This is a genomic window from Pseudomonas sp. NY15372, from assembly GCF_048068215.1.
GTDB lineage: Bacteria > Pseudomonadota > Gammaproteobacteria > Pseudomonadales > Pseudomonadaceae > Aquipseudomonas > Aquipseudomonas guariconensis_A.
On record NZ_JBLUPY010000003.1, the window covers coordinates 115,343 to 170,710 of the forward strand.

The 55,368-nt window shown below is 62.2% G+C and carries 54 protein-coding genes, 2 tRNA genes and 2 pseudogenes (2 of these 58 only partly in view); 32 read left to right on the forward strand and 26 right to left on the reverse strand.

Annotated features, from left to right (window positions below; all coding sequences use genetic code 11):
- Positions 1–817, reverse strand: partial view of a sarcosine oxidase subunit beta family protein gene (locus ACNFG0_RS03730; RefSeq protein WP_070090735.1) — the 5' portion only. 434 nt of this gene lie to the left of the window's left edge; the window shows 817 of its 1,251 coding nt (coding positions 1–817); it begins with the start codon at positions 815–817; the stop codon falls past the left edge of the window.
- Between the two features lie 15 nt (positions 818–832).
- Entirely contained in the window at positions 833–2,086 is a 1,254-nt protein-coding gene (locus tag ACNFG0_RS03735; RefSeq protein ID WP_196143952.1) for a serine hydroxymethyltransferase, read from the reverse strand.
- A gap of 454 nt (positions 2,087–2,540) precedes the next feature.
- On the opposite strand from ACNFG0_RS03735, the gene ACNFG0_RS03740 reads away from it, so the two are divergent.
- Complete coding sequence (locus ACNFG0_RS03740; RefSeq protein ID WP_416764036.1) at positions 2,541–3,215, forward strand: hypothetical protein; 675 nt, start codon at positions 2,541–2,543, stop codon at positions 3,213–3,215.
- Between the two features lie 175 nt (positions 3,216–3,390).
- Complete coding sequence (locus tag ACNFG0_RS03745) at positions 3,391–4,431, forward strand: threonine aldolase family protein (protein WP_416764037.1); 1,041 nt, start codon at positions 3,391–3,393, stop codon at positions 4,429–4,431.
- A 107-nt stretch (positions 4,432–4,538) separates the two neighbouring features.
- Here ACNFG0_RS03745 and ACNFG0_RS03750 read toward each other — a convergent pair whose 3' ends face one another.
- The 5 genes and pseudogenes from ACNFG0_RS03750 to gbcB form a co-directional block, all read right to left on the reverse strand.
- A complete protein-coding gene (locus tag ACNFG0_RS03750) occupies positions 4,539–5,276 on the reverse strand; it encodes a methyl-accepting chemotaxis protein (protein ID WP_416764089.1) in 738 nt (245 codons plus the stop codon).
- A 126-nt stretch (positions 5,277–5,402) separates the two neighbouring features.
- Positions 5,403–6,476: pseudogene (locus tag ACNFG0_RS03755) on the reverse strand (cache domain-containing protein); the annotation flags it as partial.
- 120 nt (positions 6,477–6,596) lie between these two features.
- A complete protein-coding gene (locus tag ACNFG0_RS03760) occupies positions 6,597–6,899 on the reverse strand; it encodes a cell division protein ZapA (protein ID WP_196143949.1) in 303 nt (100 codons plus the stop codon).
- Positions 6,896–7,126 carry a hypothetical protein gene (locus tag ACNFG0_RS03765; protein WP_196143948.1) on the reverse strand — a complete coding sequence of 77 codons (231 nt, stop codon included), beginning with the start codon at positions 7,124–7,126 and terminating at the stop codon, positions 6,896–6,898. Before ACNFG0_RS03765 ends, ACNFG0_RS03760 begins: the two co-directional genes overlap by 4 nt.
- Positions 7,127–7,376: 250 nt before the next feature.
- The gene (gbcB, locus tag ACNFG0_RS03770; RefSeq protein ID WP_196144017.1) at positions 7,377–8,480 is read right to left on the reverse strand and encodes a glycine-betaine demethylase subunit GbcB; all 1,104 of its coding nucleotides are present in this window, start codon (positions 8,478–8,480) and stop codon (positions 7,377–7,379) included.
- A 293-nt stretch (positions 8,481–8,773) separates the two neighbouring features.
- Between gbcB and gbcA the strand changes: the two genes are divergently transcribed.
- On the forward strand, positions 8,774–10,066 hold the full coding sequence (gbcA, locus tag ACNFG0_RS03775; RefSeq protein ID WP_196143947.1) for a glycine-betaine demethylase subunit GbcA: 1,293 nt from the start codon (positions 8,774–8,776) through the stop codon (positions 10,064–10,066).
- Positions 10,067–10,738: 672 nt separating this feature from the next.
- Here the strand turns inward: gbcA and ACNFG0_RS03780 are convergent.
- The 6 genes from ACNFG0_RS03780 to ACNFG0_RS03805 all read right to left on the reverse strand — a co-directional run bounded on the left by ACNFG0_RS03780 (position 10,739) and on the right by ACNFG0_RS03805 (position 18,574).
- Complete coding sequence (locus ACNFG0_RS03780) at positions 10,739–11,509, reverse strand: electron transfer flavoprotein subunit beta (protein ID WP_196143946.1); 771 nt, start codon at positions 11,507–11,509, stop codon at positions 10,739–10,741.
- 10 nt (positions 11,510–11,519) lie between these two features.
- On the reverse strand, positions 11,520–12,752 hold the full coding sequence (locus ACNFG0_RS03785; RefSeq protein WP_196154473.1) for an electron transfer flavoprotein subunit alpha/FixB family protein: 1,233 nt from the start codon (positions 12,750–12,752) through the stop codon (positions 11,520–11,522).
- The gene (gene dgcB / locus ACNFG0_RS03790; RefSeq protein WP_196143944.1) at positions 12,752–14,704 is read right to left on the reverse strand and encodes a dimethylglycine demethylation protein DgcB; all 1,953 of its coding nucleotides are present in this window, start codon (positions 14,702–14,704) and stop codon (positions 12,752–12,754) included. Before dgcB ends, ACNFG0_RS03785 begins: the two co-directional genes overlap by 1 nt.
- Positions 14,705–14,912: 208 nt before the next feature.
- Positions 14,913–16,973, reverse strand: coding sequence for a dimethylglycine demethylation protein DgcA (gene dgcA, locus ACNFG0_RS03795; protein ID WP_196143943.1), 2,061 nt, complete (start codon positions 16,971–16,973; stop codon positions 14,913–14,915).
- Between the two features lie 15 nt (positions 16,974–16,988).
- Positions 16,989–17,519: a DUF5943 domain-containing protein gene (locus ACNFG0_RS03800; RefSeq protein ID WP_043211077.1), complete on the reverse strand. Its 531-nt coding sequence runs from the start codon at positions 17,517–17,519 to the stop codon at positions 16,989–16,991.
- Positions 17,520–17,596: 77 nt separating this feature from the next.
- A complete protein-coding gene (locus ACNFG0_RS03805; RefSeq protein ID WP_084856366.1) occupies positions 17,597–18,574 on the reverse strand; it encodes a dipeptidase in 978 nt (325 codons plus the stop codon).
- Positions 18,575–18,858: 284 nt separating this feature from the next.
- Between ACNFG0_RS03805 and ACNFG0_RS03810 the strand changes: the two genes are divergently transcribed.
- Positions 18,859–19,260, forward strand: a complete 402-nt coding sequence (locus ACNFG0_RS03810; protein WP_196143942.1) for a lysozyme inhibitor LprI family protein — start codon at positions 18,859–18,861, stop codon at positions 19,258–19,260.
- Between the two features lie 200 nt (positions 19,261–19,460).
- Here ACNFG0_RS03810 and ACNFG0_RS03815 read toward each other — a convergent pair whose 3' ends face one another.
- Entirely contained in the window at positions 19,461–20,405 is a 945-nt protein-coding gene (locus ACNFG0_RS03815) for a GlxA family transcriptional regulator (protein ID WP_196154475.1), read from the reverse strand.
- 146 nt (positions 20,406–20,551) lie between these two features.
- Between ACNFG0_RS03815 and ACNFG0_RS03820 the strand changes: the two genes are divergently transcribed.
- The 4 genes from ACNFG0_RS03820 (at position 20,552) to ACNFG0_RS03835 (ending at position 23,975) form a co-directional block, all read left to right on the forward strand.
- On the forward strand, positions 20,552–21,496 hold the full coding sequence (locus ACNFG0_RS03820; RefSeq protein ID WP_196143941.1) for a choline ABC transporter substrate-binding protein: 945 nt from the start codon (positions 20,552–20,554) through the stop codon (positions 21,494–21,496).
- A 122-nt stretch (positions 21,497–21,618) separates the two neighbouring features.
- On the forward strand, positions 21,619–22,503 hold the full coding sequence (locus ACNFG0_RS03825) for a 3-keto-5-aminohexanoate cleavage protein (RefSeq protein ID WP_196143940.1): 885 nt from the start codon (positions 21,619–21,621) through the stop codon (positions 22,501–22,503).
- Between the two features lie 19 nt (positions 22,504–22,522).
- Positions 22,523–23,488 carry an L-carnitine dehydrogenase gene (locus tag ACNFG0_RS03830; protein WP_416764038.1) on the forward strand — a complete coding sequence of 322 codons (966 nt, stop codon included), beginning with the start codon at positions 22,523–22,525 and terminating at the stop codon, positions 23,486–23,488.
- A 10-nt stretch (positions 23,489–23,498) separates the two neighbouring features.
- The gene (locus ACNFG0_RS03835) at positions 23,499–23,975 is read left to right on the forward strand and encodes a thioesterase family protein (protein ID WP_416764039.1); all 477 of its coding nucleotides are present in this window, start codon (positions 23,499–23,501) and stop codon (positions 23,973–23,975) included.
- Between the two features lie 13 nt (positions 23,976–23,988).
- Here ACNFG0_RS03835 and ACNFG0_RS03840 read toward each other — a convergent pair whose 3' ends face one another.
- Complete coding sequence (locus ACNFG0_RS03840) at positions 23,989–25,428, reverse strand: hypothetical protein (protein WP_416764040.1); 1,440 nt, start codon at positions 25,426–25,428, stop codon at positions 23,989–23,991.
- A 550-nt stretch (positions 25,429–25,978) separates the two neighbouring features.
- Between ACNFG0_RS03840 and ACNFG0_RS03845 the strand changes: the two genes are divergently transcribed.
- A complete protein-coding gene (locus ACNFG0_RS03845) occupies positions 25,979–26,236 on the forward strand; it encodes a hypothetical protein (RefSeq protein ID WP_196143937.1) in 258 nt (85 codons plus the stop codon).
- Positions 26,237–26,372: 136 nt separating this feature from the next.
- Here the strand turns inward: ACNFG0_RS03845 and ACNFG0_RS03850 are convergent, their stop codons facing one another.
- Both ACNFG0_RS03850 and ACNFG0_RS03855 read right to left on the reverse strand, forming a co-directional pair.
- On the reverse strand, positions 26,373–27,479 hold the full coding sequence (locus ACNFG0_RS03850; RefSeq protein WP_196154478.1) for a GlxA family transcriptional regulator: 1,107 nt from the start codon (positions 27,477–27,479) through the stop codon (positions 26,373–26,375).
- 393 nt (positions 27,480–27,872) lie between these two features.
- Positions 27,873–29,249, reverse strand: a complete 1,377-nt coding sequence (locus tag ACNFG0_RS03855) for an L-serine ammonia-lyase (RefSeq protein ID WP_196143935.1) — start codon at positions 29,247–29,249, stop codon at positions 27,873–27,875.
- Between the two features lie 443 nt (positions 29,250–29,692).
- Here ACNFG0_RS03855 and ACNFG0_RS03860 point away from each other — a divergent pair, with 443 nt between their 5' ends.
- The 3 genes from ACNFG0_RS03860 to choV all read left to right on the forward strand — a co-directional run bounded on the left by ACNFG0_RS03860 (position 29,693) and on the right by choV (position 32,751).
- Positions 29,693–30,640, forward strand: a complete 948-nt coding sequence (locus ACNFG0_RS03860) for a choline ABC transporter substrate-binding protein (protein WP_416764041.1) — start codon at positions 29,693–29,695, stop codon at positions 30,638–30,640.
- Positions 30,641–30,727: 87 nt separating this feature from the next.
- A complete protein-coding gene (choW, locus tag ACNFG0_RS03865) occupies positions 30,728–31,576 on the forward strand; it encodes a choline ABC transporter permease subunit (protein WP_196144015.1) in 849 nt (282 codons plus the stop codon).
- Positions 31,573–32,751 carry a choline ABC transporter ATP-binding protein gene (gene choV / locus ACNFG0_RS03870; RefSeq protein ID WP_196143933.1) on the forward strand — a complete coding sequence of 393 codons (1,179 nt, stop codon included), beginning with the start codon at positions 31,573–31,575 and terminating at the stop codon, positions 32,749–32,751. Before choW ends, choV begins: the two co-directional genes overlap by 4 nt.
- Before the next feature lie 138 nt (positions 32,752–32,889).
- On the opposite strand, the gene hisF is transcribed toward choV, so the two are convergent.
- The 5 genes from hisF to hisB are packed head-to-tail and all read right to left on the reverse strand — an operon-like array spanning position 32,890 to position 35,928.
- A complete protein-coding gene (gene hisF / locus ACNFG0_RS03875) occupies positions 32,890–33,660 on the reverse strand; it encodes an imidazole glycerol phosphate synthase subunit HisF (RefSeq protein ID WP_084856393.1) in 771 nt (256 codons plus the stop codon).
- Between the two features lie 10 nt (positions 33,661–33,670).
- Positions 33,671–34,408, reverse strand: a complete 738-nt coding sequence (gene hisA / locus ACNFG0_RS03880; RefSeq protein WP_084856396.1) for a 1-(5-phosphoribosyl)-5-[(5-phosphoribosylamino)methylideneamino]imidazole-4-carboxamide isomerase — start codon at positions 34,406–34,408, stop codon at positions 33,671–33,673.
- A gap of 27 nt (positions 34,409–34,435) precedes the next feature.
- Entirely contained in the window at positions 34,436–34,696 is a 261-nt protein-coding gene (locus ACNFG0_RS03885) for a DUF2164 domain-containing protein (protein WP_196143932.1), read from the reverse strand.
- Entirely contained in the window at positions 34,697–35,335 is a 639-nt protein-coding gene (gene hisH, locus ACNFG0_RS03890) for an imidazole glycerol phosphate synthase subunit HisH (protein ID WP_196154480.1), read from the reverse strand.
- Positions 35,335–35,928 (reverse strand): imidazoleglycerol-phosphate dehydratase HisB, encoded by a 594-nt coding sequence (gene hisB, locus ACNFG0_RS03895; RefSeq protein ID WP_084856616.1) that lies wholly within the window; start codon positions 35,926–35,928, stop codon positions 35,335–35,337. The genes hisH and hisB overlap by 1 nt, the downstream gene beginning before the upstream one ends.
- 704 nt (positions 35,929–36,632) lie before the next feature.
- Between hisB and ACNFG0_RS03900 the strand changes: the two genes are divergently transcribed.
- The 5 genes from ACNFG0_RS03900 to ACNFG0_RS03920 all read left to right on the forward strand — a co-directional run bounded on the left by ACNFG0_RS03900 (position 36,633) and on the right by ACNFG0_RS03920 (position 41,188).
- Positions 36,633–38,882 (forward strand): AsmA family protein, encoded by a 2,250-nt coding sequence (locus ACNFG0_RS03900; RefSeq protein WP_196165782.1) that lies wholly within the window; start codon positions 36,633–36,635, stop codon positions 38,880–38,882.
- Positions 38,879–39,946: an A/G-specific adenine glycosylase gene (gene mutY, locus ACNFG0_RS03905; protein WP_196143929.1), complete on the forward strand. Its 1,068-nt coding sequence runs from the start codon at positions 38,879–38,881 to the stop codon at positions 39,944–39,946. The genes ACNFG0_RS03900 and mutY overlap by 4 nt, the downstream gene beginning before the upstream one ends.
- On the forward strand, positions 39,943–40,215 hold the full coding sequence (locus ACNFG0_RS03910; RefSeq protein ID WP_196143928.1) for an oxidative damage protection protein: 273 nt from the start codon (positions 39,943–39,945) through the stop codon (positions 40,213–40,215). Before mutY ends, ACNFG0_RS03910 begins: the two co-directional genes overlap by 4 nt.
- 91 nt (positions 40,216–40,306) lie before the next feature.
- Positions 40,307–40,382 (forward strand) — tRNA-Phe (locus ACNFG0_RS03915).
- A 362-nt stretch (positions 40,383–40,744) separates the two neighbouring features.
- On the forward strand, positions 40,745–41,188 hold the full coding sequence (locus ACNFG0_RS03920; protein ID WP_196143927.1) for a hypothetical protein: 444 nt from the start codon (positions 40,745–40,747) through the stop codon (positions 41,186–41,188).
- A gap of 175 nt (positions 41,189–41,363) precedes the next feature.
- Here ACNFG0_RS03920 and gabP read toward each other — a convergent pair whose 3' ends face one another.
- Entirely contained in the window at positions 41,364–42,764 is a 1,401-nt protein-coding gene (gabP, locus tag ACNFG0_RS03925) for a GABA permease (RefSeq protein ID WP_196143926.1), read from the reverse strand.
- A 606-nt stretch (positions 42,765–43,370) separates the two neighbouring features.
- Here gabP and ACNFG0_RS03930 point away from each other — a divergent pair.
- From ACNFG0_RS03930 to ACNFG0_RS03995, 14 genes are all read left to right on the forward strand, one after another.
- Entirely contained in the window at positions 43,371–44,144 is a 774-nt protein-coding gene (locus tag ACNFG0_RS03930) for an ABC transporter ATP-binding protein (RefSeq protein WP_196143925.1), read from the forward strand.
- An 11-nt stretch (positions 44,145–44,155) separates the two neighbouring features.
- Positions 44,156–44,908: an ABC transporter substrate-binding protein gene (locus ACNFG0_RS03935; RefSeq protein WP_084856418.1), complete on the forward strand. Its 753-nt coding sequence runs from the start codon at positions 44,156–44,158 to the stop codon at positions 44,906–44,908.
- 55 nt (positions 44,909–44,963) lie between these two features.
- Entirely contained in the window at positions 44,964–45,656 is a 693-nt protein-coding gene (locus tag ACNFG0_RS03940; protein ID WP_196154482.1) for an ABC transporter permease, read from the forward strand.
- Positions 45,656–46,345: an ABC transporter permease gene (locus ACNFG0_RS03945; RefSeq protein ID WP_196143922.1), complete on the forward strand. Its 690-nt coding sequence runs from the start codon at positions 45,656–45,658 to the stop codon at positions 46,343–46,345. The genes ACNFG0_RS03940 and ACNFG0_RS03945 overlap by 1 nt, the downstream gene beginning before the upstream one ends.
- A 147-nt stretch (positions 46,346–46,492) precedes the next feature.
- Positions 46,493–47,728 carry a methyltransferase gene (locus tag ACNFG0_RS03950; protein WP_416764042.1) on the forward strand — a complete coding sequence of 412 codons (1,236 nt, stop codon included), beginning with the start codon at positions 46,493–46,495 and terminating at the stop codon, positions 47,726–47,728.
- Between the two features lie 379 nt (positions 47,729–48,107).
- On the forward strand, positions 48,108–48,689 hold the full coding sequence (locus tag ACNFG0_RS03955) for a hypothetical protein (protein WP_196143920.1): 582 nt from the start codon (positions 48,108–48,110) through the stop codon (positions 48,687–48,689).
- Positions 48,690–48,698: 9 nt separating this feature from the next.
- Entirely contained in the window at positions 48,699–48,905 is a 207-nt protein-coding gene (locus ACNFG0_RS03960) for a helix-turn-helix domain-containing protein (protein WP_043211003.1), read from the forward strand.
- An 18-nt stretch (positions 48,906–48,923) separates the two neighbouring features.
- Positions 48,924–49,304, forward strand: coding sequence for a hypothetical protein (locus ACNFG0_RS03965; RefSeq protein WP_196154483.1), 381 nt, complete (start codon positions 48,924–48,926; stop codon positions 49,302–49,304).
- 22 nt (positions 49,305–49,326) lie between these two features.
- The gene (locus ACNFG0_RS03970; RefSeq protein ID WP_416764043.1) at positions 49,327–49,581 is read left to right on the forward strand and encodes a hypothetical protein; all 255 of its coding nucleotides are present in this window, start codon (positions 49,327–49,329) and stop codon (positions 49,579–49,581) included.
- 87 nt (positions 49,582–49,668) lie between these two features.
- A tRNA-Thr gene (locus tag ACNFG0_RS03975) sits at positions 49,669–49,744 on the forward strand.
- 223 nt (positions 49,745–49,967) lie between these two features.
- Positions 49,968–50,204, forward strand: coding sequence for a colicin E3/pyocin S6 family cytotoxin (locus ACNFG0_RS03980; protein ID WP_416764044.1), 237 nt, complete (start codon positions 49,968–49,970; stop codon positions 50,202–50,204).
- A gap of 9 nt (positions 50,205–50,213) precedes the next feature.
- Entirely contained in the window at positions 50,214–50,525 is a 312-nt protein-coding gene (locus ACNFG0_RS03985; protein ID WP_416764045.1) for a hypothetical protein, read from the forward strand.
- 17 nt (positions 50,526–50,542) lie between these two features.
- Complete coding sequence (locus ACNFG0_RS03990) at positions 50,543–51,451, forward strand: ImmA/IrrE family metallo-endopeptidase (RefSeq protein WP_416764046.1); 909 nt, start codon at positions 50,543–50,545, stop codon at positions 51,449–51,451.
- Between the two features lie 730 nt (positions 51,452–52,181).
- Positions 52,182–52,619, forward strand: a complete 438-nt coding sequence (locus ACNFG0_RS03995; protein ID WP_416764047.1) for an acetyltransferase — start codon at positions 52,182–52,184, stop codon at positions 52,617–52,619.
- A 54-nt stretch (positions 52,620–52,673) separates the two neighbouring features.
- On the opposite strand, the pseudogene ACNFG0_RS04000 reads toward ACNFG0_RS03995, so the two are convergent.
- A pseudogene (locus tag ACNFG0_RS04000) lies at positions 52,674–52,838 on the reverse strand (transposase domain-containing protein); the annotation flags it as partial.
- 177 nt (positions 52,839–53,015) lie between these two features.
- Between ACNFG0_RS04000 and ACNFG0_RS04005 the strand changes: the two are divergent.
- Positions 53,016–54,158: an ankyrin repeat domain-containing protein gene (locus ACNFG0_RS04005; RefSeq protein WP_416764048.1), complete on the forward strand. Its 1,143-nt coding sequence runs from the start codon at positions 53,016–53,018 to the stop codon at positions 54,156–54,158.
- Between the two features lie 87 nt (positions 54,159–54,245).
- Here ACNFG0_RS04005 and ACNFG0_RS04010 read toward each other — a convergent pair whose 3' ends face one another.
- Positions 54,246–54,686, reverse strand: a complete 441-nt coding sequence (locus tag ACNFG0_RS04010) for a hypothetical protein (protein WP_416764049.1) — start codon at positions 54,684–54,686, stop codon at positions 54,246–54,248.
- A protein-coding gene (locus tag ACNFG0_RS04015) for an NAD synthetase (RefSeq protein ID WP_416764050.1) crosses the window boundary here: on the reverse strand, positions 54,683–55,368 show its 3' portion. It continues 220 nt past the right edge of the window; 686 of the gene's 906 nt are visible here — the last part of the coding sequence; its start codon lies beyond the right edge, outside the window — the gene reads right to left on this strand; its stop codon occupies positions 54,683–54,685. The genes ACNFG0_RS04010 and ACNFG0_RS04015 overlap by 4 nt, the downstream gene beginning before the upstream one ends.

Below are 55,368 nucleotides of genomic sequence, written 5' to 3' on the forward strand. Positions count from 1 at the left end.
TGTCGATGATCGGCTTGATCGGCTCCGATACCAGGGCCTGCAGCGGGTGCGATTCCAGCGGCAGGCGGAAGCCGGCCAGCTTGGCCATGTGGCCGGAGTTACCAGCGGTGACCACGCCGACGCGCTTGGCGCCGATGAAGCCCTTGTTGGTCTCCACGCCGATCACTGCGCCGTTTTCCTTACGGAAGCCGATCACTTCGGTCTGCTGGATCAGGTCCACGCCCAGGGCGTCGGCAGCACGGGCATAGCCCCAGGCCACGGCATCGTGACGGGCGACGCCGCCACGGCGCTGGACGGTCGCGCCGAGGATTGGGTAGCGGGTGTTCTTCGAGCAGTCCAGGTACGGGATCTCGGCAGCCACCTGCTCGGTGTTCAGCAGTTCGCCGTCCACGCCGTTGAGGCGGTTGGCGTTGACGCGGCGCTCGGAGTCACGGATGTCCTGCAGGGTGTGGCACAGGTTGTAGACGCCACGCTGGGAGAACATCACGTTGTAGTTGATGTCCTGGGACAGGCCTTCCCACAGCTTCATGGCGTGTTCGTACAGCTTGGCCGACTCGTCCCACAGGTAGTTGGAACGCACGATGGTGGTGTTACGGGCGGTGTTGCCGCCGCCCAGGTAACCCTTCTCGATCACCGCGACGTTGGTGATGCCGTGCTCCTTGGCCAGGTAGTAGGCCGTGGCCAGACCGTGGCCGCCACCGCCGACGATGACCACGTCGTACACCTTCTTCGGCGTCGGCGTGCGCCACATGCGCTGCCAGTTCTCGTGGTGGCTGAGGGAGTGTTTGAAAAGGCCGAAGCCTGAATAGCGTTGCATGGTTGGTTACTCCACTCAGCGGTAGACCGGGAAATCGGCGCACAGGGCGGCGACATTCTTGGCAACGTCGGCTTCGACGTCAGCGTCACCCAGGTTGTCCAGCACATCGCAGATCCAGCCGGCCAGGGCCACGCACTGGGCTTCCTTGAAGCCACGGGTGGTGACGGCCGGGGTGCCGATGCGCAGGCCGGAAGTGACGAACGGCGACTGCGGGTCGTTGGGCACGGCGTTCTTGTTGACGGTGATATGAGCGCGGCCCAGGGCAGCGTCGGCGTCCTTGCCGGTCAGGCCCTGACGAATCAGGCTGACCAGGAACAGGTGGTTGTCGGTACCGCCCGACACTACATCGTAGCCGCGATCGATGAACACCTTGGCCATGGCCTGGGCGTTGTCGATGACCTGCTTCTGGTAGGCCTTGAATTCAGGCTCCAGCGCTTCCTTGAAGCACACGGCCTTGGCGGCGATGACGTGCATCAGCGGGCCGCCCTGGGCACCCGGGAACACGGCAGCGTTGAGCTTCTTCTCGATCTCTTCGTTGGACTTGGCCAGGATCAGGCCACCACGCGGACCGCGCAGGGTCTTGTGGGTGGTGGTGGTGACCACGTCGGCGAACGGGATCGGGTTCGGGTACAGACCAGCGGCGACCAGGCCAGCGACGTGGGCCATGTCGACGAACAGCAGTGCGCCCACTTTATCGGCGATGGCGCGGAAGCGTGGGAAGTCCAGGGTCTTGGAGTAGGCCGAGAAGCCGGCGACGATCATCTTCGGCTTGTGCTCGACGGCCAGACGCTCGACTTCGTCGTAGTCGATCAGGCCGGTATTGGTGTCGATACCATATTGAACGGCGTTGTACAGCTTACCCGAGGACGACACCTTGGCGCCGTGGGTCAGGTGGCCGCCGTGGGCCAGGCTCATGCCCAGGATGGTGTCGCCAGCCTGCAGCAGAGCCAGGTAGACGGCGCTGTTGGCCGAGGAACCGGAGTGCGGCTGGACGTTGGCATAGTCGGCGCCGAACAGCTGCTTGGCGCGCTCGATGGCCAGGGCCTCGACTTTGTCGACGTGCTCGCAGCCACCGTAGTAGCGCTTGCCCGGGTAGCCTTCGGCGTACTTGTTGGTCAGGCCGCTGCCCTGGGCCTGCATGACGCGCTTGCTGGTGTAGTTCTCCGAGGCGATCAGCTCGATGTGATCTTCCTGGCGCTGTTCTTCGGCATTCATCGCCGCCAGCAGTGCGTCGTCGTAACCCTGGATCTGGTCTTGCTTGCTGAACATCGTTTGTCTCCTGGCAGCGGCCATTTCTTGTCTTCAGGCACGGTGGCCCTTTGTGGCGATGGTATGACCGGCACGGCCGACCCAGATGCCTGCGCACGCCTTGCAATGGCGCGTTTACGACATTCGTTTGTGGGTTGCGCACAATCCTTCGCCTGGAAGCCGGCAGCCTGCCAGCAGCGACATTCCTGACACGCTCATGCGGGCAGGAAAAGGTGAATGAGGGGGCATGAAGAAAAACTTCGGAACGGCAAAAAATCGAACTTTGCACTGTTATTTGTAAGAGTTGTTACCCCTCCTCCAGATAATCATCATTGTTTCGCCACAAACAAAGCCAGGTGTCATACGCCAAGTTTCACCGTACATGACCACACCGCATTGCGAATAATGCGATGCGAAACTTTGCGGCATTGAACACCGGCCAGATCACGCACACTTGAATCTATTGGAAACCATAATGAAAACATTTGAATCCATCACCCTGAATACTGGCGCGACCGATAAGAAGCGTATGAACAGCAACCCTACCGAAGTCATGCATGCCGGCACGGGTTGCCGTTATGCGGACCCGGAAACCGGCACCGCCCAAGTCATGGCCCGCTACATCGAACTGACCGCCCCAGGCCAAGCCACCGTCACCCTCGAAACCGAAGAGTACTACCACAGCGCCAACGTCAACCGGCAGCTCGCCTTCGACAATGCCGACTTCCTGGACCTGATCATCGACAATGACGTCATCAAGCACGTCCATGGCAAGACCGTCTTTGGCGACGGCACGCCGACCCAGCTGGACATGCAGGAGATTCCACCCCTGCAAGACGTATCCGGCGAAGAAAACGACCTCGTGCTGCAGGCACCCAAGGGCACCGTTTTCATCGATGCCGATGGCAAGAACGATCGCGTCCTGGACAGGACGATCTATCCACAGAGCACCACGCTGAAAATGGTCATTCGAACGGTCAACGGTAAAGTTTTCCATTCCATTGGCCTTTACCCTCGCATCATGGGTGCAGCTGTCGTCGGTGACTTCTTCAAGTACTCGGATACTCAAATGTGCCTGGTCTATGAAATAAGCATGAAAGTCGACGACTCTTTCCCTAACCCGGTACTTGTTGAAATCGCTCGCCCCTGACTCAGTGTCCGCTCGCAGCGTCATCGATGACTGAAACCCGATATCGAAAACCGTATCTGAAGGCGTAGCGCGACCGCGCCGTGGAGGCCAAAAACCTTCACGGCGCTTGCTTGTATAGGCAACCCCGGCATCATGGTTTAGAGTGCACTTCTGCGTCGTATAAAGGACAGGTGCCATGACCGATAACAGCCAACAATTCGCCAGCGACAACTATTCCGGCATCTGCCCCGAAGCCTGGGCTGCGATGGAAAAGGCCAACCAGGGCCATGAACGCGCCTACGGCGACGACCAATGGACCGAGCGCGCCGCCGAGTACTTCCGCGAGCTGTTCGAGACCGATTGCGAGGTGTTCTTCGCCTTCAACGGCACCGCCGCCAACTCCCTGGCCCTGGCTTCCCTGTGCCAGAGCTACCACAGCGTCATCTGTTCCGAGACCGCCCACGTCGAGACCGACGAATGTGGCGCGCCGGAGTTCTTCTCCAACGGCTCCAAATTGCTCACCGCACGAAGCGTGGACGGCAAGCTGACGCCCGAATCGATCCGCGAAGTGGCCCTCAAGCGCCAGGACATCCACTACCCCAAGCCGCGCGTGGTGACCATCACCCAGGCCACGGAAGTGGGCACGGTGTACAACCCCGACGAACTCAAGGCGATCAGCGCCACCTGCAAGGAACTGGGCCTGAACCTGCATATGGACGGTGCGCGTTTCTCCAATGCCTGCGCCTCCCTGGGCTGCACGCCGGCGGAACTGACCTGGAAGGCGGGCGTGGATGTATTGTGCTTCGGCGGGACCAAGAACGGCATGGCGGTGGGCGAGGCGATCCTGTTCTTCAACCGCGCCCTGGCCGATGACTTCGACTACCGCTGCAAGCAGGCGGGCCAGCTGGCGTCGAAGATGCGTTTCCTTTCCGCACCCTGGGTCGGGCTGCTCGAAGACGGCGCCTGGCTGCGCTACGGCCGCCACGCCAACCACTGCGCACAGCTGCTGGCCTCGTTGGTCAGTGATCTGCCGGGGGTGGAGTTGATGTTCCCGGTGCAGGCCAACGGGGTGTTCCTGCAGATGCCGGAAGCCGTGCTGGAAGCACTGCGGGCCAAGGGCTGGCGTTTCTATACCTTCATCGGTAGCGGCGGCGCACGGTTCATGTGCTCGTGGGATACCGAAGAAACCCGGGTACGTGAGCTGGCGGCGGACATACGCGCCATCGTCGGCGCCTGAACGACCGCATCGCGGGACAAGCCCCACAGATGCCGAGCAGGCCTCAAGATTGAGGTTTGCAAGATCCTGTGGGAGCGGGCTTGTCCCGCGATGAAGCCAGCGCCAATCTAAAGCTTGAACCCTCCCATCTGCCGCGCCAGGTCATCGGCCAACCCCCGCAAGGCCTGGCACTGTTCACGACAGGCCTGCACCTCGGCCGCCGTCTCCCTCGCCAGGTCGGAAATCCCCTGTACCGTCCGGTTGATCTCCTCGGTCACCGCCGACTGCTCCTCGGTCGCCGTCGCCACCTGGCTGTTCATGTCACTGATATGTTCCACCTGGTCGGTGATCGCCCCCAACGACGCGCCAGTGCGCTGGCTGGACTCCACACCACTGCCCGTCGCCTGCTGCCCGGCCTGCATCGACGCCACAGCACTGCCGGCTCCCTGCTTGAGGCGCTGGATCATCTGCTGCACCTCGTCGGTGGAGACCTGGGTACGCCGCGCCAGGGTACGCACCTCATCGGCGACCACGGCAAAACCACGCCCCATCTCACCGGCCCGGGCCGCCTCGATGGCCGCATTGAGCGCCAGCAGGTTGGTCTGTTCGGAGATACTGCGGATCACCGCCAATACCTCATCGATCGAGGCGACTTCCTCGGCCAGCTGACCCACCGCCTGGGCCGCTCGTCCGATCTCATCGGACATGCCCTCGATATTGTGGATGGAGCCTCGCACCACCTCGCGCGCCAGCAGCGCCTCGTCGCGGGCCGACTGCGATGCATGGGCGGCATTGCCAGCGTTGTGGGCGATATCCTGCACCGTCAGCCCCATTTCATGCACGGCGGTGGCGACCATCTCGGTCATCTCCTGCTGCCGGCCGGAGCGGTCGGCAGTGTTGTCCACCACCTGCGTCACCTGCTCCACCGAGCGATGCAGGCGTTCGGTGGTGCGCAGCACCTCGCCGATCAACGCACGCTGGCTGTCGAGGAACCGGTTGAAACCGCGGGCCAGATCACCGAGCTCGTCTTCGCGCGTGTCGTCGAGGCGGTGGCTCAAGTCGCCCGCCCCGCTTCCGATCTGCACCAATGCCGAAGTCACCTGACGGATCGGTCGCACCAGCCCCCGCGCCAGCAGCACCACCAGCAACAGTGAAACCAACGCCACCGCACCACCGATCAGGCTGGTCAGCCATACGGCCTCGTGCATCTGCGCGTAGATTTCTTCCTCCGGCACCTCGGCCACCAAGGTCCAGTTCAGGTCGCGCAGGGGCAGGCCCAGGGCCAGGTAATCCTCGCCGTCGCGGTTGAAGCGCACGCTGCGCAGCCCTTCTCCGCCGCCCAGCACAGCCTGGCTCGCCGCATCGCCGAACTGCTCGGCCAGTTGTCGCTTGCCGCTGAATTCATGCTGCGGATGAACCTGGATCAAGCCGTCGTTGCGCACCAGCAATACCCGACCATGTTCGCCGAAACTGAAGTTCTGGATACGCTCGGAGAGTTCGGTCATGCGCAGGCCCATGCCGGCGATGCCGACCAATTGGCCGTCCTTTTCCACGCGATAGTCGATGAACAATGCAAGCTCGCCGGTGGAGCCGTCGATGTCGATGTTGATCAGCCGTTCGGCGCCGCTGTCGATATAGCGGTAGAACCACTGGTCCTTGGGGTTATCGCGGCTGAGGGTCCGGTCCAGGCCTTTTTCGTTGTAGTAGTGGTTGGTCGCGGTGGCCGCGAACAATGCAGTGAACGCCTGGTTGCGCTGCCGGGCGGCTTCGAGGTACTCGAGGAAACGCGGCGCCTGGGCAGGGTCTTCGCCGGCTGCCAACCAGTCCCGCAGGAGCGTATTGCCGGCGATATCCGCCGCCGCCACCAGCGGTTGGCCGAGCATGCGCTCGATGTCATTGCGGATGGCCTCGATACTGGCCGGCAACGCAGTGTCGACCAGGTAGCGTTCGGTCAGGCGGTTGACCGCCGCGGTATAGACCGCGACCACCACGAGGATACTCGCCAGCAAGGCTGCCCCCATGCTCGCGATCAATTGCCATTGGATACTTCGCCGCCAGATACGCATGCCCTGCTCCCGGTTAATTATTGTTTTAGGGAGAGTGTATACACTTACGTATCCAGTTATTCCAGTGATCCAGGACAATGCTCCGCCCCTCTATGGGGGCGGGGCAGCGGCGACCGGGTTTTATTGTTCGGCGATGGTCCGCACGATGGCATCGACCGTAGCGTCGATTTGCGCCTGGGTGCGCTCGAGGGTCTGCTGGTGTTCGCGTTGCAGTTCGATCTGCTTGGAACACAGGTTCAGGGCTGCCAGCACCAGCAGCTTGTCACCGATCAGGGTCGGGTATTGACGCTTGGTTTCAGCCAGGGAGGCATTGAGCATCCGTACGGCCTGCGCCAGGGTCTCTTCCTGGCCTTGGGGCGCCTTGATCGAATAGTCGTTGCCGAGGATCGACACGACATTGATCGGCTGCGCTTGCAGTCTCATGCGTTGACGACACCGGCGCTCGCACGCTCTACCAGGGCCTGGATACGCGCGGCGGTGGCGCCGTGCTTCTCTTCCTGCTCCATCAGCGACAGCTGCAGGGTCTCATTCTCTTCCTTGGCCTGAGCCAGTTCCTGGCCGAGGGCGGCATTCTGCTCGGTGAGTTGAGCGTTCTTTTGCATCAGGTCGTTGACCAGTTGCTCGAGTTGATTCAGGGAAGCTTCCAACATGCGTCTATCTCGGGGTTGTTGCAAAGGGCGCACACGATAAAGAAAAGCGCGCGGCCTCGCCATTAAATATGGGAAAACAATGACTTGGCCTAGATTGACAGGGTTACCCGAGGGTTGTTCCGACCTGGGTCAACCGCTGGTCAGAAAGCGCCACCCCAAAAAGCGAAGGGGCAAACCTGCTCCCACACCGGCTGTGGAAGCGGGCTTGCCCCGCGATTGGGCTGCACAGCAGCCCCTGGAAATGCCCGAATCAGTAATCGATCCGCACATCCCCTTTCGGCACACTGCAGCACGACAGGATGTAGCCTTCGGCCTCGTCGTCCTCGGTGATGCCACCGTTATGGTCCATTTCCACTTCGCCACCGAGCTTGAGCACCTTGCAGGTACCGCAGATGCCCATACCGCACGCTTTCGGAATCATCAGGCCGACCTTGGCGGCAGCGGCGTGCACGGTCTCGCCTGGGGCGATGCGGATGCTCTTCTCGCTGCCGACGAACTCCACCAGGTTGAGGTCGGCGGCGTCCATTTCCTCGGCGGCCTCGGCAGCCTGCTCGGCATGCTCCACGGCATCGGCCTTGGCTTCCGGCGGGGTCGCGCCGAACGACTCCTCGTGGTAGTTGCGCATATCGAAGCCGACTGCCTCGAGCATGCGCTTGACTGCATTCATGTAAGGCGTAGGGCCGCAGCAGAAGACCACCCGCTCCATATAGTCAGGCGCGATCAGCTCCATCAGACGCTGGTTTAGATAACCGCGGTAGCCTGCCCAGGGCTCGCCCAGGCCATGCTTCTCGCAAATGATATGCAGGCTGAAATTGGGGATCCGCGAGGCCATCTGGTCCAGCTCGCGGTGGTAGATGATGTCCTTCGGCGAACGGGCGCTGTGCACGAAGACCATGTCGACGTTGCCGTTGGTGTCGTAGAACCAGCGGGCCATGGACATCACAGGGGTGATACCGACACCACCGGAGAGGTACAGCACTTTCGGCGCCGGGAAATCGATGGCGTTGAACAGGCCCACCGGACCATGCACGGCCAGCTCGAAGCCTTCGTGCATGTTGTCGTGCAGCCAGTTGGAGACCTGCCCGCCTGGCACGCGCTTGACGGTGATGGAGAAGCTGTAAGGCACCGATGGCGAGCTGGAGATGGTGTAGGAACGCATTACCTGCTTGCCGTCGATCTCGAGCTCCAGGGTGACGAACTGCCCAGGCTTGAAGAAGAACATGATCGGCTGGTCGGCCATGAAGCAGAAGGTGCGCACGTCCCAGGTCTCCTGGATGACCTTGACGCAGCGCACGATGTGGCGGCCATTGGCCCAGGTCTGGGTGGTGACCGGATTGAGGAAGGTATCGGACATGTTCATCTCCAGCGGCCGACTACCGGCCTTGATGGCTGCGATAATGCGCAAGCCGGCGACGAAGTACATTCCCATCAGCGACATCGGCGTGCTTATCGCGACCAGCCCCGCATTACAAGGGCTGGCGCGTCGGAATTCGAATCGGCCATGTCGCCCATGGATATGGTTCGTGACGCCTTCGAACGCACACTCCACCGCAAATGAACCCGCTGTTTTTTGTAAGCAGCCTTGCGGCAAACCACAACAACGATTAGCCACTTTCGCCGGCCGCATTCGGCCTTGAGGACCAAACGATGGACGTCACCGCAACCCTGAGCCTGGGCGATCCACTGGAAGCAGCACGCAAGGCAACCGCCGAGATGCTGCAGACCCGCGAGCGCACCTTCTCGCTGCCCCAGCCTTTCTACACCGACGAGCGTCTGTTCCAGATCGATATGCAGGAGATCTTCCAGAAAGAATGGTTGATCGCCGGCATGACCTGCGAGATCCCGACCAAGGGCAACTTCCTGACTCTGCAGATCGGCAAGAACCCGATCATCGTGATCCGCGGCGCCGAAGGCCAGGTTCATGCCTTCCACAACGTCTGCCGTCACCGCGGCTCGCGTCTGTGCACCAGCGAAAAGGGCAAGGTCGCCAAGCTGGTTTGCCCATACCACCAGTGGACCTACGAGATCGACGGCCGCCTGCTGTTCGCTGGCACCGAGATGGGCGACGACTTCGACATGAAGAAGTACGGCCTCAAGCCGGTCAACGTGAAGACCGCAGGTGGCTACATCTTCATCAGCCTGGCGGAGAACCCGCCTGCCATCGACGAGTTCCTGGCCACCCTGGACCACTACATGGAACCGTACGACATGGAAAACACCAAGGTGGCGGTGCAAACCACCTTGATGGAAAAGGCCAACTGGAAGCTGGTGCTGGAAAACAACCGTGAGTGCTACCACTGCAACGGTTCGCACCCTGAGCTGCTCAAGACCCTGCTGGAGTGGGACGACACCAACGACCCACGTGCCGACCAGGCGTTCAAGGACCATGTAGCCGCGTCCGCTGCTGCCTGGGAAGCAGAAGGTATTCCTTACCTGCACAAGAGCCACGGCCTGCGTAACCGTATCGTGCGTATGCCACTGCTCAAGGGCACCGTGTCCATGACCATGGACGGCAAGCAGGCGTGCAAGAAGCTGATGGGCCGCATCAAGAACCCGGACCTGGGCTCGATGCGCATCCTGCACCTGCCGCACGCCTGGAACCACTGCATGGGCGACCACATGATCGTCTTCACCGTATGGCCGATCAGCGCCCAAGAGTCGATGGTCACCACCAAGTGGCTGGTGCACAAGGATGCGGTCGAAGGCGTCGACTACGACCCTGAGAACATGCGCAAGGTCTGGGATGCCACCAACGACCAGGACCGTCGCCTGGCCGAAGAGAACCAGCGCGGCATCAACTCCACTGCCTACCAGCCTGGCCCGTACTCCAAGACCTACGAGTTCGGTGTGGTCAACTTCATCGACTGGTACAGCCAGCGCATGCTCGAGAACCTGGGCGCAGAGCCGGCACCGTACCTGAAGGAAGTCAAAGCGCAGTAAGGCTTTATTGACTGAAAAAGAGCAGCCCAGGGCGACCTAGGGCTGCTTTTTTTTTAGCCGTCAGCCTTGCGAAGTGTTTGTCGTGAAAGATTCGGCGCCTGTTCGATCGAGCGCCGCCCGCGCGATTGACGCATCACCTCCCCCTCAGACAGGGCACCTGCTACCCACTGGCATTTGCCGCCCTGGAGCGCGCTGATCATTTCTTGATCACCCCACCCTGACAGGGCTTGAGCCATAAGCCAACATTTTATCCACAACCTGGCACACACTATTTGTGGAAAGCCATCGGGCAGCTGGGCTCAACGGCCTGGTCATTATTTGATCAGGTCGCTGTATCCCTTTGATTTAGAGACCTGCAGCGATTACCGAACATCTTGTCCACAGGGCCGCCAACAGCAATTGTGGAAAACGTTCAGGAGGGTTCAGGGGATAAGTGAAACGTAGAGCCTGTTCAATTATTGATCAGAGCTCTGTAGACCAGGAATGACAGGGCCTACAGCGAACCGTGAACACTTTACCCACAGGGTGGCGAACAGATTCGGTGCGTAAAAGATTGGGGCCGCTGCGCGCCCCTTTCGCGGCACAAGGCCACTCCTACAGGGATCGCATAACCTCTGTAGGAGCGGCCTTGTGCCGCGAAAGGGCCGCAAAGCGGCCCCAACGTCGGAATGCCTAGCGCAGCACCCCTTCTTCGACCAACAGCTTCAGAATGGCCTCGGCGCCTTCCTGCGGCGAAACATCCTTGAGCACCTTGCCGCCTCCACCACTGGCCTTGGCCGTGGCAGCCTTCATACGGTCGGCACCGCTCTTGGCCTTGATCACCTTCAACCGCTTGGGCCGCGGACGAGCCGGTTGCAGCTCGGACTCGGCCAGCAGTTCATCCTCGACGATCGCCACGTTACGCGCCGCCAGCACACCCCGGCGTGCTGGACCGAACGCGCTCTGGCGCGGCTTGGGTGCAGCGTTATCCACAGTGGCCAGCAGCGGCAGGCGCACCTTCAACCGGCGACGCTGGCCCCGAGGCAATGCCTGCAGGACCTGAGCAGTGCCGTTGTCGATGGACTCGACCTCCGCCAACCCAACCACCAACGGCCAACCCAGGCGCTCGGCCAGCAGGAACGGTAGCATGCCCGAACCCTCGCCGGTTTCCGCCTGGCTGCCGGTCAGCACCAACTGTGCCCCGGCGTCGCGCAGGTAATCGCCCAGGACACCCAGGACATCGGCGCCGGCAGGCTGCTCCAGCACATCGATATGGTCCAGGCCCATGCCCAGGTAGGCCCGCAGGGCCTCTTCACGCGGGTCGCCCGCGTGCACGACCTGCAAGTTATCCCCAGCCAGCTGCAAACCCAGCTCCACGGCACGCGCATCCTGCTCGGCACGACGGGTACGGCCGGAGCTAGGGTGGGCGCCGATGGAGACCAGGCTGATGACTTTCGTACTCATGCTCGTGCCCTTATGCCGCGTCGCGCTGGCCGGCGCTGCGGTAGTTGTCCACAGCCTCGATCAACGCCTGGAGAATTGCCGAACTGTCGCCAATTACCGACAGGTCGGCCCGCTTGATCATGTCGCAGCCAGGGTCCATGTTCACCGCCACCACTTTGTCGCAGGCGCCAATGCCCTGCAGGTGCTGGATCGCCCCGGAGATCCCCACGGCCACGTAGACGCGCGCCGTGACCCAGGTACCGGTGGCACCGACCTGGCGGTTACGCGGCATGAAGCCATCGTCCACCGCCACCCGCGAGGCGCCTTCGGTGGCGCCGAGCGCTGCGGCTGCCTTGTGGAAAAGGTCCCAGTCCTTGACGCCGTTGCCGCCGGAGACGATGAACTCCGACTCGGCCATGGCGATGGCAGCCGGGTCCACGGCCACCGGGCCAAGGTCTTCGATGCGCGACAGGCTGCGCGCAACGTTTGTGGACAACTCCACCGGCAACGCTTCGTGGCGAGTTTCGCTGACCGGGTCCGAGCACTCGGCAGCGGCCAGGATCAGGCGTGGCAGGTCACGCTGCAGGTCCTGCTGGCCAGCACCGGCGCGGCCGATGCATTGGCCATCCTTGACCTGCCAGACGCGTGTCGCCGGGCGCTCGCCCAGCGCGGCGCCCAAACGGCGGCCCAGTTCGCCGCCACCGGTGCGGCTGTCGGGCAGCAGCCAGTGACGCGGCGCGAACTGGTTATCCACAGCCCGCAGGCCCTGCACCAGTTGCTCCGGTGCATAACCTTCGTATGCCTCGCCCTCGATCACCAACAGGCGATCGACACCAGCGGTGGCGAAGTTGCTTTCCTTGTGTTCGCCGAACACGATCGCCAGCACTGCCCCGTCTTTGCCCGCCAAGCTGTGGGCCAGGCCCAACAGGTCGCGGTCATGACTGCCGAGGCGGCCACCGACCATGTCCGGAACCACGGCGATGTAGAACGCCGGGTCCGCGACCTGGTGCAGCGGCAACTGCACTTCGGCCGCAGCGGTGCGCCGTGCGCCACCTGCAGTGCCCTGCTGGGCACCGCTACGGTCGATGCGCTTGAGGCCGTTGGGGCCGATGAAGCCCGCGGCGATCGCATGGGGGTTCTTGCGGATGATGCCGTTGGGGCCCATCCAGCTGGTCTGCTGCGTCTGCATCGCTGCATGCAGCGGATGCAGACGGTTACGGGCGATCCACTCGGCGCGTGGGTCGCGGCGGATGATGTCGCTCATCAGTGCACCTCCGCAGTTTCACGTTTAGCCGCTTGCGACTTTCCCGCCGCAGGCGCGTCGTCTTCGATCAGTACGTCCGCCACCAGCTCGGCGATGTCCTTGATCAATGGGCGTGGCTCGACCACACCTTCGAGCATCGCGGTGCACTGTGGGCAACCCACGGCCACCACCTCCGCTTCGGTCTGGCGGATATCGTCCATGCGCATGTCCGGAATACGCTGCTTGCCCGGAATGTCGGTGATCGGCGCGCCGCCACCACCACCGCAGCAGCGGGACCGGAAGCCCGAACGCTCCATCTCGCGTACTTCGATGCCCAAGGCCTTGAGCACGTCGCGCGGTGCTTCGTACTCGCCGTTGTAGCGGCCCAGGTAGCAGGGGTCGTGGTAGGTGACGCTGCCACCCTTGTGCTGGCCCAGGTTGAGCTTGTTGGCCGCGATCAGTTCGGCGATGTAGGTGCTGTGGTGCTGCACCTGGTACTCGCCGCCCAGGGCGCCGTATTCGTTCTTCAGCACATGGAAGCTGTGCGGGTCGCAGGTGACGATGCGCTGGAAGCGGTACTTGTTCAGCGTCTGGATGTTGCGCTTGGCCAGTTGCTGGAAGGTCGCTTCGTCGCCCAGGCGGCGCGCCACGTCGCCGCTGTCGCGCTCTTCCAGGCCGAGCACGGCGAAGTCGACGCCCGAGGCCTTGAGCACCTTGACGAACGAACGCAGGGTACGCTGGTTACGCATGTCGAAGGCGCCGTCACCGACCCAGAACAGCACCTCGGTGCTCTTCACCTCGGACAGCAGCTTGAGGTTGAGGTCTGCCGCCCAGTTCATCCGGCCACCCGGGTTGAAACCGCCAGGGTTGTCGGTGGCGATCAGATTGTCCAGCACCTCGGCGCCCTTGTTCGGGGTCGCGCCCTTTTCCAGGGTGAGGTGGCGGCGCATGTCGACGATGGCATCGACGTGCTCGATCATCATTGGGCACTCTTCCACGCACGCGCGGCAGGTGGTGCACGACCACAAGGTCTCGGCATCGACCAGGCCGTTGACGATCGGCTGGTGCGGGTGGCCGCCGTGCTCGCCGATCGGCTTGCCCGGGTAAGGGCTGCCGGCGAATTTGGCGTCGGTACCACCTGCCAGGCCAATGACCATGTCCTGGATGAGCTTCTTCGGGTTCAACGGCTGGCCAGCGGCGAAGGCCGGGCACATGGCTTCACATTTACCGCACTGTACGCAGGCATCGAAGCCCAGCAGCTGGTTCCAGGTGAAGTCCACCGGCTTTTCCACACCCAGGGGCGCGTTCGGGTCTTCGAGGTCCAGCGGCTTGAGGCCGGTGGAACGGCCGCCACCGAAACGTTCGGCACGGCGGTGCCAGGCCAGGTGCAGGGCACCGGCGAAGGCGTGTTTCATCGGGCCGCCCCAGGTCATGCCGAAGAACAGCTCCGACACACCCCACAGCACACCGACGCCCAGCACGGCCACCAGCAGCCAGCCACCGGTGCCTTCAGGCAGGATGCCAGCGACCGGCAGGGTCGCGATGAAGAAGCTCGCGGCGAACACCAGCAGGCTCTTGGGCAGGCGCATCCACGGGCCCTTGGACAGGCGCGCAGGCGGGTTCAGGCGACGTTTGAAGACAAAGATGGCGCCGCTGAACATGATCACCGTAGCGACCAGCAGGGCGTAGCCAAGGATCTTGCTCTGCAGGCCGAAGCCATGCACCAGGATCGCCAGCACGGCCGACAGCACGAAGCCGCCGGCAGTGGCCACGTGGGTCTTGGACATGTACTTGTCGCGCTCGACCACATGGTGCAGGTCCACCAGGTAGCGACGTGGCATGGCCAGCAGGCCGCCGATCAGGTTGACCTTGGACGGTCGGCCGCGCCGCCACATGCGCACCCGGCGCAGGGCGCCGAGCACCGCCAGGCCAAGGGCAGCGAACAGCAGGATGGGTAGAAGGGTGTTCAACATGGGAGGCTCCCACAACAGCTGGATTCTTGCGCTGCCCTCGAGGGTGGCGCGGACCCCTGTAGGAGCGGCCTTGTGCCGCGAAAGGGTCGCCAAGCGACCCCAGCATTCCAGCAGTGCTGCAAACTTGCTGGGGCTGCTGTGCAGCCCTTTCGCGGCACAAGGCCGCTCCTACAGGGGAGCCAATCCCGCCTCTAGCGAGGCGGTGCGATCAGAAGTCCTTGCACAGGCGCAAGGCGTCGTAGATCGCCGCGTGGACGTTACGCTGGGCCACGCAGTCGCCGATGCGATACAGCAGGTAGCCTTCGCCCGGCTGGCTGAGGATCGGCTGCGGCTTGATGGCGAACAGCGCCTCGACGTCGATCTGGCCCTTGTTGCGCGAACCATCCTTCAGTGCGTAGTACAGCGCTTCGTCAGGACGCACGCCGTTTTCGATCACGACCTGGTCGACCACGCGCTCTTCCTTGGCACCGGTGTATTCGTTCTCCAGCACTGCTACCAGCTTGTCGCCCTCGCGGTAGACCTTTTCCAGCATCATGTCGCCGGTCATGATCACCTCTTTCGGGTAGACGCTACGGTAGTAGGTCGGGAAAGAGGTACCGCCCATGGCTACACCCGGCTTGATATCGTCGGTGACGATCTCGACCTGGGCGCCTTTGTCGGCCAGGAAGTCCGCGGCCGACATGCCGGTGAATTCGCAGATGGTGTCGTACACCAGTACGTTCTTGCCCGGTGCGACCTTGCCGTCGAGCACGTCCCAGCTGCTGACCACCAACCCTTCGGCGGCGCCCCAGTGCTCGTTCTGCTCGACGAACGGGTGACCGCCCACCGCCAGCACCACGACATCCGGGCGCAGGTCCATGATGGTCTCGGCATCGGCAGCGGTGCCCAGGCGCAGGTCGACCTTCAGGCGTGCCAGCTCCAGCTGGTACCAGCGGGTGATACCGGCGATCTGGTCGCGCTGCGGTGCCTTGGAGGCCGTGGTGATCTGCCCACCGATCTGGTCTTTCTTCTCGAACAGGGTCACGTCGTGACCACGCTCGGCGGCGACGCGGGCCGCTTCCATGCCGGCGGGGCCGGCACCGACCACCACCACTTTGCGCTTAGGCCCGGTGGTCTTCTCGATGATATGCGGCACGCCCATGTATTCACGGGAGGTCGCGGCGTTCTGGATGCACAGTACGTCCAGGCCTTGGTACTGGCGGTCGATGCAGTAGTTGGCACCGACGCACTGCTTGATCTGGTCGACCTGGCCCATCTTGATCTTGGCGATCAGGTGCGGGTCGGCAATGTGCGCGCGGGTCATGCCGACCATGTCGACGTAGCCGCCTTCCAGGATACGGGTAGCCTGGTTCGGGTCCTTGATGTTCTGCGCGTGCAGCACCGGGACCTTGACCACTTCCTTGATGCCGGCCGCCAGGTGCAGGAACGGCTCCGGCGGGTAGCTCATGTTCGGGATGACGTTGGCCAGGGTGTTGTGAGTGTCGCAACCCGAACCGACCACGCCGATGAAGTCGAGCATGCCGGTGGCGTCGTAGTACGCGGCGATCTGCTTCATGTCCTCGTGGCTCAGGCCATCGGGGTGGAATTCGTCGCCACAGATACGCATGCCCACGCAGAAGTCGTCACCGACCTCGGCGCGCACGGCCTTGAGCACTTCCAGGCCGAACTTCATGCGGCCTTCGAAGGTACCGCCCCATTCGTCGGTACGCTTGTTGACGCGCGGGCTCCAGAACTGGTCGATCATGTGCTGGTGCACAGCCGACAGCTCGACGCCGTCCAGGCCGCCTTCCTTCGCCCGACGCGCGGCCTGGGCGTAGTTGCCGATCACACGCCAGATCTCCTCGACCTCGATGGTCTTGCAGGTCGCGCGGTGAACGGGTTCACGGATACCGGACGGCGACATCAGGGTCGGCCAGTTGAAGCCGTCCCAACGCGAGCGACGGCCCATGTGGGTAATCTGGATCATGATCTTGGCGCCATGCTTGTGCATGGCGTCGGCGAGGTTCTGGAAGTGCGGGATGATCCGGTCGGTCGACAGGTTCACCGACGACCACCACTCCTGCGGGCTGTCGATGGCGACCACGGACGAACCGCCGCAGATGGCCAGGCCGATGCCGCCCTTGGCCTTCTCCTCGTAGTACTTGACGTAACGCTCGGTGGTCATGCCGCCGTCGGTGGCGTAGACCTCGGCGTGCGCAGTGCTGAGCACGCGGTTGCGGATGGTCAGTTTGCCGATCTGGATCGGCTGGAACATTGCTTCGAATGCCATGTCGCTTACTCCGACTTACAACGGCTTGACGATGAACAGGCCGTCGTCGTGGCCTTCTTCCGAACCACCGTAGACCTGCTCGGCAACGGTACGGATGGAGCTGCCACGGGCGGCGAGGATCTGGTCCATGGCACCGGCGAACCAGCCAGTGAACATGTAGTCGACCTTGCGGCCGCACTTGCCATAGACGTAGACGAATGCAGAGTGCTTGAGCTTGACGCTGCAGGTGCCTTTGTCCAGGTCGATGTCCTGGATCTCGAACAGGCCCCAGCCGCGCTGCGACAGGCGCTTCATGTAGTGCTCGAACACCGCGACGCCTTCCAGGCCATGGCATTCGGCTTCTTTTTCGCACCAGTGCCAGGCGGACTTGTAGCCGGCCTTGTAGAGGATCTCGGCGTAGGCGTCAGCGCCCAGCACTTCCTCGATACCGATGTGGTTGTTGACGAAGAAGTGACGCGGCACGTACAGCATCGGCAGGGCGTCAGTGGTCCATACACCGGTCTCGGTATCGACTTCGATTGGCAATTGCGGGGCGATCTTGGCCATGGAAACTCAACTCCAGAAAAATTTTTGTTCGGTTGCCCCGGCGTCACTGGCCGGGGCCTTCAGGCTCGGAGTGCGGCTTATTCGCCCCACACATCCTTGAGGACGTTTACCCAGTTCTCGCCCATGATCTTGCGCACCACACGCTCGGAGTGGCCACGCTTGAGCAAGGTCTCGGTGAGGTTCGGGAATTCGCCGACGGTGCGGATCCCCAGCGGGTTGATGATCTTCCCGAAATTGGTCAGGCGACGGGCGTAACCCTTGTCGTGGGTCAGGTACTCGAAGAAGTCCTGGCCGTGGCCCTGGGTGAAGTCGGTACCGATACCGATGGCGTCTTCACCGACGATGTTCATGGTGTACTCGATGGCCTCGGCGTAGTCGTCGATGGTCGAGTCGATGCCCTTGGCCAGGAACGGTGCGAACATGGTCACGCCGACGAAACCGCCGTGGTCGGCGATGAACTTCAGCTCTTCGTCCGACTTGTTGCGCGGGTGTTCCTTCAGGCCCGAAGGCAGGCAGTGGGAGTAGCAGACCGGCTTCTTCGATTCGAGGATGACTTCCTCGCTGGTCTTGGAACCGACGTGGGACAGGTCGCACATGATGCCGACACGGTTCATCTCGGCGACGATCTCGCGACCGAAGCCAGACAGGCCGCCGTCGCGCTCGTAGCAGCCAGTGCCTACCAGGTTCTGGGTGTTGTAGCACATCTGCACAATGCCCACGCCCAGCTGCTTGAACACTTCGACGTAGCCGATCTGGTCTTCGAACGCATGGGCGTTCTGGAAGCCGAACAGGATGCCGGTCTTGCCCAGCTCCTTGGCCTTGCGGATATCGGCAGTGGTGCGCACCGGCATGACCAGGTCGCTGTTCTCGCGGATCAGTTTCTGGCTGGAAGCGATGTTGTCGACGGTCGCCTTGAAGCCTTCCCAGACCGACACCGTGCAGTTGGCCGCGGTGAGGCCACCTTTGCGCATGTCCTCGAACAGTTCGCGGTTCCACTTGGCGATGATCAGACCGTCGATGACGATGCTGTCGGCGTGCAATTCGGCTGGGCTCATCAGGCTGTCCCCTTTTATTGAGTTTGCTCGCGCCAAACCTTGTGCCGGCGCTTTGGGGCCAGCATATGCCTGCGGCCCGAGGCGCCCCGGTGCAAAAACGACAGGGGGTTTGCCGAAAGCGTCAAAGGCCGACAAGGCGCCCTCTGGCGCGCCATACGGCGATGAGAGACGGTCTCGACAACCGCCGTTTTCGGCTTCCATGAACTTTTCATCGGGGAGCTACCAAGCAGGCCGCGGCTGAGCGAGAATCCCGGCGATTCGACAGCCTGTTGAGGAGAAAACGGATGAAATCAATGGCATGGCTGGTCCTGGCGGCCGTGGCCTTCGGCGCCCAGGCCAACGAGGACGAAAGCACACCCTGCGACAATGTCGAAAACGACACGCAAGGCTATGCCTGTGCGGCCTACAACAAGCAGACCGCCGAACGGGAGCTCGCGGCGGCCTTCGATGATCTCATCCAGCGCGTTACCGACCAGTACCCGGACGAAAACGACAAGGTGCAACAACTGACCAGCCGCCTGGAGGCTGCCCAGCGCTTGTGGACGCAGCTGCGCGATGCCGATTGCAAGGTCGAGACCTTTGCCGAGAAGCCTGGCACAAAGGCGTTCGAGTCAGCCTGGAACACCTGCCTGGCACAGCGTAGCGATGAGCGGTCGGAGTATCTGCAGTCCATCGGCCAGCAATAGGGATGCGTTGCTTGTACCGGCCCTATCGCCGGCAAGCCGGCTCCCACAAGATCTGTGCTGTTATCGCAAGCGGTGATGCGACAGGGATCTGTGGAAGATCCCCCAGCCCTTCGGGCTGCGCTGCCGCGCAAAGAACAAATGGCTGGCGCCCATCCCCTGTGGGAGCCGGCTTGCCGGCGATGGGTCTACAGGCAACACCCTCACACCGCCCTGGCCATCCGATCCTCCCGCGGGCAGCGCTCGAACCGCGCCCGGTAGCAGCGGGTGAAATACGACGCCGACTCGAAGCCGCAGGCGATGCTCACTTCCAGCACGCTCATGTCGGTCTGGCGTAACAGCTGCCGCGCCTTGTCCAGGCGCAGTCGCAAATAGAACCCACTGGGTGTGTCGTCCAGGTGCAGGCGGAACAGGCGCTCCAGCTGGCGTCGGGTGATCTGCACGCTATCGGCGAGCACCTCGGTATTGAGCGGCTGCTCGGTGTTGCGCTCCATCTCGCCGATTACCCGCACCAGCTTCTTGTTGCGAAGACCATAGCGGTTGGCGATCTCCATGCGCTGGTGGTCCTGTCGCGGACGGATACGTCCAAGCACGAACTGCTCCGACACCTGCACCGCCAGCTCGCTGCCATGGCCCTGGCCGATGAGGTCGAGCATCAGGTCGATGGACGCGGTCCCGCCAGCACAGGTGATGCGCCGGCGATCGATCTCGAACAGCTCCTGAGTCGCCTGCAATCTTGGGTAGCGCTCCTTGAACGCCTCCAGGGCTTCCCAATGCACGGTCGCCCGGTGGCCGTCGAGCAGGCCCGCCTCGGCCAGCACCATCGCACCGGTATCGATGCCGCCAAGTAACACGCCCTCATGATCCAGACGCCGCAGAGCCTGGTGCAACGCCGTGCCATAGCAGGCCAGCGGGTCGAACCCTGCGACGATCAAGAGCATGCGCACCGCCTCCTCTTCCCCCAGTACCCCATCGGCATTCACCGACATGCCATTGCTGGCCTCCACCGCACCGCCATCCAGGCTCAGCACACGCCAGCGGTACAGCGGCCCGCGGAACCGGTTGGCCACGCGCAGGGGTTCCAGGGCGCTGATGAAGCCCATGGCCGAGAAACCCGGCAACAGGAGGAAATGAATGGTTTCCGGCATCGCATGCTCCACGGCAAAAGTGGTCGCCTCCGTGCAATTGTTGGTCGCCAGGGTGCGAATTTCCACCCTGCCACCAGCGTAGCGTGTTCTCACGGCCCGCAGAGGCCGGCCCCAATAACAATATGCACTGCCGTTGGAGAGCCACCATGCACAGCTTCATCCGCCGCAGCCTGTTTTCCCTTGCCCTGAGCAGCACCCTCGCAACTCCCCTCCTCGCCGCCGAACCCGCCGTGTGCAAAGACGTGCGCCTGGGCGTGGTCAACTGGACCGACGTCATCGCCACCAGCGCCATGGCCCAGGTCCTGCTCGACGGGCTGGGCTACCAGACCAAGCAGACCAGCGCCTCGCAGCAGATCATCTTCGCCGGTATCCGCGACAAGCGCCTGGACATGTTCCTGGGCTACTGGAACCCGATCATGACCCAGACCATCACGCCGTTCGTCCAGGCGGGGCAGGTCAAGGTCCTCGACAAACCCAGCCTGGAAGACGCCCGCGCCACCCTGGCGGTGCCCAAGTATCTGGCCGACAAGGGCCTGAAGAGCTTCGCCGACATCCATAAGTTCGAGAAGGAGCTGGGCGGCAAGATCTACGGCATCGAACCTGGCTCGGGCGCCAATACCCAGATCAAGGCGATGATCGCCAAGAACCAGTTCGGCCTGGGCAAGTTCCAACTGGTCGAGTCCAGCGAAGCGGGCATGCTCGCCGCTGTCGACCGCGCCGTGCGGCGCAAGCAGGCCGTGGTGTTCTTCGGCTGGGCGCCACACCCGATGAACGTCAACCTCGACATGGTCTACCTGAGCGGCAGCCAGGACGCCCTGGGCCCTGACGAAGGCCGCGCCACGGTATGGACCGTCACCGCGCCTGACTATGCCCAGCGTTGCCCCAATGCCCACCGCCTGCTGGCCAACTTGAGTTTCAGCGCCGAGGACGAGAGCCGCATGATGCAGCCGCTGCTCGACCACAAGGACCCGCTGGAATCTGCCCGCCAGTGGCTCAAGGACCACCCCGAGGACAAGGCCCGCTGGCTCGAAGGAGTGACCACCTTCGATGGCAAGCCCGCCGCCGAGAACATCAAGCTCACCGCCAACTGACAGGTCCTCATCGCCGGCAAGCCGGCTCCCACAGAAACAGTGCTCACCAGGGTTGACCACGAACCCTGTGGGAGCCGGCTTGCCGGCGATAGGGCCAACACGGACAACAAAGGAACCCCACCATGAACCATGACGTCATCATCACCTGCGCCCTGACCGGAGCCGGCGACACCGTCGCCAAGAGCCACCTGGTCCCAGTTACCCCCAAACAGATCGCCGAGTCCGCCATCGAAGCCGCCAAGGCCGGGGCCACCGTGGTCCACTGCCATGTCCGCGACCCGCAAACCGGCCGTTTCAGCCGCGACGTGGCGCTCTACCGCGAAGTCATGGAGCGCATCCGCGAATCTGACGTCGACGTGATCGTAAACCTCACCGCCGGCATGGGCGGCGACCTGGAGATCGGCGCGGGCGAGACGCCCATGGAGTTCGGCCCAGGCACCGACCTGATCGGCCCACTGGAGCGCCTGGCCCACGTCGAAGCACTGCTGCCGGAAATCTGCACCCTGGACTGCGGCACGCTCAACTTCGGCGACGGCAATGCCATCTACGTCTCCACTCCCAGCCAACTGCGCGCCGGCGCCAAGCGCATCACCGAACTGGGCGTGAAGGCCGAGCTGGAAATCTTCGACACCGGCCACCTGTGGTTCGCCAAGCAGATGATGAAGGAAGGCCTGCTGGATGACCCGCTGTTCCAGCTGTGCCTGGGCATCCCGTGGGGTGCACCGGCCGACACCACCACCATGAAGGCCATGGTCGACAACCTGCCTGCTGGCGTCACCTGGGCCGGCTTCGGCATCGGTCGCATGCAGATGCCCATGGCAGCCCAGGCCGTACTGCTGGGCGGCAACGTGCGCGTCGGCTTGGAAGACAACCTGTATCTGGACCGTGGCGTGCTGGCCAGCAACGGCCAATTGGTCGAGCGCGCGGTGGAGATCATCACCCGCCTTGGCGCTCGCGTACTGACCCCGGCCGAAGGCCGCGAAAAAATGAACCTCAAGCGCCGCTGAAGCCATCTGGAGAATCGCCATGTCTTTCATCACCGAGATCAAGACCTTCGCCGCCCTCGGTAGCGGCGTGATCGGCAGCGGCTGGGTCGCCCGCGCCCTGGCCCACGGCCTGGACGTCATCGCCTGGGACCCGGCCCCAGGCGCCGAGCAGGCCTTGCGCAAGCGTATCGCCAATGCCTGGCCAGCCTTGGAAAAGCAAGGCCTGGCGCCAGGCGCCGCACAGGACCGCCTGCGTTTCGTGGCCACCATCGAGGAGTGCGTGCGTGACGCCGATTTCATCCAGGAAAGCGCTCCCGAGCGCCTGGACCTGAAGCTCGACCTGCACGCCAAGATCAGCGCCGCGGCCAAGCCGAACACGATCATCGGCTCGAGCACCTCGGGCCTGCTGCCCAGCGAGTTCTACGAGTCGGCCACCCACCCCGAGCGCTGTGTGGTAGGCCACCCGTTCAACCCAGTGTACTTGTTGCCGTTGGTGGAAATCGTCGGCGGTCAGAACACCGCGCCTGAGGCCATCGAAGCCGCCAAGACCATCTACACCGCCCTAGGCATGCGCCCATTGCACGTGCGCAAGGAAGTCCCGGGCTTCATCGCCGACCGCCTGCTCGAAGCCCTGTGGCGCGAAGCCCTGCACCTGGTCAACGATGGCGTGGCCAGCACCGGGGAAATCGACGATGCGATCCGCTTCGGCGCCGGCCTGCGCTGGTCGTTCATGGGCACCTTCCTGACCTACACCCTGGCCGGTGGCGACGCCGGCATGCGCCACTTCATGGCCCAATTCGGCCCAGCGTTGAAACTGCCCTGGACCTACCTGCCGGCACCGGAGCTCACCGACAAGCTGATCGATGACGTGGTCGAAGGCACCGCCGAGCAACTGGGCGAGCGCAGCATCGCCGCGTTGGAGCGCTACCGTGACGACACCCTGCTGGCGGTGCTGGACGCCGTGAAGAACAGCAAGGCACGCCACGGCATGGCCTTCGGCGACTGAGGAGATGACCATGCCTGCACTGATCACCTACCGCACCCCAGTCCAGGAGGACTGGGTCGACTACAACGGACACCTGCGCGATGCCTATTACCTGCTGATCTTCAGCTTCGCCACCGATGCGCTGATGGAGCGCATCGGCCTGGACGCGGATAGCCGCGGGCAGAGCGGCAATTCGTTGTTCACCCTGGAGTGCCACCTGAACTACCTGCATGAGGTGAAACTGGGCACCGAGGTATGGGTACAGACGCAGATCATCGGTTTCGATAAAAAGCGCCTGCACCTGTACCACAGCCTGCACCGCGCAGGCTTCGACGAAGCCCTGGCGGCGAGCGAGCAGATGCTGCTGCACGTGGACCTGGCAGGGCCGAAGTCGGCGCCATTCACGGCCACGAGCCAGGCGTTGCTGGAAAAGTTGCGCAATGACCAGCGGGACCTTCCACCCGCCGCATTTACCGGACGCGTGATCAAGCTGGGGCAAGCCGCCTGAGGGTCACGACGGATCAGAGGAAGTTCAAACCAATGATCGAAGAGGTGACGCTCTGGTCGACGTAGTCGATATAGACAATGTTGGGCTTGGACCGGTACTCCTTGGGGTACCGGTCAAGCGCGCTCGGAAGCGCCTGGTTGGCGCGCCGGGCAAGCCCCTCGACACTCGCACTGGTGGCACTCGGCGTCAGCGTCCAGGACAGCAGAAACAGATAGCCCTTGCCCAGCCCACCAACGCGCCTCCATTTGCTCAACTGGTCCTGTTGCATTCTCTCCAGGTTGGTGGTGTTGGAATATTCGTCGTACACAGCCAGTTGGCCGCCCAGCATCCCGTCCCTATAAAGATAACGGCCCCCCTCCTTCGAATGGTGCTCAATGTAGTCGAACACCATGATCGCTTTGCCACGCACGTCTCCCAGGCGCACGGTCGCCAAGTTGGTGACAGAGCCACTGCGCAAACGCTTCGAGAAGCGCCCGATGCGCTCAGCCAATAGCCGCTTGGTGATCAGCGGGTCACGCTTGTATTCACGTATCTGGGAAAACTTCAGGATGACCGTCTCGCTTGGATGATCCCTGAGAAAACCATCCACATCCGACAAGATGCTATCGATATATTGGCCACTGCAGCCGTTCGGGCTGTTCGTGCCAGTGCGATGGTACGAAACAAGTGCCCCCTTGTCGTAGTCGACACGAATATCGAAATAACGAGCACCATGATTCAACTGCCCACGTATCGTGTGCATTTGCGTCCTGGATAACGCCTTCGTAAAGCCTACATTGGGCGCACAGTTTCGGGTTTCGCCCATGCCGGCATCATGGCTCCCCGGCATGACGATCTGGTTCAACAGTTTTTCCGAACCGATGTTTCTCATCCAGCTCGCCGCATCCGCAATTCTGTAATTGCTGAATTCATATTCATTGACGCCGTTGCCACCTCGCTTCACATCCATGTAGACCTTGAGCCCGGTGTCGACATCCAGCCCTTCGACACGCACCTTGCCACCGCCGATATGGGTGCAGTGACGCCCACCGAACCACCAGTTATTGCTCGATCCCGCGTGTCCCTGGCCGAAATAGAGGTCATCGAACCTGATGGTGGCCACACGGCTGCCCAGGCTGCCCCCAGTCAAGCTGAGGCGAAGATCAACGTTAAAGGCAAAGTTCAGCTTCCCTGGCGTGTCATTGAACGTGCAGCGACCTGCCGAGACACGTTCTCTCCACCAAGAAGCCACCCCGCCTGAACCTTTACGGCCCACTTTGAATCTCAAGGAACCAGAGCTGCCGAAAGACACGCTGTTTCCGACACGGTTGTAGTTGTTCGGGTCTTGACCAGCGGTAATGGACAATTGGGTGATACGACAGCTACCACCAACGATCTGGTAGTCGTACTTTCGCTGATATTGATAATCGACATACGACGAACGGATTCTTACTTCATTATCTCTATATTTCACGGTTAGCCTTCTATTTCATGTTCCCCCGAAGCGGGGCGACCAGAAAACAAAAGCACAACAGTGAAATTAATTATGCAGCCTGCAGTTGTAGCCAACCGTCACACAATAAAAGAGCCGATAAGAGAAAAAATCGCATTCGTGCAGGGATTCTTTCGAAGGCGAGCCGAGAGGATTACCATTGACAATCGATATTTACTCCGCGCGAGCCAACAGACATTTTCCCGCCTCTGGAGCCCGCCCTGCTGCGGTCGCCGCGACCTTTGCTAGCGCCGTGAGTCTTTCCGAGTGTGCAGGCACAAAAAAAAATAACCCCGGAAAGCCGTGAGCATCCGGGGCCAAGAGCGAGCAAACATCCACTTTAACGAGTGAGGGTGACCAAGCCCTCCGTACCGTGAATGAGTTCAGTTTGCTGACTTCCCCCAGGGTGGATTTAGCCGGGAACGACCTGTTCTTAGCCAAAGCGGCCATGGCGACATTCTGCCCTTGCGGGCGTGTCGCCATGAACACAGAATCGGTCGTAAATCACAGCGGCAAACAAGGACAAGAAACCATGATGCATGCGGATTTGATTGACCAGGACGACCTGCTGGGCCACCTGCGCGCCCTGGGCTTCGAGATGCCGGCAGGCGCCACGGCCGAGCAGGCTTGCGAGGCGGTGGTACGAGGCCTGACCGAGCCCAATGCGCGGGCCCTCAAGGGTATGGTCGAACAGATGTACACCAGCAGCGCCACCATCCTCCCGGCCGTGCGCCAGGCCATCGAAAAGCAATTGCTGCCGGCATTGGCCCAGTTCAACAAGCGCACCTGACCTACCTTTTTCCAGCGAATACAAAAACCCTGTGAGAGCGGGCTTGTCCCGCGATTGCGTCAGTAGCAACAACAGTGCTGTTACTGCAGGCGCAATCGCGGGACAAGCCCGCTCCCACAGGGGTTATGCGTTCGCTTCAGAGCCTTACGCTGGCGAACGTCGACTCGTTGCGCGCCTGGCTCAGCGAAGCCATCGGGCCGCTGTGCGGGGTCAGGGCCATTGCCTGCGGGATCGGCATCATCGCCACCTGCTGCGCGGTGTTGGAACCTACGCGCTCGTCACGCGGCGGAATGCCGAAGTATTCGCGGTAGCACTTGGAGAAGTGCGGCGTGGAGACAAAGCCACACACCGAGGCCACCTCGATGATCGACATGGGCGTCTGTTTGAGCAGCTGGCGCGCGCGGATCAGGCGCAGCTTCAGGTAATAGCGCGACGGTGAGCAGTGCAGGTACTTCTGGAACAACCGCTCCAGCTGACGACGCGACACCGACACGTAAACGGCCAGTTCGTCCAGGTCGATCGGCTCTTCCAGGTTGGCCTCCATCAGCGCCACGATCTCCTGCAGCTTCGGCTGGTTGGTGCCGAGCATGTGCTTGAGTGGCACACGTTGGTGGTCCTGCTCGTTGCGGATACGCTCGTAGACGAACATTTCGGAGATCGCCGCCGACAGCTCGCGACCGTGGTCGCGGCTGATCAGGTGCAGCATCATGTCCAGCGGCGCGGTGCCGCCGGAGCTGGTGAAACGGTTGCGGTCGAGGGTGAACAGGCGCGTGCTCATGTTGACCCGCGGGAAGGCTTCCTGCATGGCCGCCAGGCACTCCCAGTGCACGCTGCAATCGAAGCCATCGAGCAGGCCGGCACAGGCCAGCGCCCAGCTGCCGGTGCACACCGCACCCAGGCGGCGCGACTGACGCGCCTGGGCCTGCAGCCAGGTGACATGTTCACGGGTGACGGAACGCTGGATGCCCACACCGCCGCAGACGATCACCGTGTCCATGGGCGGTGCATTTTGAATCGCCGCATCCGGGGTGATCTGCAGGCCATCGCTGGCCCAGACCTGGCCGCCATCGACGGTCAGGGTATGCCAGCGGTACAGCTCGCGACCGGACAGCTGGTTGGCCATGCGCAGCGGCTCGACGGCGGACGCGAGGGAAATGAGAGTGAAGTTATCCAGCAGGAGAAACCCGATGGACTGGGGGGCGGTGCGGTTCTGGGTCGGATTCCCGGAGGTGTAGGTCGTCATCGCGGATTTCTCCTCGCACAATGCAGGGTGTGCCTCAGGCAGGCACTGTTTCTTGTCATGGCCCCAGTTCGAATGCAGGGGCTTTGCCAACTTCAACGCAAACGCCGTGCCTGAAATTGAACGGCTATTCAAAAAAACCCAAAAACGACGTCGCGCTGCACGGTTTTCGGGTGTTCTCTCAGGTCCGGTGAATGAACGCAAACAGGCAAGCCAGCGCCTTTACCTGTAACGGTTGAGCAATTCGGTAGCACTTGTGGGAAGGATGCCCAGAAGCGACAGACTTAAGTGTCACCGACAATGCCCTTTCGCGTAACGACACGCGACGATCGGTAGGGGAAACGCCCGGTGCGCCAACATGCGGCATACCGGGCAAAAACGGGTGAAAATGGCGCATCAGCACTCGATGGCGCTGACCGCAAGACCGCCGCGGGATGTTTCCTTGTATTTGTCGTGCATGTCGGCGCCGGTATCACGCATGGTGCGGATCACCTGGTCGAGAGAGATGAAGTGTTCGCCATCGCCACGCAGGGCCATTTGCACCGCGTTGATCGCCTTCACCGCTGCAATGGCGTTGCGCTCGATGCACGGCACCTGGACCAGGCCACCGACCGGGTCGCAGGTCAGGCCCAGGTTGTGCTCAAGGGCGATCTCGGCGGCGTTTTCCACCTGTGGCGGGGTAGCGCCCAGCACTTCGGCAAGGCCGGCAGCCGCCATGGCGCAGGCCGAACCGACTTCACCCTGGCAGCCGACCTCGGCACCGGAAATGGACGCGTTCTTCTTGCACAGGATGCCGACCGCGGCCGCGCTGAGGAAGAAGTCCACGACGTTGGATTCGTCCACCACATCCGAGAAGCGCATGTAGTAGTGCAGCACCGCCGGGATGATACCGGCCGCACCATTGGTAGGCGCGGTGACCATGCGCCCGCCAGCGGCGTTCTCTTCGTTGACCGCCAGGGCGAACAGGTTCACCCACTCCATGGCGCTCATGGTCGAACCAATCACGTTGGGTTTGCCCAGCTCCTGCAGGCTGCGATGCAGCTTGGCGGCGCGGCGGCGAACATTCAGCCCGCCAGGCAGCGTGCCTTCATACTTGAGGCCGTTGTTCACGCATTCCTGCATGGCGTCCCAGAGCTTGAGCAGGCCGGCACGGATTTCTTCCTCGCTGCGCCAGGCTTTCTCGTTCGCCATCATCAATTGCGACACGCGCAGGTCGTTTTGCTTGCACAGCTGCAGCAGTTCGGCTGCGCTGTTGAAGTCGTACGGCAGCACGGTCTGGTCAGCGTCAAGCACGCCGCTGGCGGCCTGGGCGGCGTCGACGACGAAGCCGCCACCGACCGAGTAGTAGGTATCGCGGTGCAGTTCGCCCTGCGCGCCTTCGGCGATCAGGGTCATGGCGTTGGGGTGGTAGGGCAGGTTCTCGTCCAGCAGCAGCATGTCGCGCGCCCAGACGAACTCGACCGGCAAGCGGCCATCGAGCTGCAAGGTATTGGTTTCACGCAGCTCGGCGATGCGCGGGGCGATCACCGTGGGGTCGATGGCGTCGGGCCATTCGCCCATCAGGCCCATGACCGTGGCGTTATCGGTACCGTGGCCGACGCCGGTGGCCGACAGCGAGCCATACAGCCGCACTTCCACTCGCCGCACCTGCTCCAGCTCGCCTCGTTCACGCAGACCCTGGACGAACAGGGCGCCAGCACGCATGGGGCCAACGGTGTGGGAGCTGGAAGGCCCGACACCGATCTTGAACAGGTCGAACACGCTGATGGCCATTGTCGAATCACCTCTTGATGGGCTTGTCTGCCCGCGGCATATGGCGGGATGAGCAACTGCTAGGCTAATGACGCGGGTTGCCGCGAATGCACGCATCATCGGGCTTTTGACCCACCCCCCGCCGTCTGCAACCGACGTACTTTTGTCCAGCAACGCCGCCCTGTCCGGGTCACATGACCGCCGTTTTCAGAGGGCCTGGCGACGCAAAAACACCCGGCGGTGGGTGGAAAAATCCATATGCGACCTTGCCCTTACTGGATGCGACCCGTCCTGTACTGGTTACGACCCCACCAGTAGGCGATTGCCGAACGCTGGGGGATTATCGAAAGCGACTCGTAATACACGGCCTCGCAACCTGCCCTCTGCAGGCCTGGTCGACCGGAGCCTAGAGAAAGCCCGGCGCCCCGCGGGAAACCCGAAGAAAAAATCACAGGAGTCCACCCATGAAAGGTTCACCCTCGCTCTTGCTGGCCGCAATGCTCGCACCCCCCCTACTGGCTCAGGCCGTGGAGCCCGAGCAGTGCCAGACGGTGCGGTTCTCGGATGTCGGCTGGACCGACATCACCGTGACCACCGCCGTCACCAGCGTTGTCCTCGAAGCTTTGGGCTACAAGACCCACACCAACATGATCTCGGTGCCGGTGACCTACAAGTCGCTGGCCGCCGGCAAGGACCTGGACGTGTTCCTCGGCAACTGGATGCCGACCATGGAGAACGACATCAAGCAGTACCGTGACGCCGGGACGGTCGAGACGGTGCGCGCCAACCTGGAAAACGCCAAGTACACCCTGGCGGTCCCCCAGGCGCTGTACGACAAGGGCTTGAAGGACTTCGCCGACATTCCCAAGTTCAAGAAGGAGCTGGGCAGCAAGATCTACGGCATCGAGCCTGGCAACGATGGCAACCGCACCATCCAGAGCATGATCGACAAGAACGCCTTCGGCCTGAAGGACGCCGGCTTCAAGCTGGTCCAGTCCAGCGAGGCGGGCATGCTGTCGCAGGTGGACCGTTCGCAAAAACGCGGCGAGGCGGTGGTGTTCCTGGGCTGGGAACCGCACCCGATGAACAAGCGTTTCAAGATGCAGTACCTGTCCGGTGGGGATGACTTCTTCGGCCCCGAGTTCGGCAAGGCGACCGTGCTGACCAATACCCGCAAGGGCTACACGCAGGAATGCAGCAACGTTGGCCAGTTGCTGAAGAACCTGTCGTTCACCCTCGACATGGAAAGCACCCTCATGGGTAACGTCCTGGACGACAAGATGAAGCCAGAGGCTGCCGCCAAGGCGTGGCTGAAGAACAACCCGCAAGTGCTCGACACCTGGCTGGCCGGGGTGACGACCGTGGATGGCAAACCGGGGCTGGAGGCGGCCAAGGCCAAACTGACGCAATAAAACAAGGATGCAGTAGCAATTGGCACTACCTCGGGGCGGGCTCGCCTGCCCCGGACTGATTTCAATCTTTGCAGGTGGAAGCTCGCTATCATGCTTATCGATCAGAAAATACCGCTGGGGCAGTACATCGCCTCCTTCGTCGAATGGCTGACCCAGAACGGCGCCAACTATTTCGATGCCATCGCCCAGGGCCTCGAATTCATGATCAGCGGAGTTACCAGCTCCCTGACCTGGTTCAACCCCTACGTCCTCATCGCCCTGTTCGCCGCCCTGGCGCACTTCATCCAGCGCAAATGGGCGCTGACCGTTTTCGTCGCCCTGTCCTTTTTGCTCATCTTTAACTTGGGCTACTGGCAGGAAACCATGGAAACCCTGGCGCAGGTGACCTTCGCCACGGTGGTCTGCGTGGCCATCGGCGTGCCGCTGGGCATCGTCGCTGCGCACAAGCCGATGTTCTATACCGCCATGCGCCCGGTCCTGGACTTGATGCAGACGGTCCCAACCTTCGTCTACCTGATCCCGACCCTGACCCTGTTCGGCCTGGGCGTGGTCCCGGGGCTGATCTCCACGGTGGTGTTCGCCATCGCCGCGCCCATCCGCCTCACCTACTTGGGTATCTGCGACGTGCCGCAGGAGCTGCTCGATGCCGGCAAGGCCTTCGGCTGCTCGCGCCGCCAGCTGCTGACCCGCATCGAACTGCCGCACGCGATGCCGAGCATCGCCGCCGGCGTCACCCAATGCATCATGCTGTCGCTGTCGATGGTCGTGATCGCCGCCCTGGTGGGCGCCGACGGCCTGGGCAAACCGGTGGTCAACGCACTGAACACCGCCGATATCGCCCTCGGCTTCGAGGCGGGCCTGGCGATCGTGCTGTTGGCGATCATGCTGGACCGTATCTGCAAGCAACCGGAGCTGCCGGCACGAGGTGAGCAATGAGCATCATTCGTTTCGAAGACGTTGACGTCATCTTCTCCAACAAGCCTCGCGAAGCGCTGTCGCTGCTCGACCAAGGCCAGACCCGCGAGCAGATCCTCAAGAAGACCGGCCTGGTGGTGGGCGTCGAAAAAGCCAACCTGGATATCAATAAAGGCGAGATCTGCGTGCTCATGGGGCTGTCCGGCTCGGGCAAGTCCAGCCTGCTGCGCTGCATCAACGGCCTGAACACCGTCAGCCGCGGCAAGCTGTTCGTCGAGCATGAAGGCAAGCACATCGACATCGCCCACTGCACCCCGGCAGAACTGAAGATGATGCGCACCAAGCGCATCGCCATGGTGTTCCAGAAATTCGCCCTGATGCCGTGGCTGACGGTGCGCGAGAACATCAGCTTCGGCCTGGAAATGCAGGGCCGCCCCGAGAAGGAGCGGCGCAAGTTGGTGGACGAGAAGCTCGAGCTGGTGGGCCTGACCCAGTGGCGCAACAAGAAGCCCGACGAGCTCTCCGGTGGCATGCAGCAGCGCGTGGGCCTGGCCCGTGCGCTGGCGATGGACGCCGACATCCTGCTGATGGACGAACCCTTCTCGGCCCTCGACCCGCTGATCCGCCAGGGCCTGCAGGACGAACTGCTGGAGCTGCAGCGCAAGCTGCACAAGACCATCGTGTTCGTCAGCCACGACCTGGACGAAGCCCTCAAGCTGGGTAGCCGCATCGCCATCATGAAAGATGGCCGGATCATCCAGTACAGCAAGCCCGAGGAAATCGTCCTCAACCCGGCTGACGAGTATGTGCGCACCTTCGTCGCCCACACCAACCCGCTCAACGTCCTGTGCGGCCGCAGCCTGATGCGCAGCCTGGACAACTGCAAACGGGTCAATGGCTCGGTATGCCTGGACCCGAGCGGCGACTCTTGGCTGGACCTGGGCGAAGGTGGCTCGATCAAGCGCGCCCGCCAGGGCCAGAACGGCCTGGACCTGCAGAACTGGGCGCCGGGGCAGGATGTGGAGACCCTGGGACGCAGGCCGACCCTGGTCAACGCCGACATCGGCATGCGCGATGCCTTGCAGATTCGCTACCACACCGGCAACAAGCTGGTGTTGCAGGAGAACGATAAGGTGGTGGGGATTCTGGGCGACAGCGAGCTGTATCACGCGTTGCTGGGCAAGAACCACGGGTGATGAGTTATTGGGGCCGCTTTGCGGCCCTTTCGCGGCACAAGGCCGCTCCTACAGGGGGACGCGTTCACAAACTACGCATTCACCTGTAGGAGCGGCCTTGTGCCGCGAAAGGGTTGCACCGCAGCCCCATGACTTTTTTCAGCGCACGACGATCCCACGCGAAGCCATGTAGGCCTTCGCCTCTGGCACCGTGTACTCACCGAAGTGGAAAATGCTGGCCGCCAGCACCGCACTGGCATGCCCTTCCAGGATCCCGTCGGCCAGGTGTTGCAGGTTGCCCACGCCGCCGGACGCGATCACAGGGATCCCCAGCGCATCGCTGATGGCCCGGGTGACACCCAGGTCGAAACCGCTCTTCATGCCGTCCTGGTCCATGCTGGTCAGCAGGATCTCGCCGGCACCCAGGCCTTCCATCTTCTTCGCCCACTCCACCGCGTCCAGCCCAGTCGGCTTGCGCCCGCCATGGGTGAAGATCTCCCAGCGCGGCGTTTCGCCAGGGCCCGAGACCTTCTTGGCGTCGATGGCGACGACGATGCACTGCGAACCGAAACGGTCGGCGGCCTCACCCACGAATTCCGGGTTGAACACCGCGGCGGTATTGATCGACACCTTGTCGGCACCGGCGTTGAGCAGGTTGCGGATGTCCTGCACGGTACGCACGCCCCCACCAACGGTCAGCGGGATGAACACCTGGCTGGCCATGCGCTCGACGGTGTGCAGGGTGGTGTCACGGCCGTCGACGCTGGCGGTGATGTCGAGGAAAGTGATCTCGTCGGCCCCCTGCTCATCGTAGCGGCGGGCGATCTCCACCGGGTCGCCGGCATCGCGGATATTCTCGAACTTGACGCCCTTGACCACCCGGCCGTTGTCCACGTCCAGGCAAGGGATGATGCGCTTGGCCAGTGCCATTTATCGTTCCTCAGCCTTGGTAGTTGTCGCAGAAGGCCTGGGCCTCGGCGACATCCAGGGTGCCTTCATAGATGGCGCGGCCGGTGATGGCGCCGATGATGCCGGGAGCCTTGGCGTCCAGCAGGGCCTTGATATCGCCCAGGTTGTGGATGCCGCCCGAGGCGATCACCGGGATCGAGGTGGCTTCGGCCAGGGCCTTGGTGAAGGGCACGTTGCAGCCCTGCATCATGCCGTCCTTGGCGATGTCGGTGTAGACGATCGCCGAGACGCCGTCGGCCTCGAAGCGCTTGGCCAGGTCGATGACCTGCACCGAGCTGACCTCGGCCCAGCCGTCGGTGGCGACGAAGCCGTCCTTGGCATCCAGGCCGACGATGACCTTGCCGGGGAAGGCCTTGCACGCCTCGGCCACGAACTCAGGCTGCTTGACCGCCTTGGTGCCGATGATCACGTAGCTCACGCCAGCCTTGACGTAGTGCTCGATGGTTTCCAGCGAACGGATGCCACCACCGATCTGGATCGGCAGGTTCGGGTAGCGCTTGGCGATGGCGGTGACCACTTCACCGTTGACCGGCTGGCCTTCGAAGGCGCCGTTCAGGTCGACCAGGTGCAGGCGACGGCAGCCACCTTCGACCCACTTGGCAGCCATGCTCACCGGGTCGTCGGAAAATACCGTGGAGTCGTCCATGCGGCCTTGGCGCAGGCGTACGCAGGCACCGTCCTTGAGATCGATAGCGGGGATAATCAGCATCTTGGGAACCTGTCTAATCAGTGGAATTCAGGGCTTCTCGAATGCCCACAGGTCGCTCTCGATGCTCTCGAACCGCTCCTTGAGGTGCAGCTGAACATCGGCAATCGCCCTGTTGTAGTAATGAGGTGCAATTTCCTTGCTGAACAGCTCGAGGACCTCGGCCACCTCGAACGACCCCAGCGCCAGCTCGAAGCGGTCTTCGAGAAAGCGCTTGAGCGTGTCGAGTGCCTCGCGCTCCTGTTCCGGGGCCAGGGTGATGACCGGGGCCTTGGTCCGCGACCTGCTCATTTACCAGCGCCCGTCCCAGGCGACGAAGTTCTGCAGCAGCTGCAGGCCATGGGTATGGCTCTTCTCTGGGTGGAACTGCACGGCAAAGCGCGAGCCGTCGGCCAGCGCGGCGGCGAAATCGACGCCATAGTGGCCGCGACCGACCACCTGGCTCGCCTTGCCGGCTTCGATGAAGTAGCTGTGCACGAAATAGAAGCGCGCGCGGTCGGGGATGTCATGCCACAGCGGGTGGTCATTGACCTGGCTGACTTCATTCCAGCCCATGTGCGGCACCTTCAGGTGCTCGCCATCCTCTTGCAGGCCCTTGCCGAAGAAACGCACCTGGCCGGGGAACAGGCCGATGCAATCGACGCCGTCGTTTTCCTCACTGCGGTCGAGCAGCGCTTGCATGCCCACGCAGATGCCGAGGAACGGGCGGTCCTGGCTGACCTCACGCACCAGGCTGTCGAAGCCCAGGCGGCGGATTTCGGCCATGCAGTCGCGAATCGCGCCAACACCGGGGAACACCACGCGATCGGCCTCGCGGATCACGTTAGCGTCGCTGGTGACCAGCACCTTCCCGGCCCCTACGTGCTCGAGGGCCTTGGCCACCGAGTGCAGGTTGCCCATGCCATAGTCGATTACCGCAACCGTCTGCATTACAGGCATCCCTTGGTGGAAGGCATCTGCCCGGCCATGCGCTCGTCCAGCTCGACGGCCATGCGCAGGGCGCGGCCGAAGGCCTTGAAGACGGTTTCGATCTGGTGGTGGGTGTTGTGGCCACGCAGGTTGTCGATGTGCAGGGTCACCAGGGCGTGGTTGACGAAGCCCTGGAAGAATTCCTGGAACAGGTCGACATCGAAGCCCCCCACGCTGGCGCGGGTGTAGGGCACATGCATCTGCAAGCCCGGGCGGCCGGAGAAGTCGATCACCACTCGCGACAGGGCTTCGTCCAGCGGCACGTAGGAATGGCCGTAGCGGCGGATGCCTTTCTTGTCACCGATGGCCTGGGCGAATGCCTGGCCCAGGGTGATGCCGACGTCTTCGACGGTATGGTGGTCGTCGATATGCAGGTCACCCTTGCACTCGATGTCCAGATCGATCAGCCCATGCCGGGCGATCTGGTCGAGCATGTGTTCAAGGAAAGGCACACCGATATCGAATCGGGCCTTGCCACTGCCATCGAGGTTGATCGAGGCTTTTACCTGGGTTTCCAGGGTATTGCGCTCGACGGAAGCCTTACGTTCGACCATCACCAGCTCCGCAAAATCATTGGGCGAAAAGGCTGCCATTATAGGCCTAGAACGCGCCCGCTTGGAACGCGGATGACATATGGCAATGTCGCATATCTGTAATTTTTCTGTTTGCTTCGCGAGGCGACCGGCCAACGCCGGACTTGTGGGAGCCAACTGTCTTGAGTGGCTTGCCCCGGTCCTATCGCTGGCAAGCCAGCTCCCACAGGTACGGCGGCGTCTCTGAAAACAGCGCAGGCCCGCTCCCACAGAGGGTCAGCACTGGCCGTTTGTTCTTTGCTCGTCAGCGCAGCCCAAAGGGCTGGGTGACCTCCCGCAACAAGCGTACACAGGGCCTGTGGGAGCGGGCTTGCCCCGCGATTGGGCCGGGCCCGCTATCACCGCCGCCAAGCAAGGGCTTCGCCCTTGATCGCGGGACAAGCCCGCTCCCACAGGGTGTGGTTGGCGAAGTACCGGTGGGAGCCGGCTTGCCGGCGATTGGCCAGAACGGGCAACAGCATCATGAATCCTGAGCGAGCAGGGCTGGTTGAGTGCATGGTGGGGTGTGGTTGGCGCTGCACCAGTGGGAGCCGGCTTGCCCACAACCATAGAATCTCCCACAGCATCAGCACCCGACCGCCGCTCCCACAAACTACGCAGACGTCATACCCACAGCGCTATACTCTCCCGCTTGAATTTCAAAAACGGACTACAAGGACTCGCCCATGAAAGCGTTCGGCAAAATCCTGGGACTGGGGCTTCTCGGGTTGCTGCTGATCATCGTGGCACTGGGCTTCGCCCTGACCCACCTCTTCGATCCCAACGACTATAAAGACGAGATTCGCCAACTGGCCCGCGACAAGGCCCATGTCGAGCTGACCTTGAATGGCGATATTGGCTGGAGCCTGTTCCCCTGGTTGGGCCTGGAGCTGCACGAAGCCAGCATCGCCACCCTGACCAAGCCAAAGGAGCCCTTCGCCGACCTGCAGATGCTCGGCCTGTCGGTCCGTGTGCTGCCGCTGCTGCGCCGCGAAGTGCAGATGAGCGATGTACGCGTCGAAGGCCTGAACCTGACCCTGGCCCGTGACGAGCACGGCCACGGCAACTGGGAAGACATCGGCAAACCGCTGCCCGCGCCAGACGCCAGCACCACCCCGGCCAACAAGGACCAGGCACCCGCTGCCACCGATACCGAGGCCTCGGCAAACAAGGAAGATACCCGCGAGCGCATGGTCAAGCTGGACATCGACAGCCTGACCGTCAACAACGCCCAGGTGCAGTACACCGACGCCAAGACCGGCCAGACCTTCAGCGCCGAGAGCATCCAACTGAGCACCGGTGCCGTCCACGAAGGTTCGAACATTCCGCTCAAGGCCAGCGCCTTCCTCAGTGTCGGCCAACCAAGCCTCAAGGCACGCACGGAGCTGACCGGCGAACTGCGCTTCGATCGCAAGCTCAAGCGCTACAACTTCGAAGATATGCGCCTGACCGGCGAGACTTCCGGCGAACCGCTGGCCGGCAAGACCATGACCTTCGCCGCCCAAGGCCAACTGCTGGTCGACCTCGCGGCCAACGTGGCGTCGTGGAACGGCCTGAAGCTGTCCGCCAACCAACTGCGCGCCCTGGGCGAGCTGAACCTGCGCGACCTGGACAAGACGCCACAATTGAGCGGCGGCCTGTCCATCGCCCAGTTCGACTTGCGCACCTTCCTCGACAGCATCGGCCACCCGTTGCCGGCCACCGCCGACCCAGCCGCGTTCGCCAAGCTCGAACTGGTCACCCGCCTGCAGGCCAACCCCACCAGCCTGGCCCTGGAAGACCTGGCGGTGAAGCTGGACGACAGTACCTTCAGCGGCCGCGTGGCCATCGAAGACTTCGCCAAACAAGCCCTGCGCGTCCGTCTGAAGGGCGACAAGTTCGACGCCGACCGCTACCTGCTGGCCAAGAGCGAGCAGGCCAAGGGCGCCACCGCCGCACGCCAGGCCGAGGTCAAACAGCAGGAAACCACTGCCGTGGCCGGCCCGAGCACCACACCGCTGCCCAAGGCCCCGACCCAGGTGGCGTGGAGCAACGACAAGCTGCTTCCGGTGGACCGCCTGCGCCAGGTCGACCTGCAGGCCGACCTGGCGTTCGGCGCCCTGACCCTGGACAAGCTGCCGATCACCGACGCCCAGCTCAAGGCTAACGGCCAGGGCGGCCTGCTGACCCTCGAGACCCTGCGCGGCGGCCTGTACGACGGCACCTTCGAGGCCAAGGGCACCGTCGACGTGCGCCCTGCCGTGCCGCAGGTTGGCGTGAACACCAAGATCAATCGCGTGCCGGTGGAGCACTTCATTAAACGCGACAGCCCTGATCAGGCGCCGCCACTCAAGGGCCTGCTGACCCTGGCCAGCGACCTGACCGCCACCGGCAACAGTCAGAAGGCGCTGGTCGACACCCTCAACGGCAACGCCAACTTCACCATCACCGATGGCGTGCTGGTCAATGCCAACCTCGAGCAGCAGCTGTGCCACGCCATCGCGACGCTCAACCGCAAGACCCTGAGCGGCGAACCCCGCGGCAAGGACACCCCCTTCCAGGAGCTGCGCGGCAGCCTGGTGGTGCGCAACGGCGTTGCCAGCAACCCCGACCTCAAGGCACGCATTCCGGGCCTGACCGTCAATGGTCACGGTGATGTGGACCTGCGCGTGCTGGGCATGGACTACAACGTCGGCGTGATCGTCGAAGGCGACCAGCGCGCCATGCCGGACCCGGCCTGCCAGGTCAACGAACGCTACGTCGGCGTCGAAATCCCGCTGCGCTGCCGCGGCCCGCTGGAGCTGGGCGCCAAGGCCTGCCGCCTGGACCAGGACGGCCTGGGCAAGGTGGCCGCCAAGCTGGCCGGCAACCGCCTGCAGGAGAAGCTCGACGAAAAGCTCGGTGACAAGGTGAGCCCGGAAGTGAAGGACGTGCTCAAGGGGCTGTTCAAGCGATGAGCCCCGAGCAGTTCTCCAGTGCCGTATTGCAGTGGTACGACCAGCACGGCCGCCATGACCTGCCCTGGCAACAGGGCATCACCCCCTACCGGGTGTGGGTGTCGGAAATCATGCTGCAGCAAACCCAGGTGAGCACCGTGCTCAACTATTTCGACCGCTTCATGCAGGCCCTGCCTACCGTGCAGGCCTTGGCCGAAGCGCCGGAAGACGAAGTGCTGCACCTGTGGACGGGCCTGGGCTACTACACCCGGGCGCGCAACCTGCAGAAGGCTGCCCGGATGGTGGTCGAGCGCCATGGCGGTGAGTTCCCGCGCAGCGTCGAGCAGCTCACCGAACTGCCCGGCATCGGTCGCTCCACCGCCGGGGCCATCGCCAGCATCAGCATGGGCATCCGCGCGCCGATCCTGGACGGCAACGTCAAGCGTGTGCTGGCCCGCTACACCGCCCAGGCCGGCTACCCCGGCGAGCCCAAGGTGGCCAACATGCTCTGGGCCACCGCGGAGCGCTTCACGCCGCAACACCGGGCCAACCACTACACCCAGGCGATGATGGACCTGGGCGCGACGCTCTGCACCCGCAGCAAGCCCAGCTGCCTGATCTGCCCGCTGCAGCGCGGTTGCCAGGCTAACCTGCTCGGCCAGCAAACCCATTACCCCGAGCCCAAGCCGCGCAAGACGCTGCCCCAGCGCCGCACCTTGATGCCGCTGCTGGCCAACCAGGAAGGCGCCATCCTGCTCTACCGCCGCCCTTCCAGCGGTTTGTGGGGTGGGCTGTGGAGCCTACCGGAGCTGGAGAGCCTCGAGCAGATCGACGACCTGGCCTACCAGCACGGCCTGCGCACCACCGCCAGCCAGGCCCTGGACGGCCTGACCCACACCTTCAGCCATTTCCAGCTGGCCATCGAGCCCTGGCTGGTGCGCGTCGACCCGCTCGGCCCGCCCGTGGCCGAGCCCGACTGGCTCTGGTATAACCTGGCCACCCCGCCGCGCCTGGGCCTCGCCGCCCCGGTCAAGAAGCTGCTCAAACGCGCGGCCGACGAATTGATTGCAGGAGACGCCCGATGACCCGCACCGTGAAGTGCCGCAAGTACAACGAAGAACTCCCCGGCCTGCCCCGCCCACCCTACCCGGGCGCCAAGGGCCAGGACATCTTCGACAATATCTCGCAGAAGGCCTGGGACGAGTGGCAGAAGCACCAGACCATGCTGATCAACGAGAAGCGCCTGAACATGATGAACGCCGAGGACCGCAAGTTCCTCCAGGCGGAAATGGACAAGTTCTTTGCCGGCGAAGACTACGCCCAGGCCGAAGGCTATGTTCCACCCAGCGAATGACCCCGAAAAACGTAAGCGACGGAATTAATTTAAAAAATTTTCAAAAAAGTCGTTGACGGAAGGCCTGAAAACCTTTTTAATTCGCCCCGTCGCCCAGATAGCTCAGTCGGTAGAGCAGAGGATTGAAAATCCTCGTGTCGGCGGTTCGACTCCGTCTCTGGGCACCACCTTCAGCTTCTGGTGGTTGCAAAGTTACCCGAAGCGACAACAAGAAACCCGCCTAGTGCGGGTTTTTTGTTGTCTTGGATTTTGGGTCAGGGCTGGCAACTGACTGTCATCTCGTCCCCAGCCTACCCTCCCGACTGGGGAAAGATCAGCTCGGCATGCAACCTCACCCCCAAGGGCTAATGCCAGTCACTCAAGCCTTATCGGCTGCCCTCGAGTCTCCCCCTTCAAGCTGGGCGCTGTACGTGTAGGGGCGGGCTTGCCCCGCGATGGGCCGCACAGCGGCCCCGTCCTGCAACGCTTGGGTTTCTCCGACAACTGCGCTTCAATACGCGCATTTTCCAGACACCCCAAGGATTCGCCCATGGCCTCCAATACCAAGCAACAGAAACGCGCCAAGCGCGCCGCCACCAAGGCCAAGCAGAACCGCATGGTGCGCAGCGGCCAGGCGGTCAAGGCCAGTGCCGGCGACAGCGCCAGCGTCGAGCAGGTGTTCAAGAAAGCCATGGACTCGGGCAGCTACACCAGCCTGTTCGAGAAGATGAAGGAAGCCCAGGAGAACGGCCTGGTGCCGATGATCTCGGTGTTCCTGGTCGACCCGCTGCTGGCTCTGGTGCTCAAGGGGCACAAGGAAGAACACGCCACCGACTACATCGTCATGGTGTTCACCGCCTACCGTCAGTGGCTCGACGGCACCGACGAGGATGCAACCATGGCCTGGCTGGAGAGCGACGAGTTCCAGGAAGCCTATGTAGCGGCCTCGGAAGTGGTGGCCAAGCAGCAGCAACAGCAGAAACAGTTCGGCTGAGGTTCCTTCATTTCCATTGCCGGGCCTGGCCCTATCGCCGGCAAGCCGGCTCCCACCGGGGCTCTGCTTGCACCATTCCTGTGGGAGCCGGCTCGCCGGCGATAGGGGCCACCAATACGAACAAAAAAGGCCGCACCCTTCACCGGGCGCGGCCTTTTCATTTCAGCCAGCCGGGTCAGTTATCCAGCACAGCCCGACCTTCAGCCTGGCCCTGAGCCTTGCGCTTGCGCTGCACCAACAGGCCGGCGGCTACCACACCAATGCTCAGCAGCGCAGTGGCGATGATTTCGGCACGGTGATCTTCACGCAGCGCCATCACCGCCAGCACGGCGACGATGAAGGCGATGGTCGCCCAGGTCAGCCCCGGGAACAGCCACATCTTGAAGGCGATCTTCTCACCACGCGCCTCACGCTGGCTGCGCATGCGCAGCTGCGACACGGCAATCACCAGGTACACCAGCAGAGCGATGGCGCCGGAGCTGGCCAGCAGGAACTCGAACACCGCCGCCGGCGCCACGTAGTTGGCGAACACGCAGAGGAACGCCGCCGCGGTGGACAGCAATACCGCCCAGTGCGGGGTGCCCGCCTTGGTGGTGCGCTGGGCCACAGCCGGGGCATCGCCACGCTTGCTCAGGGAGAACAGCATGCGCGAGGAGGTGTACAGCGCCGAGTTCAGGCAGCTGGTCACGGCGATCAGCACGACGATGTCGACGATCAGCTTGGCGTTCGGCACGCCGATGCGGCTCAGCACGGTCTGGTAGGAACCGGTTTCGGCCAGGGCTGGGTCGTTCCACGGCACCAGGGCCACCACCAGGAAGATCGACACCAGGTAGAACAGGCAGATACGCCAGATCACCGAATTGGTGGCGCGACTGATCTGCTTGCCCGGGTCCTTCGACTCGGCTGCGGCGATGGTGACGATTTCGGTACCCATGAACGAGAACATGGTGGTCAGCATGGCTGCCAGCACCGCGCCCAGGCCGTTGGGCATGAAGCCCTGGGTGTCGAACAGGTGGCTGGCACCGCTGACCTGGCTGCCCGGCACCAGGCCGAACATGGCCACGCAGCCGACCACGATGAAGCCGATGATCGCCAGCACCTTGAGCAGGGCGAACCAGAATTCGAACTCACCGTAGTTCTTCACGCTGCACAGGTTGGTCAAGGTCAGCGCCAAGGTGATGATGAGGGAGAAGGCCCAGAGGTCCACAGCGGGGAACCAGGCATGCAGGATGGCTGCGGCAGCGTTGGCCTCCAGCGGGATCACCAGCACCCAGAACCACCAGTACAGCCAGCCGATGGTGAAGCCTGCCCAGCGACCGATGGAGCGGTCGGCGTAGGTAGAGAAAGAACCGGTGTCCGGCGAGGCGATGGCCATCTCGCCGAGCATGCGCATCACCAGCACCACCAGGGTGCCGGCAGCCGCATAGGCCAACAGCACGGCCGGGCCGGCTGCGGCGATGGCGTGGCCGGAGCCGACGAACAGGCCGGCGCCGATTACGCCAGCGATGGACAGCATGGTCACATGCCGTTGCTTGAGCCCCTGAGCGAGGTCATTGGAATTGTGCTTACCGCTCATAAAACTACCTTTGTAAGGAGTGGACCACCCGAACTGCATGAACGAGGCGCGCCTGGGGTTGATTTAGGCGTCGCTGCAGTCGGCCCTTTCCCAATGGCAATAACCGCGCCATTCGGTGATCACGTTCGTCCGAATGCTGTAGGGCTCCCGAAAAACAGGGCCCAGCAGGCCTTTCGGCCATGGCTTGACCAAAAGGGCGTCAAATACCGGAATCAGGAACGGATTACTGAAATACTCACTTACAAACGCCCCAAAGGTGCCCCTCGGTAACACCTGCGCACAAAAAAGCGGCAAGCAAAGCGCAACCCGAGGGCGCAACCCACGCTACGCATAACGGCCAAGGAAGTGCCACCCGGCCAAAAACGGCTTCCCAGGCACGTCCAAAGCTGGCACCATCGCGCCTTTTTTCATCAAGGCTCCGGTGCTGGGCGAGCGCGTTGCGGACATCCTCGCGACAGTCCACTGCGCCAATGCGACAAAGTGACCCGCCAGTGACCCGAGCCGCCTGCGACCTGGTTGGCCGCCGTTGCGCCGCTATGCTAGCTTGGCGCTCGCCAGGAAGGCCGCCAACAGCTGGGAACGCACCCGAACATATGAGGACCGCACATGGCCCAGGCCACGCCCGCGCTGGAAATCCGCAACCTGCATAAACGCTACGGCGAGCAGGAGATTCTCAAGGGCATTTCTCTGACCGCTCGCGACGGCGACGTGATCTCGATCCTGGGGTCGTCCGGTTCCGGCAAGTCCACCCTGCTGCGCTGCATCAACCTGCTGGAGAACCCACACCAGGGCCAGATCCTCGTGGCCGGCGAAGAGCTCAAGCTCAAGTCGACCAAGAACGGCGACCTGATCGCCGCCGACAATCGCCAGATCAACCGCCTGCGCAGCGAGATCGGCTTCGTCTTCCAGAATTTCAACCTGTGGCCGCACATGTCGATCCTCGACAACATCATCGAGGCCCCACGCCGCGTGCTTGGCCAGAGCAAGGCCGAGGCCATCGAGGCAGCCGAGGCGCTGCTGGCCAAGGTCGGCATCCATGACAAGCGCCACAGCTACCCCGCCCAGCTTTCCGGTGGCCAGCAACAACGCGCCGCCATCGCCCGGACCCTGGCCATGAAGCCCAAGGTCATCCTGTTCGACGAGCCGACCTCGGCGCTCGATCCGGAAATGGTCCAAGAAGTGCTTAACGTCATCCGCGCCTTGGCCGAAGAAGGCCGTACCATGCTGCTGGTGACGCACGAGATGAACTTTGCCCGCCAGGTGTCCAGTGAAGTCGTGTTCCTGCACCAGGGCCTGGTCGAAGAGCAGGGATCGCCGCAGCAGGTGTTCGAGAACCCGACCTCGGCGCGTTGCAAGCAATTCATGTCCAGCCACCGCTAACGGAGCAACACATGCAGACCTACAAGAAATTCCTCCTGGCCGCTGCCGCCACGCTGGTCGTCTCGGCCAACGCCATGGCCGCGGAAAAACTGCGCATGGGTATCGAAGCGGCCTACCCGCCGTTCAACAACAAGGACGCCAGCGGTAACGTGGTCGGCTTCGACAAGGACATCGGCGACGCTCTGTGCGCCAAGATGAAGGTCGAGTGCTCGGTCGTGACCTCCGACTGGGACGGCATCATCCCGGCCCTGAACGCCAAGAAGTTCGACTTCCTGGTGTCCTCGCTGTCGATCACCGACGAGCGCAAGCAGGCCGTGGACTTCACCGACCCCTACTACTCCAACAAGCTGCAGTTCATCGCCCCGAAGAACGTAGACTTCAAGACCGACAAGGCCTCGCTCAAGGGCAAGGTGATCGGCACCCAGCGCGCCACCCTGGCCGGCACCTGGCTTGAAGACAACTACGGCGACGACGTCGAGATCAAGCTGTACGACACTCAGGAAAACGCCTACCTCGACCTGGTCTCCGGCCGCATCGACGGCATCCTGGCCGACAAGTACGTGCAGTACGAATGGCTCAAGAGCAAGGACGGCCAGAACTTCGAGTTCAAGGGCGAGCCCGTGGTCGACAGCGACAAGATCGGCATCGCCGTGCGCAAGGGTGACCCGCTGCGCGAGAAGCTGAACACCGCCCTGAAAGAAATCAAAGCCGACGGTACGTACAAGAAGATCAACGACAAGTACTTCCCGTTCAGCATCGAATGATACGCCCCGACCGGTGCCGCCCTGCGCGGCGCCGGTCCTTTGAACGCACCTACCCATGAATATCGACCTGCACGGATTCGGTCCGGCCCTGGCGGCTGGCACCCTGATGACCGTAAAACTGGCGCTTTGCGCCCTGCTGCTGGGGCTGGTCCTGGGCCTGCTCGGCGCCCTGGCCAAGACGTCCCCGGTCAAGCCGCTGCAATGGCTTGGCAGCACCTATTCGACCTTGGTTCGCGGCGTACCCGAGCTGCTCTGGGTCCTGCTCATCTATTTCGGCACCGTCGGGCTGATGAACAGCCTCGGCGAAGCCCTGAACCTGCCTGGCCTGGAGCTCAGCGCCTTTTCCGCGGGCGTGATCGCCCTCGGGCTGTGCTTCGGCGCCTACGCCACGGAAGTGTTCCGCGGCGCCATCCTGGCCATCCCCAAGGGGCACCGTGAGGCCGGCCTGGCCCTGGGCCTGTCCAGGGGCCGCATCCTGTCGCGGATCATCCTGCCGCAGATGTGGCGCGTCGCCCTGCCCGGCCTGGGCAACCTGTTCATGATCCTGATGAAGGACACCGCGCTGGTATCGGTGATCGGCCTGGAAGAGATCATGCGCCACGCGCAGATCGGCGTGACCGTAACCAAGGAGCCGTTCACCTTCTACATGGTCGCCGCCTGCATCTATCTGTGCCTGACCATCGTGGCCATGACCGGCATGCACTTCCTGGAAAAACGCGCCGCTCGCGGCTTCGTGAGGGCCGAATAATGAACTGGGAAGTCATCATCAAATGGCTGCCACGCCTAGCCCAGGGCGCCACGCTCACGCTGGAGCTGGTGGCCATTGCCGTGATCGCCGGCCTGATCCTGGCCATCCCGCTGGGTATCGCCCGTTCCTCGCGGCACTGGTACGTACGCGCCCTGCCCTTCGGTTACATCTTCTTCTTCCGCGGCACCCCGCTGCTGGTGCAGCTATTCCTGGTGTACTACGGCCTGGCGCAGTTCGACCTGGTGCGCAGCAGTTCGCTGTGGCCGTACCTGCGCGATCCGTTCTGGTGCACCGTGCTGACCATGACCCTGCACACGGCTGCCTACATCGCCGAGATCCTGCGCGGCGCGCTGCAGGCCATTCCCAAAGGCGAGATCGAGGCCGCGCGGGCGCTGGGCATGTCGCGGGGCAAGACGCTGTTCTACATCATGCTGCCGCGTGCCGCACGCATCGGCCTGCCGGCCTACAGCAACGAAGTGATCCTGATGCTCAAGGCCAGCGCCCTGGCCAGTACCGTCACCTTGCTGGAACTGACCGGCATGGCGCGGACCATCATTGCCCGTACCTACCTGCCGGTGGAGATCTTCTTCGCTGCCGGGGTGTTCTACCTGGTCATCTCCTTCGTGCTGGTCCAGGGCTTCAAGGTGCTGGAACGCTGGTTGCGCGTGGACGCCTGCCAAGGGCGATGAAAATTGTGTGGGGCTTGTCCCGCGATCAGGCCGCCCCTACCATGCGCCCTTGATCGCGGAGCAAGTCGGACCGCCGCACCGCCGCTCCCACAACCTTGACGAAGGGCCGCACAGCGGCCCTTTTTCGATTTGCGCTCCGGTGCTCCCATGAACACACCTCCCTTCCTGCAAGCCGACCAACTCCTCGAACGCTTCCGCGCCTTGGACAGCTTCCTGGTCGAGCATCAGCACCTCTGGCACCCACGCCCCTTCACCCAGCTGCGCCTGGGTTGGGAAGCCGAGTACCCCGAACTCTCCACCTGGCTTCGCCAACGCTCCCTGGCCGACGCCGAGGCCTTCCAGCACCACCCCGAACAGCTCCCGGCGCCCGCTCCGTTCCCACAGCTCGCCGAGCAGGCCAGGCAATTGGCCGCCGTAGGCGAGCTGCCCGATGCCGGCCTGCCTCCAGCCGGGCATCGCCTGGACGTGCACGTGCCTGGCCGCAAGTGGCAGCAGATCGAAGCCTTCAGCCGTCGTCTGACATTCCGTGAGCGAACCCACCAGTGGTTGGACTGGTGCTCCGGTAAAGGCCACCTGGGCCGCCGCCTGCTTCAGCCAGGGCAACACCTGACCTGCCTGGAATACGACGCCACGCTGGTCGCCGCCGGCCAAGCGTTGAGCGACCATCACCAGTTGCCGGCCACCCATGTGCAACAGGACGTGCTGGCCGAAGGCAGCGCCGACCAGCTGCAAGCACACCAGAGCGTGGTCGCCCTGCATGCCTGCGGCGACTTGCATGTGCGCCTCTTGCAGCTCGCCAGCGAGAAAGGCTGCCGCCAGCTGGCCGTGGCCCCGTGCTGCTACAACCGCATCCATGGCGAGCACTACCAGCCGTTATCCACAGCCGCCCAGGCCTCGAAACTGCGGCTGGACGTGGCCGACCTAGGCCTGCCCTTGAACGAAGCCGTTACCTCGAGCCTGCGCGTACGACGCCAACGGGACACCTCCATGGCCCGGCGTCTGGGCTTCGACCTGCTGCAGCGCGAGCAGCGCCAGTGCGATGAATACTTGTCGACACCTTCGCTTCCAACCGCCTGGCTGGAAAAGCCATTCGAAGGCTACTGCCGCGACCTGGCCGAACTCAGGGGCGTGCACATCAATGGCGAGCCGAACTGGGCAGCACTGGAGGCTGCCGGCTGGCAACGCCTGGCCGAAGTGCGCAACCTGGAACTGGTGCGCAACCTGTTCCGCCGACCGCTGGAATTGTGGCTGGTGCTCGACCGCGCCCTGCTGCTCCAGGACCACGGCTATTCGGTGCGCCTCGGTACCTTCTGCGACTATCCCCTGACGCCCCGCAATCTCTTGCTGCTGGCCGAACGCGACGAGCCCTCCCAGCCCGCTTGAAACCTGTGGATAACTCTGTGAACAAGCTTGTGATGAAAATCACGAAATCTTGGATCCAAAGGCTATTTCAGGCGTTTCCCTTATTCCACCAAACGAACCAAAACCAGTAAAAACAGGCCTTTGCGCAAAGACCGACGGTCCGCACCGGTGGCATGCCTTTCGCTGGCGCGTGGCATTGTGCTTGTGCATAAAGGTTCCAGCATCAGCGTGAACCAAGGCTTTGCAGCCTCTCTCAGCGAAAGCGTGCCCATCACAGGAGCGCGCAAGCCAGCCCCTTGCGGCAAAACGCCGCGATATCAAATTAGCAGCAACAAATTATTGTGCTGCGATAATTTTTCACGAATAATCTGCCCCGTTCATCACTGTACGGAGGCATCCCATGAACAACAGCAGATCCGTGGCCTATGCCCGCTCACGCTTGCGCACCATCGGCGCATTCGCCGCTTTCCTGGCCTGGACCACTGCCGCGGTGGAATTGTTCGGCACGCCGCTGCTCTGGGTATTCGACTATCCCGATACCGTCACCGCCTACCTGCAAACCCACGGCATCAACATGCCCCTGCTGCTGGAAGACGGCTACCAACCCTCGCAATTGGCCATGGGCCTGGTGCTGGCCCTGGCGATGATTCCCGCCGCGCTGTCGGCATTCGCCCTGCTTCTGACCGGCCTGTTCTTCCTGCGCCTGTCCAAGGGCCACACCTGGAGCCCGGCGAACATCAAGATGCTCTGGTGGGTCGGCCTGATCTGCATCGGTACACCGCTGCTGTGGCCGGTGATCGATACCTTGCAGGGCCTGGCCCTGGCCATCGACCTGCCGGCCGGGGAGCGCACATTCGTGGTGTCTATCGGTGTATCATCCGAGGCTGTCTACGAGATCATGAAAGGCATTCTGCTGTGCGCCTTCTCGCTGGTCATGCGTGACGCCAAGATCATCAGCGATGAACACAACTGTTATGTCTAGCCGCCCCCTATGCCGATAATCATCCGCCTCGACGTCGTCATGGCCAGGAACAAGATCCGTTCCAAGGACCTGGCGGAAATCATCGGCATAACGGAAGCGAACCTGTCACTGCTGAAGAACGGCAAGATCAAGGGTTTCAAGATCGAAACCCTGGAGAAGCTGTGCCGCGCGCTGAACTGCCAACCCGGCGACCTGCTGGAGTTCAGCGAAGAATGATCAAGGACCGTTACACCCGTGGACACCCCAGAACAACGCCTCGCCGCCTTGGTGCTGGCGGCCCTGCTGCTCGGCGGCTGCGGCCCCTCCTATACCTATAGGTACTCGCCACCGCCCAGCGCCCATGGCATCAATTGCATCAACAGCTGCCAGACGGAACGCAACCACTGCAAGCAGATGGTTCGCCTGGAGGAAAACAGCCAACGCGCCCTGTACCAGGCCGAGCTGCGCAGCTACCAGTATTGCCAGGACAGCAAAACCAAGAAGGACGCACGTCACAAATGCCACTACCCAAGCTACCCGTACTCGAGCGGCGCGAGCTACAGTTGCGACCGCGACTACGACAGCTGTTACCTGGCCTGCGGCGGCACCATCCAGCGCATCCTGAACACAGACTGACCCACCTACGGACTTTGCCCACGTGACCCAAGCCAAGCCCCTTGCCCTGCTCAGCCTCGCCCTTGCCCTGGCCCTGGCCGGCTGCGCCAACGACACCTATTCGCCCAAGACCTCGTCGCTGGGCTGGGAAACCCCCGGCATGCAACTGGGCGGCGACCGCGGCCTGCCCCTGCGCGTCGACACCCCGTGCCGCAAGCGCGGTTGCGACAACGACAAGCTATTCTTCAACCCCGCCACCCCCGAACCGAGCGTCAACAGCATCCACCGCGGCTGGTAGGAAAATTCTCCTTTCCTGTGGGCAACGTAAGCTATTGGAAGGAATAGGTTTACAGCCGCCAACCGATCGCTATAATGACGCCCCATTGCCGGTATAGCTCAGCTGGTAGAGCAACTGACTTGTAATCAGTAGGTCCCGGGTTCGATTCCTGGTGCCGGCACCATTCAAGGTTCCATAGAAAGCTTTCAAAATCTCTGGAACCCCCGAAAAACCCGCCTTCTGGCGGGTTTTTTCGTTTTAGAGTCGCCCATTCCTACCTGCTACAGCTGGATACGAATTCGATCACTTAACTGCTATGTGAACGGCTACGTGCACGAAACGGATGCGTTAGAATTTGGCTTCTCAGTGGCAGAGATGCCGACCAAACGTCTGTTAAGGAATGCTGGATGGGCGGCAAACCCCGGCCCACTCCCTCCATCGTCAGCGGATTGCCCGTTGCGTTCGTCGAGGGGGGCCGCAAGTACTATTTTGACACCGTGGCACAACGATATTATTCATGGGACTCGCTACACGGCGAATTCGAGGTCTTCGACCGACGTGGCTATCATTTAGGTTCGGTCTGTCCCATTCATGGTATTGCGCTAAAGCCCCCGGTCCGCGGGCGACGGATCAAACCGAACTGAGAGGTTCACATGAGTTTTGTCGAGCAGTGCCTGGAAGGCAGCGTGCTGGAAGAAGAAATCGACCAGTTTGTCGAGGCCTGGCATGAAGGTCGTGAAGGCGCAGACATGGAATTGCACGAGTACCTCGGCATGACCTGGGAGGAATACCAGTTATGGGCTACCACTCCATCAGTGCTGCCATTCGTGCTGACCGCGCGAAAACGTGGCACTACTCTGGAGCAGGAACTGGCACAAGACCGGTTCGCCATGGCTGCGCGAGCCAGTTCGGTGGGGGAAGCAGCCAAGGTCGAAGCCTGGCTGCGTAGCATTGGTAGGATTTGATGCTACCAGTAGAGAAGATGGCTCGCCGTGTACTAGCCCTTCGCAACCTGCTTCCTCCTTTCGATCTGGATGCGTTGGCTGCTCACTATGGCGAGCTGGAGTATCTAAACCTTCCCTACGGGGTCGACGGCATCACCATAGGCATTGGTAGTACCACACGACCTCGCATACTCGTTAACGCCGCAGCGCCCATTTCCCGCCGAAAGTTCACACTGGCCCATGAGCTTGGCCACATCGTGATCCCATGGCACACGGGCACGATTGTTTCCCACCTCAATCCTCAGCAGGCTGATGCTGCCTATCTGCAGATGGAAGGTGAAGCCAATCGCTTCGCCGCAGAACTGCTGATGCCGTCAGACTGGTTAGCCCAACAATTTGATAGCGCCGATACCATCGAGGGATACTTCAGAACGGTCCAAAAGGCCGCTGGTACCTCCCGCGAGGCCACCTTCTACAAACTATTCCGGGCGTTGGACTACCCAATCATATGCATCCAAGTTGACAACGATGCACGCGTGATCAGTGGTCAACGCTCTGCCACAGCCCCGCAGCTACCGGTCAAGGGCTCCGTCACACAGCCTGGGATGTTTGGCGCAGATTGCCAATATGAAACCTTCGAAATCGAGGGATCGCGCTATGTGAGCTGGACCTTCACAGGGCGAGATATCGAAGAGCTCGACCCGAGGCCATGGCGAGCGATTTATAGCGAAATCCTTGATGACACGGGGATGCAAGCCAATTTGCAAAGCATCAATGCAATCCTTGCCAGCGCTTGCCACAAAAATCGTCAGCGAACAGAGCAGGATACATGCGGCGCAGTTTTTCGAGCGTTCACTAATTACGAACGGTATGCGGATGTCGTCAATCATCCGCTATTCGAGCAGTACGTTATCAAACGGGTCAGAGAATTGAAGCAACGTACCTGACACGACGTACTCCGCAGCCCTGTTGTCCCTATCCGCTTGGCCAAAATTTGCGCCAGCCTGCGCCCGTCTGTTTCTCCTTGAAAGAGACGGGTACCTTTCACTGCTGCAGCCCTGATCGTACATAGCTTTGCAGCGATTCCCCTCGTGACAATTGGCGTGATAAACCTCGATGTCTCCAGCAACAGCCATGCAGAGGATAGTGCCCCAGACCAGGGAATGGATTGCACTGACTGACAGTCAGGCATGCCCCGGTCATCGCAGTGCTGCGTTCACCCGGCTCAGGATCTCGCGGCACTGGTCTCGTCAGCCAATGCAGCCTCCACCCGCCCACCAGTAAAGGTGCTCAGGAGGCCAGATCATGAGGTGCGCTTGCTCCCGGACGTAAGGAGCCGCCAGTCCCGCGTTAGAGGCCTTGATCCCTGATAACACTCGTAAGCGTCCGGGTAAGTCACCGTAAGCTCCTGACATCATCCGGTTCTAGCGTCCCGCGTGAGATCCCTACCGGTCCGGCCATCATCTGTCAGGTATGCTTCCACCATTCCCTTCCGTAATTTTTTATTGACACCCCCAAAGCCTCTCAGTATCGTCCTTGCTCCCTCCTTTCCGGCTACCTCTGTCGTGAACCGCCCAGGCGTTAACTCGCGAAGCGGTCATACAAGTTGCCGACACTTATACGGTCGCTATCTACTAGCGCGCCTCATTTCCGATATCAAGTGTAAAGGATGATTCTATGATCATTCGTCAGGCTACTAACGCCGACCATCCGCAACTGCTCAACATTTGGCTGCGCTCCGTTCGCGCCACACATGACTTCCTGCAAGAATCCGATATCGAGGCATTGCTTCCTCAGCTCCGCGATATTTACCTACCCGCTGTTGAATTATGGGTTGCGGTAGATGCCGAGGACTGCCCGCTAGGGTTCATCGGGCTCAATGAAAACCACGTAGAGATGCTCTTCATCGAACCAGATCTGCGAGGGAAAGGGATTGGCCGCGCACTGCTGGATCATGCCCGCAGTTCGCGCAGTCAGATGAGTGTTGATGTGAATGAACAGAATCCTGAAGCGGTAGGGTTCTATTTACATTACGGGTTTGTTCAAACAGGTCGTTCTCCGCTGGATGGCGAGGGCCGCCCCTTCCCCTTGTTGCACCTGAGTCTGCCCGGCTAGGGCTGTAATCGTGAATCGCTCCTAAGCTTCTGCTTCGGGGCGATTCATTATTCATCAGGCCGGCATCCATTGATTGGGTAGCAATTGCCCGATATCACTGGCTCGCTGCGTCGGTAGCCGGGTCAGCACATCTCTGAGATAGGCATACGGATCATGCCCATTCATACGCGCCGATTGGATCAGGCTCATGATTGCAGCCGCCCGTTTACCACTGCGCAGCAGATCAACACCACCCCGCACAACTTCACCTGGCAACGAATGGTGGTCGAATCCATACTGTCGCCGCCGCCAAGGAAGCACTCACTCGTTTGAACGAGGTGAAACACCTCGGTCTGAGAGAAGTCGAACGCGTGCTTGCAGAGCTCGCCAGGATTTCACACAGGAACTAGTCGGCCGATGAACGATTCACAAGCCCGTTATGCAGCGCACGAAGCACTGCTCAACCAACTCTACAAATCCGTGGAAGCAGGGGCGCTCGAGGATGTCCGCCAGGTCGCCGATGCTCATCCCGAACTGCTGTCGCTGACACGCTTCGGCAACCCCGACGCCGAAGGTTTGCTGCACATAGCCGCTCGCTTTGGCCAGGATGCAGTATGCGCCTTGCTAATCGAGCGAGGTCTGGAACTGGACTGTCCAGCCCGTCGACATGGGCGCGCAATCCCTCTGGAGCTCGCTGCCGGCGGTGGTCATGCCAGCACCTGCCAGTATCTGCTCGATGTCGGTGCCCAGGTAGAAGGGCAACCCGACAGCATTTGTGGGCCGCTGCTGGCTGCAACGATTGCAGGTCACCCTGCAATCGTCGAACTGCTGCTGCGCCACGGTGCTGCCGTCAACCGGCTGCATCGCGTAAGCAACTACAGCGCTGTGGATGCCGCCATTGCCTGGAAACATGAGCAAGTCGCCGGGCTGCTGCGGGCCCATGGCGGCAAGAGCATCCATGACATCCGCAACGACGAAGTGCCCGAAGGTGGTAACTCAATCCTCAACTTCGTGCACGACACTGTCGGTCGCGTCCTGCCACAGGTTTTCAGCCCAACCGCCGAAGACCCTCGCGCCAGCCTGCACATCAGCCTTGTAGACGGCAAGAACGATTTCAAGTTGCTGTTCACGGTCGGCCTGTTCCAGGCTACGCCAATGACGGAATTGTTCATCTGCCTTCCCGGCGACTGGGCACTACCTCACGTCGATGGAGAGCCGAACGATCCGTGGCGCTTCCCGGTACGGGTACTGTCACGTTTATCCCACCGGACCTTCGGGCAAGGGCCGTTGCTCGAGGGGGCATTGATCCTGCGTGAAGACGACGCGTTCTCCGATCTGCCATGGCCGGCACAGGTAGATGCATTGCTGGTGGTAGACAAATCCTGGAGTCCAAGCGACAGCGATGACGCTATTCCAGAGAGCGAGAAGGTCCACTTGTTGACCCTGGCACCGGTGAAGTTCACTCGCAAAGGCGCTCCAACGGGTGAGGCGCTGGTAACGCTCGTCGAACGCAAGCGCAAAGCCAGCTGGAAAGCCCTGACTCTGAGCGCTCCGGATTGAAACAGCGTACTGAATCAATTGCGGCCGGCGAAGGCTGACGTGTGCGTTGATGGAGGAGACCAGTGCGCCTCCCACGCCCCTCCTGCTTTACCGCCGAGCCTTCCCCTCACGCGACGCTTTTCGCAGCTGGCGATACTCAGCCAATCGCTCACGCATCTCCCGATAGCGTCGGCTGTTGAGCAACAAAAGAGTCAACAGCGCCGCCAACAGGCTGCTGCTGTAGATAAACATGTTCGGTCGATACCCATAGGCAGGAAGCGTGATCGCCAGGCAGCCAATGCACAAGCCGGCCACCAGCCACGCTCCCCAAGCACGCCCACGTACCACGGCACCATGGCCCAGCATGAAGACCGCCAGGGTGGCGAACAGGCTCCAGGGGAACACGCCATCCTTCGAGCAGTGTCGGCAATACGTGCTCCATACCAGCGCAAAGGTCCAGGCAACGGCGATGATGGAGGAGAAGTACGCCCCGATGAACACCCCGAAGTAGCGAGCGAGAAAGCGCTTCAACTCTGGATTCATCATCATTCCGAAAACTCCTCATACAGCCCGACCGCGAGGCCTTGCACTTTTCCACTGCTGCTGAGGCCAATGAACCCGCCGACAGAGTCTTGGATCAAGGTCCTTGTCGCATGGCTGATCTCTGTGGGTGTGTAGCGCTTGACCAGCTCCCCGGACCTCTGGCGCAGCTTCAATTGTTTGGCGGTCAGGGCTGGGTGCTTGATCGACAACAGTTCCTTCGTCAGCGCCTTGCGTTGTTGTCGGCTCAGCGAGCGTGTCAGCTCAAGCCAACTGCTGCCCGTTGCTGCCTTGCGCACTTGCAGAAACCGCACGGTGGTCAAACCAGATGCGCCCACCCCCATCAACGCTACGGTGTCGAGCAAAGGCATTGCAGCCTGATACCAGCCCTGCTGGTCCATTTCATCATTGAGTGACGGGTCGGTAGCTTCGAAGGCCGTTCGCACCAGCCCGATGCCACATTGAGCGGTGCTGGCGGTGGCGGCAGCATAGCCTACCGCCGTCAATGCCAGGCTGGCACCTCCGGAGAAAGGCACCGCTACGGTACCACTGAACATCACGATCCAGCCCAATACGGCGCCCGCGCAGGACAATGTGGTATTCACGGCCTCTTTGACCACCCGGGCTTCCCGAGGGTTGGTCTGCAACTGCTTCATGAATTGCTCAGGCGAGGTATAACGCGGTGCCTCGC

What these genes read in the sequence shown, in the direction of transcription:
- dgcB (WP_196143944.1), bottom strand. Translation starts at nt 14,704, where the DNA reads ATGTTGAACACCCTTCTACCCATCCTGCTGTTCGCTGCCCTTGGCCTG.
- mutY (WP_196143929.1), top strand. Translation starts at nt 38,879, where the DNA reads ATGAGCCCCGAGCAGTTCTCCAGTGCCGTATTGCAGTGGTACGACCAG.
- ACNFG0_RS03800 (WP_043211077.1), bottom strand. Translation starts at nt 17,519, where the DNA reads ATGGCCAAGATCGCCCCGCAATTGCCAATCGAAGTCGATACCGAGACC.
- ACNFG0_RS03780 (WP_196143946.1), bottom strand. Translation starts at nt 11,509, where the DNA reads ATGAGTACGAAAGTCATCAGCCTGGTCTCCATCGGCGCCCACCCTAGC.
- ACNFG0_RS03750 (WP_416764089.1), bottom strand. Translation starts at nt 5,276, where the DNA reads ATGACCGAGATGGTCGCCACCGCCGTGCATGAAATGGGGCTGACGGTG.
- ACNFG0_RS03980 (WP_416764044.1), top strand. Translation starts at nt 49,968, where the DNA reads ATGGGCGGCAAACCCCGGCCCACTCCCTCCATCGTCAGCGGATTGCCC.
- ACNFG0_RS03830 (WP_416764038.1), top strand. Translation starts at nt 22,523, where the DNA reads ATGTCTTTCATCACCGAGATCAAGACCTTCGCCGCCCTCGGTAGCGGC.
- ACNFG0_RS03815 (WP_196154475.1), bottom strand. Translation starts at nt 20,405, where the DNA reads ATGCCGGAAACCATTCATTTCCTCCTGTTGCCGGGTTTCTCGGCCATG.
- ACNFG0_RS03760 (WP_196143949.1), bottom strand. Translation starts at nt 6,899, where the DNA reads ATGAGACTGCAAGCGCAGCCGATCAATGTCGTGTCGATCCTCGGCAAC.
- ACNFG0_RS03810 (WP_196143942.1), top strand. Translation starts at nt 18,859, where the DNA reads ATGAAATCAATGGCATGGCTGGTCCTGGCGGCCGTGGCCTTCGGCGCC.
- ACNFG0_RS03855 (WP_196143935.1), bottom strand. Translation starts at nt 29,249, where the DNA reads ATGGCCATCAGCGTGTTCGACCTGTTCAAGATCGGTGTCGGGCCTTCC.
- ACNFG0_RS03995 (WP_416764047.1), top strand. Translation starts at nt 52,182, where the DNA reads ATGATCATTCGTCAGGCTACTAACGCCGACCATCCGCAACTGCTCAAC.
- ACNFG0_RS03990 (WP_416764046.1), top strand. Translation starts at nt 50,543, where the DNA reads ATGGCTCGCCGTGTACTAGCCCTTCGCAACCTGCTTCCTCCTTTCGAT.
- gabP (WP_196143926.1), bottom strand. Translation starts at nt 42,764, where the DNA reads ATGAGCGGTAAGCACAATTCCAATGACCTCGCTCAGGGGCTCAAGCAA.
- gbcA (WP_196143947.1), top strand. Translation starts at nt 8,774, where the DNA reads ATGGACGTCACCGCAACCCTGAGCCTGGGCGATCCACTGGAAGCAGCA.
- ACNFG0_RS03940 (WP_196154482.1), top strand. Translation starts at nt 44,964, where the DNA reads ATGAATATCGACCTGCACGGATTCGGTCCGGCCCTGGCGGCTGGCACC.
- ACNFG0_RS03835 (WP_416764039.1), top strand. Translation starts at nt 23,499, where the DNA reads ATGCCTGCACTGATCACCTACCGCACCCCAGTCCAGGAGGACTGGGTC.
- ACNFG0_RS03950 (WP_416764042.1), top strand. Translation starts at nt 46,493, where the DNA reads ATGAACACACCTCCCTTCCTGCAAGCCGACCAACTCCTCGAACGCTTC.
- hisF (WP_084856393.1), bottom strand. Translation starts at nt 33,660, where the DNA reads ATGGCACTGGCCAAGCGCATCATCCCTTGCCTGGACGTGGACAACGGC.
- hisB (WP_084856616.1), bottom strand. Translation starts at nt 35,928, where the DNA reads ATGGTCGAACGTAAGGCTTCCGTCGAGCGCAATACCCTGGAAACCCAG.
- gbcB (WP_196144017.1), bottom strand. Translation starts at nt 8,480, where the DNA reads ATGTCCGATACCTTCCTCAATCCGGTCACCACCCAGACCTGGGCCAAT.
- ACNFG0_RS03910 (WP_196143928.1), top strand. Translation starts at nt 39,943, where the DNA reads ATGACCCGCACCGTGAAGTGCCGCAAGTACAACGAAGAACTCCCCGGC.
- ACNFG0_RS03945 (WP_196143922.1), top strand. Translation starts at nt 45,656, where the DNA reads ATGAACTGGGAAGTCATCATCAAATGGCTGCCACGCCTAGCCCAGGGC.
- ACNFG0_RS03920 (WP_196143927.1), top strand. Translation starts at nt 40,745, where the DNA reads ATGGCCTCCAATACCAAGCAACAGAAACGCGCCAAGCGCGCCGCCACC.
- ACNFG0_RS03820 (WP_196143941.1), top strand. Translation starts at nt 20,552, where the DNA reads ATGCACAGCTTCATCCGCCGCAGCCTGTTTTCCCTTGCCCTGAGCAGC.
- ACNFG0_RS03885 (WP_196143932.1), bottom strand. Translation starts at nt 34,696, where the DNA reads ATGAGCAGGTCGCGGACCAAGGCCCCGGTCATCACCCTGGCCCCGGAA.
- ACNFG0_RS04005 (WP_416764048.1), top strand. Translation starts at nt 53,016, where the DNA reads ATGAACGATTCACAAGCCCGTTATGCAGCGCACGAAGCACTGCTCAAC.
- ACNFG0_RS03785 (WP_196154473.1), bottom strand. Translation starts at nt 12,752, where the DNA reads ATGAGCGACATCATCCGCCGCGACCCACGCGCCGAGTGGATCGCCCGT.
- ACNFG0_RS03845 (WP_196143937.1), top strand. Translation starts at nt 25,979, where the DNA reads ATGATGCATGCGGATTTGATTGACCAGGACGACCTGCTGGGCCACCTG.
- ACNFG0_RS03745 (WP_416764037.1), top strand. Translation starts at nt 3,391, where the DNA reads ATGACCGATAACAGCCAACAATTCGCCAGCGACAACTATTCCGGCATC.
- ACNFG0_RS03860 (WP_416764041.1), top strand. Translation starts at nt 29,693, where the DNA reads ATGAAAGGTTCACCCTCGCTCTTGCTGGCCGCAATGCTCGCACCCCCC.
- ACNFG0_RS03825 (WP_196143940.1), top strand. Translation starts at nt 21,619, where the DNA reads ATGAACCATGACGTCATCATCACCTGCGCCCTGACCGGAGCCGGCGAC.
- ACNFG0_RS03985 (WP_416764045.1), top strand. Translation starts at nt 50,214, where the DNA reads ATGAGTTTTGTCGAGCAGTGCCTGGAAGGCAGCGTGCTGGAAGAAGAA.
- ACNFG0_RS03955 (WP_196143920.1), top strand. Translation starts at nt 48,108, where the DNA reads ATGAACAACAGCAGATCCGTGGCCTATGCCCGCTCACGCTTGCGCACC.
- ACNFG0_RS03765 (WP_196143948.1), bottom strand. Translation starts at nt 7,126, where the DNA reads ATGTTGGAAGCTTCCCTGAATCAACTCGAGCAACTGGTCAACGACCTG.
- ACNFG0_RS03850 (WP_196154478.1), bottom strand. Translation starts at nt 27,479, where the DNA reads ATGACGACCTACACCTCCGGGAATCCGACCCAGAACCGCACCGCCCCC.
- ACNFG0_RS03900 (WP_196165782.1), top strand. Translation starts at nt 36,633, where the DNA reads ATGAAAGCGTTCGGCAAAATCCTGGGACTGGGGCTTCTCGGGTTGCTG.
- hisH (WP_196154480.1), bottom strand. Translation starts at nt 35,335, where the DNA reads ATGCAGACGGTTGCGGTAATCGACTATGGCATGGGCAACCTGCACTCG.
- ACNFG0_RS04010 (WP_416764049.1), bottom strand. Translation starts at nt 54,686, where the DNA reads ATGATGATGAATCCAGAGTTGAAGCGCTTTCTCGCTCGCTACTTCGGG.
- ACNFG0_RS03740 (WP_416764036.1), top strand. Translation starts at nt 2,541, where the DNA reads ATGAAAACATTTGAATCCATCACCCTGAATACTGGCGCGACCGATAAG.
- ACNFG0_RS03805 (WP_084856366.1), bottom strand. Translation starts at nt 18,574, where the DNA reads ATGAGCCCAGCCGAATTGCACGCCGACAGCATCGTCATCGACGGTCTG.
- ACNFG0_RS03960 (WP_043211003.1), top strand. Translation starts at nt 48,699, where the DNA reads ATGCCGATAATCATCCGCCTCGACGTCGTCATGGCCAGGAACAAGATC.
- hisA (WP_084856396.1), bottom strand. Translation starts at nt 34,408, where the DNA reads ATGCTGATTATCCCCGCTATCGATCTCAAGGACGGTGCCTGCGTACGC.
- ACNFG0_RS03930 (WP_196143925.1), top strand. Translation starts at nt 43,371, where the DNA reads ATGGCCCAGGCCACGCCCGCGCTGGAAATCCGCAACCTGCATAAACGC.
- ACNFG0_RS03935 (WP_084856418.1), top strand. Translation starts at nt 44,156, where the DNA reads ATGCAGACCTACAAGAAATTCCTCCTGGCCGCTGCCGCCACGCTGGTC.
- ACNFG0_RS03735 (WP_196143952.1), bottom strand. Translation starts at nt 2,086, where the DNA reads ATGTTCAGCAAGCAAGACCAGATCCAGGGTTACGACGACGCACTGCTG.
- choV (WP_196143933.1), top strand. Translation starts at nt 31,573, where the DNA reads ATGAGCATCATTCGTTTCGAAGACGTTGACGTCATCTTCTCCAACAAG.
- dgcA (WP_196143943.1), bottom strand. Translation starts at nt 16,973, where the DNA reads ATGGCATTCGAAGCAATGTTCCAGCCGATCCAGATCGGCAAACTGACC.